This is a genomic window from Streptococcus parasanguinis (assembly GCF_040908565.1).
In the GTDB taxonomy this organism is placed as follows: Bacteria; Bacillota; Bacilli; order Lactobacillales; family Streptococcaceae; genus Streptococcus; species Streptococcus parasanguinis_AC.
Genome location: NZ_JBDGEA010000006.1, coordinates 56,314 through 107,561, shown reverse-complemented (window position 1 = coordinate 107,561; position 51,248 = coordinate 56,314). Strand labels below are relative to the sequence as shown.

Sequence of the window (51,248 nt, the reverse complement as noted above, 5' to 3'; positions counted from 1 at the left end):
TGGATGGTAGCTAGACTCTTGTTTGCCTCGCATCATCGGAATAGTCTTCCAAATAGGCGCATCCAACTCTGTTGATTGATAGAGCAACAATTCAACTTTCTTAGCCGTAGGGGCCCACAGCTTAAAGCAATACTCCCCTTCTTCTTCGCGATAACCAAGCCAGCCTTGATAAGCCCATTTGGTGTCAAATTCCTTGGCATGGGTCGCCATATCGTAGGCATGAGGCTGACGATGACTATAAGCATGACTCGTCAAAGCAGCTTGCAATGAATAATAGACAGTATCGTCCCCATCGAGAATCCAAACTTCTCGAACATGCCCTTCTGGTAAGAGTTCGATTTCAAAATCACGGGTTTTGGTGAGCCAATCTCCCTCTTTAACCAAGACATGACCCCGACTCAAGGCATCCTCACTCTCGTATACCAGATTTCCCTCTACTCCAAAATAATCCAACTTGGAGAAAGAGACTGATTTTCCTTCTACTTGATCCTGCCACTGCCACATATCATAGGCAAAATAATTTCCTTTTTGCTTATGAAAATAAAGCTTTACATGGTATTGTCGCATAACATTTTCCTATTTCCAATTTAATACCGAAGGAACCATTCCTCGTAAAACACGTACATGGCTCTAACTATTTGTTTTTATTCTTCAGATGTGTGAACCAAAGCATCGTTGTTGATTTCATCAATATTCGCAAAGAATTCCAAGTGATTATGAAAGACTTCCAATTCAACTGGAGTATCTCCCCCATATTCGCCATCTAAATTGATGCGGAATGGTTGAGCATTTTTCCCTAACATTTCGATCGACAATTTCTTAGTCTTGAGATATTCTACATTTTCATCGTGCACATGCTTGCCACCATTAATGGCCTGAATCATCAAGGACAACATGTTAAAGAGCTTAGCAGTTTTTACGATAATCAAGGTGAAGTTTCCATCATCTAGCTTAGCATCCGGTGCGACACTTTCAAAGCCAGCAATAGAGTTGGTCAAGGCCACAAAAATCATCGAAGCTGGACCTTCAAAAACGCCATTATCGTGTTCGATCCGCACCTTACGAGCCTTGTTTCTCGGCAACATTTTAGCTGCTTCTGCCACATAGGCAAAGTAACCCAGGCGAGATTTAACACTACTTGGAACACTGAAGGTCAATTCTGTCATGGTTCCTGCTGCAGCAATATTGATGAAATACTTACTACCATAGGCACGACCAATATCCATTTGAATGGTTTGATTCTTTTCGATAATGCGGGCAGCTGCCACTGGATCTCCCATTGGGATCTTCAAGGCACGCGCATAGTCATTGGTTGTGCCTGTTGGAATAAAGGCCATCTGCGGACGATTTTCCAGACCTGCAACCCCATTGACCACTTCGTTAATCGTACCATCTCCACCAGCGGCAATGATTAAATCAAAGCCGGCTTTAGCGGCTCTTTCTGCTTCATTTTGGGCAGAAAATGGTTCTGGAGTCGTTTGATAGGCGCTGGTTTCATAGCCCACGTCTTCAAGTACATCTAAGACTTCCGCAATATTTTTCCTGATAATTTCTTGCCCAGAGGTCGGATTATAAATTAAACGGGCTTTTTTGATTCGTTCTACCATAAAGATCCTCTACAAACTTTCAAGCCAGGCCTCATCTTCTACCTGGATTCCTAATTCTTGTGCTTTGGTTAACTTACTACCAGCGTCACTACCTGCAACGACCAAATCTGTTTTTTTGGAAACTGATCCAGTTACCTTAGCACCCAGACTCTCTAATTTGGCCTTTGCTTCTGAACGCGTGAGTCGCTCTAGTTTCCCAGTCAAAACAACTGTCATTCCTGATAGGGCTGCATCAGCAACGACTTTTTCACCAAGATAAGAAAGATTGACTCCAGCTTCTTTTAGCTCTTGCAATAGGCGCTTGGATCCTTCTTGCGCAAAATAAGACTTGAGACTTTCAGCCACGACCATACCGAGACTATCAATGCTGGAAATCCGTTCTGGATCTGCTGCAGCCAATTGATCGAGGTCATGGAATTCTTGGAGCAAGATTTGACTAACCTTGCTACCAACATGGCGGATCCCCAAACCAAAGAGTAACTTTTCGGCTGAATTCTCTTTTGAAATTTGTATGGCTTCATAGAGTTTTTCAGCAGATTTTTCTTTGAAGCCTTCTAAGGTCAATAGATCCTCGACTGTCAGACGATAGATCCCAGCTACATCCTCTACCAACTGAGCTGCGAAGAGTTTCTCTACAACAGCTGGACCCAAGCCTGTGATATTCATAGCATCCCGACTTGCAAAGTGGTTCAATCCTTCCTTAATCTGAGCTGGACAGAGCGGATTGATACAGCGAAGGGCCACCTCATCCTCAAAATGAAGCAACTCACTCTGGCAGCTCGGACAATGAGTTGGAATGGCTAATGCTTGATCAGATACCCGTTTATCTTTAACAACACGCAAGACCGCAGGAATAATATCACCCGCCTTGTAAACAATGACGGTATCTTCCTGATGAATATCTTTTTCAGCAATGTAATCCACATTGTGCAGGGTTGCGCGACTAACAGTGGTTCCTGCTAGCTGGACTGGCGTTAGATTGGCAGTTGGCGTCACCACACCGGTCCGTCCAACGGTCCAATCCACCGAGAGGATTTTCGCTTCTTTTTCTTCTGCTGGAAACTTATAAGCGACAGCCCATTTAGGAGCTTTAACAGTAAAGCCTAGTTCTTCTTGAACAGCTAAGTCATTGACCTTGATGACGATCCCATCGATATCGTAGGAAAGGTCCTCTCGAAGCTGAGCTACTTTTTGGATAAAGTTCCAGATTTGATCCATATCCTCAGCCAGCACTCGCTCCTGGTTTACAACAAATCCTAAGCGGGCCAATTTTTCAAGCACGCCTTCCTGACTGCTCTGGTCGGTTGGACTCACTTCTTGGTACAAGAAAGTGGAAAGATTCCGCTTAGCCACAATTTTCGTATCCAATTGGCGGAGCGTTCCTGCCGCAGCATTTCGTGGATTGGCAAATTCAGATTCACCATTTTCCTGACGGATCTGATTGACCCGATCAAAGGAAGCCCGTGGCATGTAGCACTCGCCTCGAACTGTAATGTTCACTGGCTCTGGTAACACCAAAGGAATGTCCTTGACCCGCTTGAGATTCTCTGTAATATCCTCACCGACAGAACCATCTCCACGTGTTGCCCCCGTTACGAGGACACCATTTTCATAGGTGAGGGAAATGGACAAGCCATCGATCTTCAACTCACATACATAGCTGATGGAAGGAAATTCCTTACGGACACGCTGATCAAAGACTTCTAATTCTTCACGCGAAAAAGCATCCTGCAAACTATAAAGGGGATACTGGTGCTGGTATTTGGTAAAGCCTTTTAAAACCACACCACCTACACGGTGAGTTGGGCTCTCTGGTAAGATCTCATCTGGATGAGCGGCTTCTAGTTCCACCAACTCCCGATATAATTGATCATACTCACTATCTGAAACAGATGGAGCGTCTTTTGTGTAATACTCATAAGCATAGCGATTGAGTAATTCCACTAATTCTTTTATTCTGGTTTTCATGTTCTTATTTTATCATAAAATCTTAATTTAGCCTTGAATTTACTCCATTCTGAGCATGAAAAAAAGGAGTCAAAGCTCCCTTTTCTTATTTTGTAAAATCAATCCGTTTAGAAAGTTGATTGATCACAATCGCTCCAAAAATCAAGGATGCAAATTCACCCACTCCCATGGTCAACCAGTTATAGAAGAATGGTTGGCCTTGAAGGTAATAAAGTTCCAAGGCAATCGTAAACATGGAAATGGAAAAGAAAATCGCAAACAAGAAATGGTCCAATCGAATAAGACCATCAAACAAGAACTTGTTTTTAAAACGACCAAATAGAATGAGTCCAAGTCCTAAGAAGACAAAGGTTGAACCTCCACCAACAAAGACATCGATCCACCCAAAACTAAATAAGTTAGCAATCATACAACCAAGAGTCACTCCAATCAAGTACTTCTTATTGTAGAAGGCTAAGAAATTCATCATTTCCGAAACACGGAATTGATAGCCATAGTAGGCCATAGCATTGAGAGGTGGGGTAATGGTCAATACGATATAAATCGCAGCAACAATGGCAATTTGTGCCATATCACGAGCAGTTAACTGTTTCATCTATTCTCCTTTAGCGGTTTTCCCGCGTTTAATATGCTTGGCGAAAGGATCTTAAGCACCAAGGGTCGAAGGTTTATTTCTTCAACCTTTCAAGTATAGCATATTTTGAGGTTTTATGGTAGACTGAATTTATGAAAACACTCATTAAAAAATTTTTTGATAATGAAATTTTATCCTATCTCTTCTTTGGTGTGGCAACAACCCTTGTTTCCGTCGGAACCCGCCTCTTCATCTATCATATGTCTCGTGATGAACGATTGGCGACAGCGATTGGAAACATTGCTGGGATCCTCTTTGCCTTTGCGACCAACGATACCATCGTCTTTAAGCAAGAAAGAAAGGGCTGGTTTCAGCGCTTGATCCGATTTGCGATTGCCCGCTCTGGGACCTTTATACTAGACATGGCCTTGACCGAGATTTTTGTCAAGCAATTCCCAGGAATCATCGGGCAATTTGTCCACAACAACAAGAGTCAAATCAATCTAATTGAAACCCTCTTTGCGCAAGTCGCTATAGTGCTCCTCAATTATGTCTTTAGTAAACTCTTTGTCTTTAAAAATAAAAACAAGGCTTGAAACAATTGTTTCAGCCTTATTATTTTAAACTTCTATACTTGCATGCTCTGCACTTAATTGATAGATCGTTCCTTCGACCCCAAAATAATCCTTGGCTAGGTCTTTCAATTCCTGCATAGCTGTTTGTGCACGTTTGGCCTGTACCTCATCAATGGCTTCAATCACCAAAATAGCGTCCTTCGTATCTTCAGTTAGCATGGTTCTTTGAGCCTCACGCCAATTCAAGCAACGACAAACGGCTCCTTCTTGGTCATAGTAGATGATCTCCCCTTCCAAAGCTGGCGCATCTTCTTCAGCCCCTAATGGAAAGAACGGTTCGCCTCCTTTCGCTTGTCCTAGAGAGAGTCCACCCACCAATTTATCCATATCTTCTCCCCCACAAGGAAGAGCATAAGCCATAGACACACTATTGTATAAATCAACCAAGGGATTAATCGGATAAAATTCACGTCCCTGATGAACCCGTTTTAAGAGTGCTTCGATGGAAGATCGTGCTCCTTTTTTTGTTTTGAACTTGCTAAAAGCTTGGCGCCACTCTTGAACGAACCCACTCTGGGTATAGTTTTCTTCATCGATAAATTCCCATGCTCTCTTGGCACCCTTGTCCAACAACTCTTTGAAATAAGGATCCTTGGCTTCATCTACTGTATTATCAATGCCATACAAGGACATCACTGTAATTCTAGCTGTTGGGAACAAATCCCAAAATGCTTGATCAACTGTTACTTTCATTGCTTTACCTCACTATAATTTCTTTTTTTACCTTTTTTAACTAGTTCCCAATCCAAGGTGATATTCTCACGAACTCGGATGAGGTACTCTTCTAACTGTAAGACTTCTTTTTTGGAAAATCCTTTTAAAGCAGTTCTCTCAGAGTAAAGATGCTCCCCTAAAATGAAGGGGTAAATCTGCTTACCTTTTTCAGTTAACTCCCATTCCTTTGTTTTGAGATTTTCCCCTCTCGGACGTTGCTGAATCAAGCCACGTCCTTCTAGTTTTTTTACGGACCTTGCAACGGTGGATCGATCTACTTTCAAGACCTCAGAGAGTTCTTCCTGAATCATTCCAGGTTGCTCTGCAATTCGCACCAGGTAGAGATATTGACCACGTGCTAAATCTAAATCTCTAAATTCGATATTTGAAATAGAATCCAGCGCTCGCGCAATGATACCAATCTCACGCAAAATACTCATCTCACTCCTCCTTTCTTGTTAGAAATAGAGTAACATATTTTTGTTGCAAATGCAATAAAAATCAACAAAAAAAGAAACCAGATACCATCTGATTTCTATTCTTTCCTTTTATCTCTATTTTTTAGACGTAATCGTTGTTTTAATTTTAATGAAGTTTCTCTATGCCGAAAGGCTACTTCTTCCGTTTTTAATTTGGAAACAATTTCTCCATTACGCGTTTGGAATTTGGCTTCTCTGGCAAATTGAACACTGGCGTTTAAAATACAACCAATTATCATGATTTTAGCTACCAAGATAAACCAAAACATAATAACCGCTAGGACGACTGAACCAAAGAAACGAGCATCCAAGAAATGATTCACATAGCGATCTACATATTTCCAAAAGATATTCAAGATCGCATACAGGACAACAACCACAAAGGTCGCCCCTGGAAAAACATATCTAAATTTTGGAATTTTAACATTTGGAAGGGTGTAATAGAGCAAGACCAGACTGACAAAGAGCAAGAAGTAGATGGTCGGCTCTGTCAAATTCAGTAAACGCACATAAATTGTCCGATCAAATGAAAAGGTCTGATAGAGATAGCGAACGATCATTTTTCCAAACATGGAAAGAATGAGCGAGAGCCCAAACAAACCCTGCAAGGCAAAACTGATCAGAAAGCTAAAGAGTCGCCCCCAGATAATACCACGCTCCTTTTCCACCCCGTAACTCTTGTTATAGGCTTTTTGGAGGTAGGCAATACTCTGAGAGAAGATCCACAAAGCGGAAACAATCGAAAAACTCAGTAATCCTGTCGAGGGTTTGGTCAACACGCTCGAAATCATCTGTGCCACTATTCGATATAAGGAAGCTGGCAAGACTTTTTGTAAGCTCAAAAGAATCTGGGTAGGACGAATATGAAAGTAGGGCAAGATATTTGCTGCAATCAGCATCAAAGGAAAAATGGAGATCAGCAAATAATAGGCAACTGCAATACTGGTGATATCAGACTCTGCACTCTGATAAAACCGCACGAAGCCCTTTATAAATGGCTGTCCAAGTACTTTTTGTAGGACCTTTTTCATTCGTCACCTCCCCATTTTACTAAAAAAGAGCAAAGAGCGAAACCAGACACGTGCCTTCAGCTCCATTCTTTCCTCTCAATCTTTTAGTAAGTTCCTTCTTCACCTTGACTAGTTAGGATCACTGGACCATCTTTTGTAATCACAAATTGATGCTCGTATTGACAAGAAAGGCCACCGTCGAGGGTCTTATGGGCCCAACCAGTTTCCATATCCGTATCAATCTCCCAAGTACCGGTATTGATCATTGGCTCAATCGTCAAGACCATCCCTTCACGCAAACGAAGACCGCGTCCAGCACGACCGTAATGCGGTACCATTGGTTCTTCATGCATGGTAGGGCCGACACCGTGGCCGACCAAGTCACGCACCACACCATAGCCTTTGCTTTCCGCATACTCTTGAATCGCTGCGCCAATATCTCCCAAGCGATTGCCTACGACTGCTTTCTCAATTCCTTTGTAAAGACATTCTTTAGTCACGTCCATCAAATCTTTGACTTCTTGCGAAACATTTCCAACCTCATAAGCCCAGCAAGAGTCCGCCAAGCCACCAGTATAGGACTCAGTGTATTTCTTCACTTGGGCTACATTATCAAAATCTAATTTTGAAACATCCAGAACAGACTTGTCGAGTGGCTCAGATAAGACCATATCTACCTTGAGGAGATCACCATCTTTCAGGATAACATGACGGGGAAAAGCATGGGCAACCTCATCATTTAAACCGCAACAAGTCGCGTAAGGATAGTCCATGAGACTGCCTTCTACTCCAATTTGAAGTGGTAAGACATTGGCTTCTTTACAGCGACGGCGGACATATTCTTCTACTTCCCAAAGGTCAAGCCCTGGCTTGATCAAGTCACGCAATCCAATATGGATGCTGGCAAGGAAATCTCCTGCACGATCCATGGCTTCAATTTCACGTTGTGATTTTAATGTAATCATTGTCTCCTCATTTCTCTTGTTTAATTAATCTTAATGGTAATGGTTGCTTTCGCGACCAGCTGCAAATCTAGATACAAACTAAAATCAACCAAGGCTGAACGTCTGGTTCGCCGAACAAGTTGTGGTTCAATGCGGATCACATCGTCCACCTGCACAGCTTGTAAAAAATGAATGATCAGCTGTTCGACAATCAAGCTACGCCCACTGTGTTGCATCATCTTGCGAATAACCTTCATCAGCACTTCGATCATGACCCCATTGGCCAAAACACCACTTTTCTCCAGCATACTTGGCTCTACTGTGAATTGGTAATAGTCGTTCTCTGCTTGAATCTTTTGACCGATTTGCTCACTAAAGGTTGGCAAGCTCGAAAATTGCACCTTGCTAATCCGATCCATGACATCCCGACGCGTAATGACACCCAGCAAGGTCTGGTTAGTGCGAATCACAGGAATCATCTCATAATCTTCAGCAATCATCCGCTGGCTAATGGTCGCAATGCTGGTGGATAGATTGGTGGTAAAGATGGTCCGCGACATCACCTTATCTAGGGTCGTCTGAGGTGCCTTATCACCAGCATCTCGCATGGTCACGACACCCACTACCATCTGGTGTTGATTGACAACCGGAAAGCGGCTAAAGCGATTCTTTCGAACTAGATCTAAATAATCCCTTACCGTATCAGTTTCAGAAAGATAACCATACTCATGAAAAGGCCGATAGACCTGCTCCACCGTCAAGATATCTGTCTTGATCTGCATGTTGGACAAGGCCTTATTGATCATAGTAGCAACGGTATAGGTGTCATGTGAAGTTCGGATGACTGGGATTTGTACCTGATTGGCCAGATCAATCACATCCTCACTGACCTCAAAGCCACCTGTCACCAAGACTGCATTGTCATGCTTTAATGCCAATCGTTGAATGCTGGTGCGGTCTCCTACGATCAAAAGGCCCCCTTCAGACACATAGTCTAGGACGTGCTTCTCCGTCATGGCACCGATGTAGAATTTATTAAATTCTTTTTCGAGCCCCTCTTCACCAGCTAAGATTTCCGAACCGGTAATTTCCTGGATTTCTCGATACGTCAAATGCTCTAGTACAGCCTTTTTTGATTTAACACGGATGGTCCCACTTCTAGGACGCGTTTCTACAATTCCTTGATTTTCAGCTTCTTTAATGGCACGATAAGCCGTTCCATCACTGACATTCAAAAAATTGGAAATACTCCGAACACTGACCCGTTTTCCAATCGGTAATTTTTCGAGATAGTCTAAAATCTCTTGGTGTTTACTCATAGAAGTCCCCTCTACCTAGGCGGAAATCATAATAATCGCGCATTTTACGCGTATAACGGTCACTCCCTTTAAATTGACGAAAGAGACGAAAGCCAACCTTTAAAGCGACCTTTTGACTCCCTGCATTTTCAACATGGGTGACAATCTTAAGCTCCTTCAATTGAAATTTCTCAAATGAGAGATAAACCAACTCTTTGACCGCTTCAGTCATGAAGCCCTTTCCCCAAAAATCTTTGCGTAAAAAGTAGCCTAACTCAGCCTCACCCTTGATTTCATCCAACTTTTCAAATTTGATGGAGCCGATCATCTGATTGGTTTCCTTATCACAGATGGCCCAAACCCCCAAAGGATTTTTCATGAAATAGTTGGCTAGTACATACTGAGTTTCAGTAAGATCTGCTTGTGCAGGAAAGATAAATTGTAAATTTTCAGGATTAGAAGCAATCTTATAAAAATCTTCCGCATCCTCAAAGAGAAAAGGTCGTAAATACAACCTTTGTGTTTCAATTAGTGAATTGGCAGCTAAGTGCGTCCAAATATTCATCTCAAACTCCATAGTTCGTGTAACCAGCTGCCACTATCAGATCTCTAGCTCTGTCACTATTCCTCCACCAACTGGATATTTGCTCCAAGTTGGGTCAATTTATGAATAATATCTGAATACCCGCGAAGGATGTATTCCACATTTGTAATTTCTGTTGTTCCAGAAGCCATGAGACCTGCGATCACTAAAGCCGCACCAGCTCGAAGATCCGTCGCTTTCACACTGGATCCTGTCAATTGATTTGGCCCTTCATAGATAATGTGGTCGTTCAAGGTCGAGATAGTAGCCCCCATTTTAGCCAATTCTGGCACATGGTTGACCCGTTTTTCATAAATCGTATCAACAATTCGCCCACGTCCTGCTGCTGTTAAGAGCAAAGGTGTGATCGGTTGTTGCAAATCAGTCGCAAAACCAGGATAAGGAGAGGTTTTGATCTGGATGGCCTTCAAGCCTGTTTGCTTTTCTACAAAGATGCTATCTTCAGAAATGGTCATGCGCACACCCATTTCCTCTAACTTAGCAATATAGCTCTCCAAATGCTCATACAGGACATTATTGATCTGGATACCTTCTCCGATAGCAGCTGCAAGGGCAATATAGGTTCCTGCTTCGATGCGATCTGGAATCACCTGATGTCTCGTTCCATGCAAATGTGAAACACCATCAATGATAATCATATCTGTCCCTGCTCCACGAATATGGGCTCCCATATTGTTAAGCAAGGTCACCACATCGATAATTTCAGGTTCCCGCGCAGCATTTTCGATCACTGTCCGACCTTCAGCCTTGACGGCCGCCAAAATCGTATTGATCGTTGCACCGACACTCACAGTGTCCATATAGATATTCGCACCTTGAAGAGGCTTGCCATCTGTCGCAAGCTTCATACTGGAACCATCCATAGTCATGGCAGCCCCCATCGCTTCAAAGGCCTTCAAATGCAAATCGATTGGACGTGGTCCAAGGTCACACCCACCAGGTAGTCCAACAGTTGCTTGACCATAGCGTCCTAACAAGCTACCATAGAAATAATAGGAAGCTCTTAAACTGTTGATCTTTCCAAATGGCATGGGCATATTCTTCACCCCACGTGGATCAATGATCAAACTGTCTTCTTTGCGCTCGATCGTAGCCCCCATGATAGTCATGATGTCAATCAGACTTGCAACATCTGAGATATCCGGTACCCCATCAAGGGTCACGATGTCATCCGCCAGAATGGTCGCCGGAATCAGGGCTACTACACTATTTTTTGCACCACTAATGGTCACCTCTCCTTTTAAAGGGCGACCACCATTTATTACAATTTTTTTCATTTTAATAATTCATTAGCTCTTTCAAGTCTTTTTCCTTTTACTATCGTTTTTTGCAACGGAAATAAAAGGGACAACGTATTTAAAATACTGCATCTATTATACCACAGATGGACCTATTTTTCCATCTGTAGGAATTTTCAAAACGAAAAAAAGCTAGGATCAGCTTAACCCTAACTTTTCTATTTCAACGAATTATTTTACAGCTTCTTTCAAGGCTTCTACCTTGTCCAAACGTTCCCATGGAAGATCGATATCTGTACGTCCCATATGTCCATAAGCCGCTGTTTGACGGTAGATTGGACGTTTGAGGTCAAGCATTTGGATGATTCCTGCTGGACGAAGGTCAAAGATTTGACGCGCTGCTGCTTCTAATTTGCTTTCAGCAACTGTTCCTGTACCAAAGGTATCAATCCGAACAGAGACAGGTTGAGCAACCCCAATCGCATAAGCCAATTGCACTTCTGCTTTCTTAGCAAGACCTGCTGCAACAATATTTTTAGCAATGTAGCGAGCTGCATAAGAAGCTGAACGGTCCACCTTAGTGGCATCCTTACCAGAGAAGGCACCACCACCGTGACGTGAATAACCACCATAGGTATCCACAATAATCTTACGACCCGTCAAACCTGAGTCTCCTTGAGGTCCTCCGATAACGAAACGACCTGTTGGATTGATAAAGAATTTAGTCTCATCATCTAGGTAAGAAGCTGGAATCACTTCTTTAATGACCTTGTTAATCACATCTTCGTGGATTTGTTCATTGCTGACATCTGGATCGTGTTGGGTGGAAATAACAACTGTATCCACGCGCACCGGCTGGTCATTTTCATCATACTCAACAGTAACTTGAGATTTGGAATCTGGGCGAAGGTAGCTAATTTCACCAGACTTGCGGAGCTCTGCCAAGCGACGAACCAACTTGTGGCTGAGTGAAATTGGCAATGGCATGAGTTCTTCTGTTTCATCCACCGCAAAACCAAACATGAGACCTTGGTCACCAGCACCAATCAAATCGAGTGGATCTTGATCCGCATTCCCACGTACTTCTAGGGCTTCGTTTACCCCTTGAGCGATATCAGGAGATTGTTCCACCAATGATGGGTGTACTCCAACAGTTTCAGCAGAGAAACCATATTCTGTATTGGTATAGCCAATTTCTGCAATGGTATCACGAACCACACGGTTAATATCGACATAGGCATTTGTTGAAATTTCACCGAAGACATGGACTGAACCTGTATAAACAGCTGTTTCAGCAGCCACGTGTGCTTCTGGGTCTTGCTCTAAAATAGCATCCAAAATAGCATCTGAAATTTGGTCTGCAATCTTATCTGGATGACCCTCAGATACCGATTCAGACGTGAAAAGTTTACGTTCTGACATAAAAATGTCCCCCCTTTAAAAATAGTGTTATAGAGTTACAAAGTACTGATAGGAGATCTCATACAATTAATTCCTATCACCTTATCGGGACCATATAACACTTCATTATAACATAATTTCCCTTAAAGCTTCTTTGTTTCTAAAAAGAAAAAGATATAGTTTTAAACTATATCTTTTAACTCACTCTTTTTTCTTTACTACCCCGAGAACCAATCCATATGAGGATTACTAACAGAATCGATACAGGCCTACGGGTCCAAAAAAAGGAGAGCCCAAAAAATATTATCGCTGCAGTTAAAAATCCTGTTTTACCACTCTTCATTCCTAACCAAAGTAAAATCGTTGCAATAAGATAAAACCCATGATGAATAAAAGCAAAAACTAGATATAGGCTAGCATAGCTTCCTGAATTAATGAGTTCAGTAAAAAGAAAACTGAGGCTTAACACAGTTATAGCCAAAGATGTCAATAGCCAAGGTGAATTTAGTGAAAGCCCTTTTTGATAGTTGCCAGAATCAGCTTGGCTTTCACTCCCCTCAGGATTTTCATTTATCATTTCATCACTTTTGCCATTCAATTTCAACAGTTCCATTTCAGAAATTTCACTTATTTCCTCCAATCCATTCTCAGGTACCGCTTCTACAGCATATTTATCAAAAACACCATTAACACGACACACTTGATAAATAGATAAAACGAAGTAAAAAATTAATGTAGCAGGTGAATAATAAGGTTGCCCGAAATAAGCAATTATTTTAACCGAACATAGTAGCAACAAGATAGTCGAATACAATTTTAAGGATTTTAAATCTTCTTTCGTCATTAAGATTAAAAATAGTAAAACGACAGCAGCATTAAAGGCAAACTTAAGAAAAAAATGGATGGTTGCATCAGAAAAAACCGCAAAAAATGGTGAGCTATAATTAGACAGTTCGAAAGTCGCTAATCCTAGGCCAAGAAAACAAGTCCCAGTTTGCCAACTACGTCTACTCTTCCACGAAAGCAAGAGCTGTTTCAGCTCCACATTCATTAGTAGCATAAATGTAGACAGAGAGCAAAGACCAATTATAATTACTAGTATAAATAACTTGTTTAGATGAAAATTAAAAATTAATAGATCAGTAACAAAGTAACTAACTAATAAAATTAAAAGCCCTACCAATCCTTCAACATTTAGTTTTCTCTCCTGAATTTTCCATAAAAACCAGCAGATGAAACCGTAGATAGGTAATTCTAATAGACTAGTTAGTGACACTAGAGGATCCGAGCTATTTCCACTGGAAAATTCTAGAGCTCCAGTTATCCAAACAGACGAAATATAAAGAATGGCAACTAAATAAATTAGTCCCTGGTACCATTTTTTTCGAGACATATAACTCCCTCCATAATAAAACTAAAGTATAAATTGATTTATTATCTCTCATTATAACACAGATTGTAATCGCTATCTCTAACTTTACTTACTATATAAAAAAGATAGGATTTATCCTCCTATCTTCTATCCTCACTCTCCATTATTAAACATTACAGTTCCAATAAAAACCAGTGTTGTCATTATAAGGGATGAAAAGAAAAATAACGACCAAGCAGGATCATGCGCCACAATCATCGAAACAAAATAAATACCTGCAGCTATGTAAAGAGTTGTTTTGTTGCCCATCCTTTTCCCGTACCAGAGCAGGATGGTCGCAATAATAAAACAAAGGATATGGCGCCATAGGAAAGCTAGAATCAAAATTCCCCACTCTCCTAACGCAACTCCAGCACATACAAGGAAGCCAAGATAGCCGAGAGCTATGCAAAAAGCTAGAGTTAGAGCTACTGAAGTAGGAACAGATTTTTGTTGATCTTGCTCAACAATTGGTGGCTGAACAGGATTTTCTTGGCCTTGTTCCGCCATTGGTGGCTGAACATATTTTTCTGGCATTCCCTCTTTTTCTTGGTTTGTTTCAGAATGTAGATGTTGATCTGTCATTGTTATCTCCTAACTTTCTTATTAATCCTTTTTAATAATAGCACTTCAAAATAGACAGGAAGACCTGATATAAATATGGTATTCATCGACCCAAATCCTTTATTGACTAGGATTGTTTACACCTACCTCATATTTCAATAGCTTTTCTCTTCTTTAACCAGGAGTGTTCCGATTAAATCCAGAACAACTAAACATAAGGGAGCAATTCGAAATATTTCCCAGTCTGGATCAAAAGCCAAGATGATTGACAGCAGATAGAGTCCAATACTCGCATAAAGAAGGCTTTTATTTCCCTTCTTCATCCCTAGTCGAATTAGAAAGGCCCCAATCGCAAGACTTAATAAGTTTGGACCAAGGAAAATCAAAACGACAAATCCCCATCCATAACCCGAAAGTGCAAATAAAGAGACAAACAATACAAGATAGATAATGGATAAGTAAAAGGTCACTGAAAGAAGAATAGAATGTAAGCTATTTTCTTTTGGAGGATTCTGAACAAATACAGAATTGGGATGATCTTCACTGATCTTACTAGGTTCCTTATTTTCTTCAAAATGTTTCTCTTGGTCTGTCATCACGGTTTCCTACCTTTCATATAACAACAACCCCAGGTCCCTGGGCGAATAAGAAAATTAGATAGCAAATTTTACGTATCTTCACACTCTCCTTCCTCTAGACGAATCAGCCAAGCGTGATCTCAAAAACAAGCTTTCTATTAGATCTATATCAAATTTTAGACAGGATTTTTTTAAATGAAGTCTGCCTCTGCAATAGCTTCTTTAACCAATTCCAATGGGAGATGAACCAGTTCTACTTCTTTTTCACGGTAGAGGTATTCGGCATATTCATCGATGCGGTATTGATGGATGTATACCACCCGCTTGCAGCCAACTTGGAGTAACTGCTTAGTACAATTGAGACAAGGAAAATGCGTGACATAAGCTGTGAAGCCTTTGGGAATTCCTCTTTCAGCTCCTTGCAAAATAGCATTAACTTCCGCATGAATCGTCCGAACACAGTGTCCCTCGACCATGAGACAGCCGTCCTCTAAACAATGATCTGTTCCAGAAACAGACCCATTATAGCCGGTTGCAATGACCTTATTATCCTTAACCAGAACAGCCCCTACTTTCGCCCGATTACAGGTCGCCCGATTCGAAATCAGTAAGGCCTGAGCTGCAAAATACTCATCCCATGCTAGTCGATTGTGTGTCACCTTTAGGTCCTCCATCTAATATGATTACTCCTATAATTGATTTCATTATAGCATGAAATCAGCAAGAAAAAAAGACTGAGAAAATCTTCTCAGCCTCATAAACATTATTTACCAAGTTTTGCTTTCGCTGCGTCTGCAAGAGCTGTGAAAGCTGCTGCATCATTAACAGCCAAGTCAGCAAGCATTTTACGGTTTACTTCGATCTCAGCCAATTTCAAACCATGCATCAATTGTGAGTATGAAAGTCCGTTCAAACGAGCTGCCGCATTGATACGTGTGATCCACAATTTACGGAAGTCACGTTTCTTTTGACGACGGTCACGGTATGCATAGTAGTAAGAGTTCATTACTTGTTCTTTTGCAGTACGGAACAAGATATGTTTAGCTCCATAGTAACCTTTAGCTAATTTAAGAATACGTTTACGACGTTTGCGTGATACAACGCCACCTTTAACACGTGCCATTTATATTTCCTCCAATATTTCCTAGAATTCTTTACTTACGAATACGCGATTATTTCAAGCGAGTAAGCATTGCTTTGATACGTTTGAAATCTCCTGAATGCACCATAGATGCTTTACGAAGATGACGACGTTGTTTCTTAGTTTTTCCGTGGAAACGGTGAGAAGTGTAAGCACGGAAACGTTTAAGTCCACCAGAACCTGTACGTTTGAAACGTTTAGCTGATGCGCGGTGTGTTTTTTGTTTTGGCATGATATTTTCTCCTTTTTTTAACTTTCTGACAGATTATTTCTTGTCAGTTGCTGGTGCCAACTGCATGAACATTTGACGACCATCCATTTTAGCACGTTGTTCGATGATAGCAATATCTTGAGTTGCTTCAGCGAAATCGGCTAAAACTTTTGCCCCAATCTCTTTATGGGTGATCATCCGACCCTTAAAGCGAATGGAAACCTTCACTTTGTTCCCTTTTTCAAGGAACTTGCGAGCATTGCGAAGTTTTGTATCGAAATCGCCCTTGTCGATAACTGGGCTCAAACGAACTTCTTTCACGGTCACAACGCTTTGTTTTTTGCGTTGTTCTTTTTGTTTCTTCTGGTACTCAAATTTGAACTTACCGTAGTCCATAATTTTTGCAACAGGAGGTTTAGCTTGAGGTTGAATGAGAACCAAGTCAACATTAGCGTCGTCCGCAAGTGCTTGCGCTTCGCTAAGTGGTTTGATACCCAATTGCTCACCTTCAAGACCGATTAAGCGAACTTCACGTACACGAATTTCATCATTGATGAATAAGTCTTGCTTTGCTATGGTTTTCACCTCTTTTTTATTATTCGAGAAAAACAAAGAACGGACCTGCAATACAGGCCCGAACTACATGATGTATTTCATTACTGAAACTTGATCCGTAGGGGCCAGGCAACTTGCGTCACAAGGCGAGAAGTTCTCACTTCTGCTTTTCTCAACTTTTATATGATATCAAGTTTTTTATTCTTTGTCAAGAAGTTTTTTTGCTTTTTCTTCAATAAAGTCCACAACGTCTGCAATTCCAACACCCGTTGTGTCAAAATGAATGGCATCTGCTGCAGGTTTCAAAGGAGACACAGCACGGTGGCTGTCCTTATAGTCACGTTCGGCGATTTCTTTTTTTAACAATTCAAGATCCGCTGTGATGCCCTTTTCAACATTTTCCTTGTAGCGACGTTCTGCACGTTCTTCTACAGAAGCCACTAGGAAAATCTTCAATTCTGCATTTTGTAAGACAACCGTCCCAATATCACGACCATCCATGACGATGCCCCCCTCTGCTGCAATTTCTTGCTGTAGAGCGACAAGTTTTTCACGGACTGGCGCAAGCGCTGCAACCCATGAAACATTGTTGGTCACTTGGTTATCGCGAATTGGGTGGGTAATATCCACGTCTGCTACAAAGACAAGCTGCTCTCCTTCTTCTGAACGACCGAAACTAATTGGATACTGATCTAAAAGGGCTAAGAGGTCATCAACCTGTTCAGCTGTCAGATTATTTTGCAAAGCTAGGTAAGTCGCTGCACGATACATAGCTCCCGTGTCTAGATACGTATAGTCTAGATCCTTGGCAATGATCTTTGCGACTGTGGATTTTCCACTAGAAGCCGGTCCATCAATGGCAATTTGAATTTGTTTCATGCTGTCCTCAACTCCTACTGAATCTTAACGACATCACCAGGATTGGCATACCAAGATCCTGTAGACATGTGAGATGGATTTAACTGTTCCAATTGGGCAATGGAAATACCTGCACGTGCAGCAATCGCTGCTTCCCCTTCACCTGCTTGAACAGTGATCGTGCCTTCTTCAGAGTTCTCATCTTTTGAACTATCTTCAGTAGCCGCTTGGTCCGTCTGTGCTGCAGGGGCTGATGATTTCTGTTCAACCTTAGTCTCTCCATTGTAGAAACCAGACATTTGTTTTGATTTATTGCTGCCACCTGTTGAAAGGAAAATCAACAAGCAGACCATTGCCACTACTACTACAAAGAAAATAATGGCTAAAATCGTCAACAGACGATCTGCCTTTATTCCACTTAACTTGCTCGTTCTTTTCAATGTTTCTTCTCCATCATCGTAAATATCTTCTTCCCATGGTTCTTTTGCCATGACTTCCTCCTTGTTTTTTCTCGTAAAAATCATTACAATAGAAGTATGAAAGTTACGTTAATTCCAGATCGTTGCATCGCTTGCGGTCTCTGTCAGACCTATTCTGAAATATTTGATTACCATGACAATGGCATCGTTAAATTTGCTGCTGAAGACGACGACCTCCTTGAAAAGGAAGTTCCTGTCACAAACGATGTTCTCGAGGCTATTAAAGAATGCCCCACTCATGCTCTCTTAAAAGATTAAGAGGGCTTTTTTATTTATCTGCATAATACATCTCGTAATAATCCACATGGATGAAGTTGTCCGTCAAGACCACTTCACCTTTGAAAGATGAATTTAAGGCAAGTGCATTGATAAAGTATTTTTTCGGCCATTTGCGCATGCAGAAAGTCCGACTGCGCGAACCATCATTAAAAATGAGTTTGATCGACTTCTTATTTACTTCGACCTTTTCAATCGAGTCAATCTTCACCCTGATTGGAGTAAAAGGATTAGCTGTAATAATCCTCAAGATCCCATCCTCATAAATCGTGAAGTACCGATGGACCCCAATCGCGAGCAAGACCATAAATAAAAAGAATGAAAACAAAACTAGCGTTGGCACACTAGAACTCTCATACATCAAAGCCAGTCCAATAAAGACCGGAATCACTGCAATGGACCAATAAGTCACAAGAATAGATAAGTCCGGTTGCCAATGATAATGGACCTTTCCAAATATCTTAATCATGAGCGTACCCCCATCTAATAGTTTAGCATAAAATACAAAAAAAAGGGAGCCAGACAGCCAAAATCACAAAGATTTTTACCTGCTTGCTCTCCTTTTAATTGGATTTGTTGGTTGGGACTTTAAAGAAGTCTTTAGAAAGGTACCCTTTCCCACTAATCAGGTCGTATTCAACCATTTTCAAATCCTCTGCAATCTCTTGTGCTTCCCCTTCCAAGGCCTTTTTATCGACACTTGCTTTTTTCAATACTTCCGTCAACAAAGCATAGTAAGGCGAAACTTTTGAATTGGTCTGTTCAAAGACCATAGCAGAGAAATCACTTGAATTGACCAAAGGATAATTCAATTTCGGTGCATCAAAATTACTCCAAATAAAGTAGTCTGTCTGATACTGACCTTCCGGGTTGTTCTTAAAGGCCGACTCCGGATAGAGACCAGGCAAGTGATCTCCATAAAACACCACTGTAATCTTCTTATCTATTTTAGAAAGACTTTCAAGGAAGGATTGGGTAGCGGTGTCGGTTTGTGAAAGTAAACGACTGTAGAAAGTCAGTTTTGAATTTTCTTCATCACTAAAACCTTTACCTTTGGCATCCAAGGTTTCTGGGTTTGCTTCTAACCATGGTGTGTGGTTCTGCATCGTCATAACTGAGAAGAACTGTCCGGATTTGTCACTTAAGTTATCTAAAACAATATTATAAGTTGATTCATCACTCGGACTAATTCCTTCTTTCCTAATGTTGATACCTTTTGTATTGATTGTAATAAAGTCTTTAAAATTTAATCTTGAATAAACAATATCTCTCGAATAATTTGAGCCCCCAGCTAAATGAACTGCAATTTTATTTTTATGAGCATACACATTACTTATAGAAGGAACATCATGTATTTTCGGGAATACTTCTGTATACAGAACCGAGACAGTTGGTGAGATATTATAGAACGGTAAGCTGGTAAGTGTCTGAAACTCCATGTTTGCTGTTCCACCCCCATAACCATCCGAATGCATTTGCCCGCTCGTATGATTACTCATAATAGCTTCAATATTGGGGATAGGATTCTGGGTGACCTCAACACCTTCAACTTTTCTAGGATCAGAAAAACTCTCACTCAGAATATAGATAACCGTTTGATCGTTTAAGTAGTTACTTCTCTCCTTATTGATCGCATTCGACAAGTTGGTATATTTTTGAGCTATTTTCTCGAGACGTTCTTTGGAATAACCATCTGGTTTTGGAATAACTTCTGTTGTCAATTGATTCATCCAAACATAGGACAATCCTTTATAACGAGCATTGGTCGTATTTCCTAACCAATTAATATCCTGATAATTATTTAATGTACTAATAATTGGTACATTAGCCTTGATCTTCCCATTTTCTTTATCACTGAATATCCCATTGACACTCTTAAAACATAAGAGCATTAATACAATAGCTCCAATTTGCATTTTCCATGAAGAAATAATTCTTCCCTTGAACAGGTACTTTTTCCCAACAACTAGTAGACAAACCAGAAAGACCACCAATAAAAGGATGTAGAATATTTGCGCTTTGTCCACAAAGCTCAGAAGGGTCATTGGTTTGGTCAACCAAGTTAGATCACTCGGTAAAACCGGCTCATTCCTCATTCCAAACTTGATGGAGTTTGCAATTACAAAAGCAATTGAAACAATGGAAATGAGACAGGTAGCAATCCAATATTGATTAATACAAATATAAACAAAGATGAGGACCGCTGTCAAAATGAGAATTTGAAATAAGATGGCATCTGGAATCGTGTAATAAACACCTAAGAAGGGTTCCGTTCGACCTAAACTGAATTGAATAAAATAATTCAATACAATTGCAATAGTAGTACTAGAGAAGAACACTAAAGAGAAACTCGGTTTGTTCTTGACGAAATCTCGTTGCCCTTTGGTATACAAGAATCCAAGCAAGGAAATCAACGGAAATAGAAAGTATAAGAATTCGTTGGTTAACCAAAATTGCTGAGCTGAGTATTTGCCAATTTCAAAGGCCTTATACAAAAAATTATCTGTCCTGTAAATCAGGGTCGAAAAATTTTTGTCTGTTACGATAAAGGTGATCAAGAGTTGCGACAAGACCAGATACTGATAGTTCTCGCCAATCTCTTCTCCTCCTTTTTTCCGACTTGGTAGCTTATCATAATGCTGTCGCAATAGAACCAAACCACCTGTAGAAGCAAACAGAAGGAAAATGACAAGGAAGGAATCCGTTCTAAAGAATGGATTCTGATCAAAATTCCAAACCTTGTATTTTGGATTATTCAAATAAATCGTGATTTCTGTCAAATAAGAAAGGGTATTGTAGACCAAATAACTGACAATCAGCTTTAAAGGAAACCATTTTTTAAAATTGAACTGGGATAATATTGGAATTAATAGCAAGAAACTAATTCCAAATAGAATTCCTAAAAAATTGACATATTGTAGGACAGTCCCCGTTGCTTTATTATGTACTGCAAGATTATTCTGAGCTAGGTAAAAATTAAAAAAAGAAAATAGAACGAAAGTAACCCCATAATACCACTGTGTTCTTGAGACTTTCGATAATGCTGAGAGGATAAATTCTTTAAAATTAAACTCTTTTTTCCGTTTCATTATTTCACTTTCTTTATCATTCTTTTTAGTATATATTTCACAGCTCTTGCAGGACCGATCACGATATACTTCAAGGCTCCTTTGATCCCCCCAATTTGATTAAAGTCTACAAAGGTATGGGGTTGGAGATCTTCACGATTGTTCAATTGCTTATTATCAATAAATGGTGTCAGAACATGTGGGTTTTGAGAGATCCTAAAGTCATATTTTTGGTCCCAAGCAATGTAGATCAACAAACGTTCGATCGCATGCAATATCGAATTTTGAGGTAAAGGTTCGGCTGGAACATCTGCTGCTGTCAAATTTAAAACAAAGAGTGGTTTCAAAGCATCGTATTTAAACCAAACAAAGGTTCCATAACTCATAACAAAGGTATTGAGATTTTTGAAGTCAATCGTCTTGGTCGCTCCCATCCGTTCCCAGAGCTTGTTCATCTCTGGTGAAATAAGAGCCTCATTCCAGGCAACCACTATTCGATTGTAACGGAAGAAAGTTGGAATATCTGCGATAGTGATTCCGACTTTTGTATTGGCTTCCATATTGGCCAGGATTTGATCAGCCGGTTTGACCAACATCTCGATCAATTCTTTACGCCAAGATTCACCTGCCCAGAAATCTGCTTCTTTGGATTTCTTGGTATGGAAATGTCCAACATAATCATATTGGGAGAGTTGCTCTTTTAGGAGCAACATTGGTAACACATCCCGACCAATGTTTCCAGTCACCACAACCGTCGCATCTTGTGCCCGATCAGAAAGAATTTGCTCAATAGCCTGCTTCTTCTCTTCTACATCTGTCGTAATCCATAAGTCATAAGCAAAATGAAAAGCTTGGAAAGCATCTAGAAACTCTTCTAAAAGATCCACATAAAAGACATGGAGATGAACCGCTACTTTTTTATCAAATGTGTCTCCTAAGTCTTGATCCTTCAAATACTTACGGGATAAGAGATAAGGATAGTCCGGACGGTCAATCATAGACATGTGGTTAAGAATCAAATCCAATGGATAGTCCGATACACGCTCCAATTCATCAAAAATATAAGGCATAATCCCTTCATTGTTTGCAATGGTTTTGACTTTGATGAAAGGAACCTTATGATTGAGAATCGCTGTAGGATTATAGTAAGAAAAGTCTGGATAAAGCATCCCTGTGGTGTCTTCATGAATGGTATCAAAGACCGTCTTATAGTGAAAACCTGCATCCAAGAAGTTCGTTGTGACCTTGGTTTCGTAGTTATCGATCACATCCTGAACATTGGTAAAGTCTTGAACTCCCTGCCAAAATTCATGGAAAGTACTTGATTCAATAACCTGTTTTTTAAAGCTAAGATAATAACTCTGAATATGCTCGTTAAAATCCTTGTCTTTCCGGTAATTGGTCATTCCCCAGAAATCCACTTCATTATCCTGTTCGAACTGCTGATAAATTGGTTCTAGATCCCAAAGAGGTCCAAAGCAGGTATCATTCATGAGGGTAACCGAATCAAAATGAGCCAGTTGATCAAAGCCGACTGTCTTCATTCCATCCCGCCAAGCCGCAAAGTCAAAGCCACTATTTTGGCGCTCTAGAATATCGTCTACCAGATGCTGTGCTACTAAATTAGACTGCACATCTTCTGGTAGTTGACTATTGGAGATAAAGACCACCCGTGAATACAAGGGGCGAATCTTTTCTAATTGATAGAGTACATGTCCACTAATAAAATTGAACTTATTGTAGTGAACATATAAAAGTAAACGTTGCATATTATTTCCTTATTCTTAAGAATTTCAAAATCTTTGTTGGAATGGTCCAACGGCGAGAATGGATGACGGAATTGTATTCATGAGATAATTTTTCATTTTTTTGAGTCAATTCTTGTACGTTTTGAGACAATTCATCCAGTTTATTTATTGAAATCTCTAAATCTTTTTGAAGATGATTGATTAAGTTTCCCATTTCAAAAATCCGCCATTCTTGTTTTGCATCATGCTCGGCTTGTATTTTTGCAATGTCTAGAATGCTCTGTTCAGGGTACTTATTTAGATACTCTAATTGTGTTTTTAACAAACCATCAATCCTATATTTCATTTTGACAGGATCTACCGGTCTTGAATCTGAATTACTTGACATTCTATACGCAACAGTTGCATCTTCAATAAAAGTAAGTTCTGTCAAATGAAAGAATTCCAACTGCATCGGAAAACCATCATCAACAGAATCCGGTGCTATCATGTGATTTACTTTTTGCATCAATTCAGTTTCAATCATCCATGACGAAGGTAACGTCATACCTTTCGTGGCTAACATCTTACTATAAGTATTTGCATATGCAATAGGACCATTTTTAAAAACATTTTCGTAGATAGTCTTATTTTCTTCATCTACAATATTAAATTCTGTATTACACCACTTAGAGTTTTCACTTGATTCTAATAAATCAAATTGTTTTTGTAATTTTTTTGAATCAATCCAAAAATCGTCTGCGTCACATCTTGCAATATACTTCGCTGTTACCTGATCACAAATATCAATCCAAGTTCTAGTTAATCCTTTGTTCCGATCATTAAATACAAGAGAAATTTTATCTGGGTATCGATCCCTGTAATCTAATAATATCTCCCTTGAATTATCTGTTGAGCAATCATCAACAACTAGAATATCATATGGAAAATCTGTTTCTTGGCACAAAAAACTATCTAGAGCCATTGAAATATATTGACTATAATTGTAACTTGTACAAACTATTGTTACCACTGAATCCTTCATAATAATCACCTATTCAATAATATCCCACTTCCCATTTCTCTGAATTAATCCAGAAGAAGAGTCCATAGCTGAAAAATCATCATTTGTTATATCCGTTCGATTCATTACAATTAGAGGTGCGTTAGCTTCTGTTGCAAAAGCTAACATTTCACGTGATTCTCCTAAAATAGTGACCTGTAATTTTAATTTTAAATTATTTATTGCATTTAAACTACATTTATATCGAAAAATCTTGTGTCCCTTTGATGTTGTTGGAAAATCATAAGTATTGTCATTATAAATCCAAATATTTCTATCAATATCTGTCATAGAGAAAACTAAGTAAGTAACTATATCTTCTTCTAAATCATAAGAAACTTCAAATTCTACCATATCGTTCTGATGGATAACTTGATCCGAAATCATTTTGACTTTTAGATTTTTTACTACACTAATATGATCCTTAATATCGTCAGTTTTCTCAGGATGTTTACTTGTAGTCGCATTATCAACACTATACTGATTTGCTACGTCTTCCGGGGCTCCTAAAGCTTTCACCAAACCATTTTCAATCAAAACAGCCTTGTTACAATATTTCTTGACGGCCCCCATATCATGGGTAACCAGAATCGTGGTTTTCCCTGATTTCTTGCGTTCTTGGAAGTAATCGTTACACTTGCGCTGGAAGGCTTCGTCTCCTACTGCAAGGACCTCGTCCAAAATCAAGATATCCCCTTGGGCCTTAATGGCAACCGAAAAGGCCAGACGAACCTGCATCCCTGAAGAGTAGTTTTTGAGTTTTTGGTTCATGAATTCATGCAACTCGGCAAAGTCTACGATATCATCGTACATGGCATCAATTTCAGCTGTTGAGAAGCCAAGCATGGCCCCGTTCATATAGACATTTTCTCGACCTGTCAGTTCTGGGTTAAAGCCCACTCCAAGCTCGATAAAGGACACCAGTTTCCCATCAATAGTGACGGTACCTTTTTCTGGCACATAGATTTCAGAAATGATTTTCAAGAGGGTTGATTTCCCAGAACCATTTCGACCTAAGATCCCAAAAAAGTCTCCCTTTTCAACTTCAAAAGAAATATCCTTGAGAACGTGTTGTTCTTTGTAGCCTTTGATCCCTTTGAAGCGATTAACCATAGCTGTCCGAAGACTATTGGTTGCTTCTGTTGGCAACTTAAAGTACTTGCTGACATGGTCTACTTTTACTGCAATTTGTTTATCTGTCATTAGAGAATCTCCGCAAATTTCTTAGCATGTTTATTAAAGTAAGCAAAGCCAGCGACAAAAATAAGAATTGGCAAGACATAAGGAATCAATACCAAGAACTTATTCTCCACTAAAAGCCAGACAGGTGTATTGGCCTTATCGATCAAGAAGTAACGCATGTCTTGAATAATTTGAGCCAAAGGATTCATCATGACCAACTTCGCAGCCCATGGATTGCGGTCTGCAATAAAGGTAATCGGGTAGATAATTGGCGTCGCATACAAGCCTGCTTGCAAGAGTACTTCCCAGACTTGTCCAAGATCGCGGAAACGGACAAAAAATGTCGCTAAGATCAATGCACATCCTGTCGCCATCAAGAATAACTCAAAGAATAGCGGAATGACCATCAAGGCTGTCCAAGAAAATGTCACCCCATTAAAGAATGAAAAAATCAAGACCACAACAAGGTTAATGACAAAGTTGATGGCTGCTCCTGAAATCGCAGACAAGACAATGATATGTTTGGAGAAGTTCAATTTTCGCAACAGGTCGCCTCGACTAACAATCGACACCATCCCCATGGAGGTTGCTTCTGAGAAGAAGCCCCAGATTACATTGGCCAACAAGAGGGCAACTGGGAAATGGGGTACATCTCCACCCAAGCGTAAGAATCGGATGAAGACAATATACATGATCGTAAAGGTCATCAGGGGCTTTAAAATCGACCAAAGATAACCAATCGCTGATCCTTGGTAGCGTAATTTAAAGTCCGTTTTGATTAATTCTCGTAATAAAATTCGATTTTTCTGACTAAAAACGTCAAACATTATTTCTTACCTCGATATGCAAACTTTGTCAGAATTAGGCTGGTAAACACAAAGGTGTGAAAAGCCCGGTTCTTCCGATAACCGTACTGACGAATCCGTCTCAAACGTTCTTTTAGCGGAACATCCATAATGGTAACAAAGTTTTCAATGATTTCTTTAGTTTGGGAACTGACAGGCAGATCCAATAGATTTTTTGCTTGTTCTTGACTGGACTCAATGAGATTCCAATATTTAGCAAAAAGAATATGAGGGCGAACCCAGTTTTTGACCCGTTTTCTAAGGGTACGAGCCCCCAGAACATTGCTACTGTGCTGACGGTACAATTCTGTCGGCTGATCGATATAGATGAGCTTTCCAAAGGCAGTTGCTAATAAGGCCAAATACCAATCATGCATAAGGAGTGCATGATTTTCTTGACCTGTCCATAATTCCGCCAGGGCATGGTTAATCATGGCTACCCCACCAGTTACCGTATTTTCCGTCAGCTCTTGAATCAGTTCTGTATTGGCATGATCAGACTGGGTGCGAATCATACTTTCGTGCTGCACATTCAAGTTTTCATCAACCACTTTTAAATCTGTGTAGACCAGCAAAGGCTCTTCTTGCAGATGTTTCTCTGCTTCTTCCACTTGTAGGGCAATCTTTTCAGGAAGCCAGACATCGTCTTGGTCACTGAAGCAATAAATATCAGCCTTTTCATATTTCAGAAGCGCATGGAAGCTCTTGATGACACCAAGATTTTCGATAGCACCTTGATTGATAAAGCGAATGCGCTCATCCTGAGCTACTAGCTCTTGAATAATCTCTACCGTACCATCTCTTGACCCATCATCCCGGATCAAGAGTTGCCAATCCTGATAGGTCTGGTCTTGGATACTTTTGACCTGCTCTTTTAGATACTGTTCACCATTATAGGTGGACAACAAGATATTTACTTTCATGATAAGAATAATTCCTCGTACTCACCTACAATTTTTTCCCAGGTAAAGTTATGCTTCATATTTGTTTTAGCTAATTGACCCCATTCAGATACATCTTCTAAAGAATCGACCTGGTTGATCAAATGCGCCAAGTTCCCAGTTTCTTTGGTCCAATATTGGGCTGTGTCCTTTGCGACCGTTTGGTTAAAGGAAACACCTAGAACCAAATTCAGATCCGTCTGAGCGAGAGCCTCTAGGAGACCTGGATTGGTTCCTCCCACTTCATGACCATGAATATAGGCGAAGGCTTCTTTACGGATATACTTCAACAGGTCTTGATCATAGACCGTTCCTACAAATTTTACACGTGGGTCCTGATCAAAGCCCGTTCGAGCTCGAAGCTCTTCAAAATAGGGATTGCCTTCGTGGTTACAAATGATAACCAAATCCCGCTTGGTTGAAGAGGTCATAAATTCACGAATGGCAGTCTCATAATTATTTTCTGGGACAAAGCGACCCAAAATCAAGTAATAGTTTTTCTCTTGTGTCTGCCACTTCTGATAGAGTTCTCTGACCTTCCTATCCTGACTGGTCAGGCTGGTCGGAGACAAGTCTGTCCCATAAGCAATATAGGTCGTCTTGGACCAAGGATAGGCTTCTTTGATATAGGACTCGATTCCTGGGTTGTCAGAAATCACCAAATCCGCATGACGTGTCATGATCTTTTCAGAATACTTGAGATAGGCTTGGATCGGTTTGGCCCACTTGGCCCGTTTCCACTCCAGTCCATCTGGATTGATATAGAATTTTCCACCCATCTTATGAATCTTACGCGCAAAGGGTGCTACGAAGGCCCCAATCGTATTTCCCAAAACATAAAAAATAGGTTTTTCAATTCCCTGCTTCTTGATAACCTTCAAGGCATAGTTGATGGCCATCATATCATAGGCAATGACCCGTGCAGGCCCAAGCTTCGGTGCTTTAATCGTAAAACAATCGACACCCTTATAGTCAAAATGATGATAGGCTTGATCATTAGAAAGGCAGGCAACATGGTACTGGATATCTGAAGACACTTGATGGGAGACCAATTGGTCCACAAAAGTCTCAAAACCGCCATATTGAGCCGGAAGCCCACGACTTCCGATAATAAAAACATGTTGCATAATATTCCCTTTCTAACAATTTACAGTCTATTCAATTATACCATTTTCTAAGCTTTTTGCCTAATGCAAACAGAAAAGCGACCACAAGGGTCGCTTCAATTTTCACTTATTTCACTTCTTGTTTGTAAAACTCTTTTAAAGCATCCTTCCAGCTTGGAATCACGAATCCTGTAGCCTTAGCCTTAGCTAAACTCATTGTTGAGTTCAGTGGACGTTTCGCTTTAGCTGGGAATTGGCTAGAATCCACTGGTTTCACTTCTACATCTGTATCTTTGAGGATTTCAACGGCAAAGTCATACCAAGTTGTATCTTCTTCTGCATCATTTGACAAATGGTAATAACCATATTCCTTACGGTTTTCAGCCAAATAAGTCATGAACTCGGCCAAAGTACGTGTCCAGGTTGGACGACCATGTTGGTCATTGACGATGGTCAAAGTCTTATGAGTCTTGGCTAAGTTCTGCATCGTGAAAACAAAGTTCTTACCGTAGTTCCCGAAGACCCAGGCAGTACGGATGATATAGAAGTTAGATACATGCTTCTCAACCAATTCTTCTCCCATCCGTTTCGTACGACCGTACTCTGTTTGGGGATCCGGTTGATCGTCTACTTCCCATTCTTGTCCAACTGGTTTTTTCCCATCAAAAACGTAGTCGGTTGAGATATAAACCAAAGTTGCACCGTGTTTTTCAGATGCCTTAGCTACATTTTCCGTACCAGTCACATTTATGGCATAGTCCAACTCTTTTCCTTCATCTTCTGCCGCATCAACAGCTGTGTAGGCAGCACAGTGGTAGACTAAGGTTGGTTTCACTTCTGCGAAAACCTCATCTACTTTCTCTGCATTTGTGATGTCCATTTCAGCTACATCGACAGCTACATATTCTTCATTTCGTTCGTCTAACAAATGGCGAAGCTCCGTTCCAAGTTGACCATTTGCACCTGTAATTAATATCATGTTACGTTCCTTTCAAATGCTTTATCCCTATCATTATAGCAAAAAAAGCAGAAGTTTTCTGCTTTTTACTCACTTTTCTCTTTGATGACATAGATTGGACGTTTCTTGGTTTCCATGAAGATTTTTCCGATATATTTTCCTAAAATCCCAATGGTCAATAATTGGAATCCTCCAAGGAATAGAATCACTGTCATAAGGGATGGCCAACCTGAAGTAGGATCCCCAAAGACTAAGGTGCGGATTACAATCAAAATCATCATGATAAAAGCCAAAATCCAAGATAACAGTCCACCAATAAAGGCAATGTTTAATGGGGCATCCGAGAAATTGACAATCCCTTCAATCGAGTACTTAAAAAGGGACCAAAAATTCCAAGACGTCTCTCCTGCTACGCGTTCTACATTTTTATATTCGAGGTATTCTGTCTCGAATCCTACCCAAGCAAAAATCCCTTTTGAAAAACGATTGTACTCCGATAACTCCATAATGGCATCGACCATGGGACGGCGCATCAAACGGAAATCACGCGCCCCGTCAACCATTTCCACTTGGCTAATATGATTGATCAATTTATAAAACATCCGTGCAAAGAAAGAGCGAATCGGAGGTTCCCCATCACGGGTTACGCGTCTCGTTCCGACACAGTCTAAATCCGGCTGTTCCTCCAACTTCTGCTTCATTTCGATCAATAACTCCGGTGGATCCTGCAGATCTACATCCATGACCGTCACATATTCACCACTAGCACGCTCAAGTCCAGCGTACAGCGCCGCCTCTTTCCCGAAATTTCGAGAAAAAGAAAGGTAGTGCACATTTGAATCTGTAACATGTAGCTTTCGAAGAACGGATAGTGTACCATCTGAAGAGCCATCATTTATAAAAATATATTCAAACTTTTCTCCCATCTTCATCCGAACACGTTCCATTTCTCGATAAAATAATGGAATCGATTCTTCTTCGTTAAAACATGGGACTACAACTGATATTGTCATTTAACTCTCTCCTTGATTTCTTCAGCTTCTATTGTAACAAAAAACTAGGGTTTCCCCTAGTATATCACTAAATTTTATGGTAAAACAACAAATTAATAGTATTGACTAATTGTTGTTATGATAGAAACAAGAATAAACAATGTGGCAATGTAAGTAAAGGTATATTCTACCTTATTCTGATCATATTCGATAGGTTCTGTTCTATTCTGATTCAAAAACAGTCTTCTTGAAAAATTAGTAACACAAGCAAGTAGAACAAAAATCCCCGCAAAATATCTCCCCTGAATTCCTTTAATTGAAATATCAGCAACCTCACCCCACATTAGATAGGCTGTCATTAGAATTCCAAAAACAATCCCCATCGAGACGAGAACTACCCCAAACTTCGCAAAAGTTTTAAGCGGTTTCCCATTTGGAAGTATAAATAGTGTAACTGAAATGAAAATTAAATAAAACCACATAAAAGCTTTCGCATCATAAGTCAACCAACCAAAAGTAAATAATGATTGTAATTTAAATGGAATAAAATTCACAACCTCTTTAATCATCATTCTCGTGAAGTCAGAAAAATGATGCAAGGTAAATATAATCTTTTTCATTGGATTAACTGCTGGATTTGGATGCGCAACTGTTGCATTTATGCCACTTGTTACTTTCAACCAAATCACACTCGTTAGAGCGACCATAAGAATGGATCCGGCAATTAGCAGATATTGTTTTTTATTAAGCTTTTCTTTTGGCAAAAAGACCAACAAACAAATAAGTAACACATATGGCAATTTTGAAAAAGCTATTAAAATACAAAGGATACTGTAGAAAAATATATCCCTATTACTGACTTTATCTTTTTCAAAATAGGAAAGGAATAAACCGATAACTAAAAAGATAAGACCATTAGCAAATGCATCCTGATTGAATGATGCAGCAATATAAATATTAATAGGAATAATCGCTAGTAGGGAAAAAATCAACTGCTTATCACCAGCTTTTTTTATAGCAAGACGAACAAGCAAGGCGAAAACTAGTAAATTGAAAAACCTACCTAAAAAAATTGAACCCAATACACTTAAATGTAAAAGACGAGCAATAATAATTCCTAATGTTTGAGGTATGTAACTGATAAACGAATAGCCATTTGTATTACCTAAATTAGAATACACTACCTGTTTATCAGATAATTGTTTCTTCTCCAAATCAGTTTGTATTAAAGGCTTTTTAAATTCTTCTTCAACATTTGATATATCTGAAGAAACTTTCATTTCTTCTACTGAAGAAGGTAAATATAAATGTCCATCACTAATATATAGAGCTCTAGAATAATGAAAATTTTCATCTGGTGTATCCATATTTGGAGTATATATACAAAATATTAGTCCAGTAAATAAAATTACTGAGAATATTTTATTGTATATCTTTAAATTTATTAGTGATAAAAATGTGAAGATACCTCCAATGATAACAAACGTTTTGATTGGTGCATTATTGAAAGGGCCATCGAAATAAAAATACGTTCCAAATATCACAAACCAAATAAGTAAAATATAAAATTTCTTTTGCCAAATATTATGAAAGAAATCTGAAGCATTTTGTGAAATATAATTTATCATTTAATACCTTTCTTCTCCTCTAACTTCTTAAACAAATCATACCACTTTTGAGTTACAATATCCTCTGCATAATTTTCTATAACATAGTCGCGTCCTCTTCTTCCGATATCCGTTAGTTTATTCGTATTAGATAGAAAATAACGCATTTTTTTCACCAACTCCTCAATACTTGGATCAAGGAGCATTTCAGGTGTTTCAGTTTGAAGTTCAGCAACTCCTTGCGAACAATTATAAGTTAATACTGGCGTTCCGGTTATCATAGATTCTACAACTGACATTGGAAAAGCCTCTGATTTGGAAGTTAATAAGGTAAACAATGACTCTTGATAAACTTCTTTAACTTGGTTCGTTTTCCCTTTTAAGATTATACGTTTTGTCATTCCTAATTGGTCGATTAGAGATTGGAGAAATTCCCTCAAATTACCAGATCCGTATATATTAAAAATCAAATCTGGAAAATCATCTGCTACCTGTGCGAAAGCTCGAATTTGATGATCAATTTGCTTAACCGCATCAAGTCTACCTACAAAAGAAATAACTGTAGATTTTTCTTGACGTAACTCTTCTGATTCTTCTGATACTTCTATATATCTAGGTAAGGGATTTGGAATCGCAACAAATTTTTTTAATGGAATATTGTAATGATTGCTAATCACTTCTGAATAAGAATTCGATAAAAACATCATGCAATCCAATTTCGGATATTTATTTTTAATAATATACGGATAAACTTTGTAGATACCCTTACATTCCAATACAAAATCAGCGGAAGAATGCATCTGACCAATGAAAAAGGCAGTATTAGAAAATTCCTTCAAGCTTTTTTCCATCAATAGATAGACAATTGGATTTGCTAAGATAACTATTGTTTCTTTTGATTGTGACAAAATATCCGTTAATTTTTTTTCTAATTTTTTTGAAAAAAACTTTTCTTTTAAGAACAACCAAGGCTTTTCAAAAAAAATATCCTCCTGGTATAGAAGAATTTCATGATAATTCTTTTGTACCCTCTCATACTTTTCTTTTGATTGAACAGCACACCCAACAACTGTCACCCTATTTCCATCTTCAGCAAAACGTGTAGCCAACTGATCAACTACACGCTGAACGCCACCGATTCCTCCTAAATGGTGAGTGACGAAAACTATATCTCTTTTCATTTTTCTTTCTTTCTGTATTTTATAATACTAAAAATTGTAAAACATCCAATTGCATAAACCATCATTGCTATACAAAAACTAATAGAAGCTCCCATAATCTGATACTTATTAACCAGCTCAGTTGTTATCATTTTAGTAACGATAAACATTAGGATATAAACTGATAATAAATAATAGTGTTTTCTCATGATAATTAAGATATTTTCAAGAATGATCGAAAATGAATATAAAACACCAGAAAGAACTAAAATAGTCAATTCAACCTTATATTTCAATAGATCTAAACCAAATATCAAACTCAACACATTGACACCTATTAAATAAGCTAAAATATCAAGAAATACTCCTATTATGAATGTAAAAAGTATGATTTTAATAAATAGTTTGTAAAATATCTGAAACTGTTTTTTCTGCCACAGTTCAGCCATTTGCGTTATGAGCGGTCTAACTACCAAAATCAATAGACTCATAAAAAACACTGGCATAAACAGTATATTGTAGTCCCTTTGAGCACCAGTCCCGACTATTCCTTTAGCATATGCACCAGAAATCGCTAACTTTGCCTCATTAAAAACAAGTGTCAATAAAAAACCATAAATAAATAAAGAAAAACAAACTTTAATAATTTTTATAGATTCATCAAAAATATTTTTTGAAAAAATATGACTCAAACTCAACCTATCAAACAATTTGAAATGGGCATAATCATAAACAAATACAAAAAACAGATTGATGAAAGCTAGGACCATCAGAGTCAAAACTATAGAATGAGACAATAAGAGCCCAAATAAAAGAATGAGGACGCTTAAAATATATCTATAGACCATAGCTTTTCCAGCAATATCTAAACGACCATGTTGTTGAAAATAACCTTGAAATAGATCCGAAAAAGCATCCGCTACACGGTACACAATAATCCAAGAAATGATCATCACAGAGCTTTTAGTGAAATCATAGTTTATTGACCACAGATAGGGGAATAAGCTAATCAACATTAAGATAACCGTTAGTAATCTTGTGAAAAAATAAGCTGAAAAGGGATGAGCTGAGTTAACATCTGTTGCTTGGTAGTTACGAACTTGAAATTGCCCAATAATGATCCATAAATTACCAATTGAGGTAGCTAGACTAAATTGGTCTGCCACCTCACTGGTTTGCATTCTAGATACAATTAACAAATATAATACCGAGACTGCTGCTGCCGCAAAATTTCCTAGCAGGTTCCATATGTAAATACTTTTTTGAGAAGGAGTATTATTCATCTTTCTCCTCATTTTTGTTTAAAGCGATAACTTGGACAAGATTTTTAAACTTGGTATCTAACTTTGACAACCGTACAGTTAATTGGAACTGATTCATTAATAACAAGAAAATAATAAAAAGAAAAATAAAATTAACAGCAGATGCAATTCCTAAGGATGCTGCGATAAACTCTGCTAACTTTGGAAAAATACTAAAAACTAATAAAATTAATGAAAAGAAGATCCAAAACAAGGCATCATTAATCTGTACACGAGATTTTCTGATGTTCTGGAGAATAAACCCACATGTTCCCAATGAAACAACAACTAATACAACTTGAAACCAGATTGACATTCTATTTTCCTCTCTCTCTAAAATTCTGAATGAATAGAATAGATACGAACATATGAATCATGTACTTAATAGAGCGTGAAAAAGTTAAATAACTTTCTCCCGCTTGTCTCTCTTCCATTCGAACTTGAACTTCTGAAATTGGAACACCATTTCTTAATAGATAAGAAACAGTATCTGGTTCAGGACCATAGTTGATATTTTTTGCAAAAACTTGTATTAAATCTTTTGAAAACATTCTCATTCCAGATGTCGGATCATTAATCGTTTTTCCAGTGGTCAATTTAATAGCAAAACTTATAAGGGTATTCCCTAACATACGAAACGAATTTGGTCTTTTCTCTGTTACAAAGCGAGAACCTATGACCATTTTATTTCCTTTATCAATTCCATCTTCTAAAGCAGCAATATACTCTGGAAGATGCTGACCATCTGCATCAAATTGCACCGCTTTTTCATAACCGTATTGGTAAGCATACAATAATCCAGTTTGAAATGCTCCAGCTAGTCCAAGATTGACTGGTAAATCAATAATATTATAGCCATTGTTATGACAAATTTCTGAGGTTTGATCTCTTGAACCGTCATTGATAATTACATAATCATACTGGGAATAATTTTGAATAATATTATTTACAACTGACTGAATCGAACCTTCCTCATTATATGCAGGTATAATAATTAATAAATCTGAGGATTTCAATATCCTTCTTCCTCCATTAAAATTCTTTTTTATCCATTATACAATAACCAAAATATTTTATCCACTAATCTCAGAACTTTATACCAACAATAACAATTGTTGTAAGCATAAAAAAGCTCGATATTAGTTATAAATATCAAGCAATTCTTTAAACTTAGTTATTATTCAAATCCATTTGGATGTTTGCTTTGCCATCTCCATGCATCTTGACACATGCGATGAATATCATATTGAGCTTCCCAACCTAACTCCTCACTTGCTTTTGATGGATCTGCATAACAGGTTGCAATATCTCCAGCACGTCTCTCAACAATCTTATAAGGAATTGTTTTTCCTACCACATCTTCCATATTTTGAATGATTTCAAGAACAGAGTATCCTCTACCAGTACCCAAGTTATATATATTTAACCCTGAATCTTTTTCAAGTTTCCTTAATGCCGCCACATGCCCTTTTGCTAAATCAACCACATGGATATAATCGCGGACTCCAGTTCCATCTGGAGTTGGATAATCATTACCAAACACATTAACATATTCTAGCTTTCCAACTGCTACCTGTGTTACATATGGTAAAAGATTATTTGGGATTCCATTTGGATTTTCACCAATATTCCCACTTTCATGAGCACCAATTGGGTTGAAATAGCGTAACAGCACGATATTCCAGGAAGAATCTGACTTGTATATATCTTGAAGCATCTCTTCAATCATCAACTTTGTTCTCCCATATGGATTGGTTACTGATAGCGGAAAATCCTCTAAGATAGGGACAGTATGTGGATCACCATAGACAGTCGCTGACGAGCTAAAAATAATGTTCTTACATTGGACTTCCTCCATAACTCGAAGCAAAGTCAATGTTCCAGTTATATTGTTTTCGTAATATGTAAGCGGAATTTGAACTGATTCCCCAACGGCTTTTAATGCGGCAAAATGAATCACCCCTGTAGGTTGTTCTTTTACGAATACTTCCAATAACTTCTCTTTGTCTCGAACATCTATGTCGTATAATGCAATAGATTTACCAATAATCTTTTCAACTTCTTGGATACTTTTTTTACTACTATTTACAAAGTTATCTACCACAACTATTTCATGACCGGCTTTAGTCAATTCAATTAGTGTATGGGAACCAATAAATCCAGCTCCACCTGTTACTAAAATCTTTTGTTTCATTATTTTTTCCTCATTTAAATAAATTACCTTAATTATCCCATATTTTAGTAATAATTTCAAAACTTGCCCTACATTTTTCACCCCGCCCCTCCCCCTTTTCATGGTATAATAGAGTGAATCGATGACGGAAGGACACCTTATGTTAAAGCTGGGAATTATTGGTACGAGTTGGATTTCACATGAATTTATTACAGCTGCTCATCAGACAGGCCACTATCACTTGCAGGCTGTGTATTCGAGAAAGATGAAGACAGCTCAAGAGTTTTGTGAGCCTTATGGAGCGATCTCTTGCTACACGGATGTCATCGACTTCTTAGACAGTGAGCTGGATGTGATTTACATTGCTAGCCCCAATTCTCTTCATTTCGCTCAGGCCAAGCTTGCTATTCTGGCCAAGAAGCATGTCATCATTGAAAAACCGGCTGTGACCACCCCTTCTGAATGGAAGGAACTGGTCAAGCTCGCTAATGAGCACCAGGTCTATCTCTTTGAAGCTGCCAGAAATTACCAAGAAGCGGCCTTTCAAGTAGTTAAAGACTTCCTCTCTAATCAGGAAATACTGGGCGCCAACTTCACCTTTGCCAAATATTCTTCTAAATTGCCGGCCCTTCTTGCGGGTGAGATGCCCAATATTTTCTCAGATGTCTATGCAGGGGGAGCCTTGATGGATCTGGGAGTCTACTGCCTCTACTTGGCCATTGGCTTCTTTGGAAAACCGATCTCCAGTCACTATTGCGCTCAGCAATTACCCAATTCGGTTGATCTCTATGGTCAAGGTGTCTTGATTTATCCAGAGTTTCAGGTTGCCATTCAGGCAGGGAAAAATATCACCAGCCATCTACCTGCTGAAATCTACACCAAGACTGGAACGCTGACTCTCAATGCTGTAGCAGCCATCAACCAGGCTCGCTTCGTCAGCCATTCTGGGGAAGTCATCGACCTTCCGGTCCAGCCCTGCCCACACCAAATGCAAGAAGAGGCGGAAGCCTTTGCCCTTGCCATCGCTCATCAAAAGCCAGCTGCTTATCTTGAATGGTTACAAACAGGTGAGCAGGTCCATGAAACCCTCTACCAGATGCGTCAAAGCGCTGGAATACAATTTAAGGATGAAAAAGAATGAAAGAACAATTTCCACAAAGCTGGAAAGACCAGTTAGAAACACTCGGATTTGATGCATTCACTGAAATTCAGGAACAGATCTTCTCCCCTATCTATGAAGGAGAAAATGTCCTCGGCATCAGTCCTACCGGTACTGGTAAGACACTCGCCTACCTCTTTCCGAGCTTGCTCAAACTCAAACCGAAGAAGGCCCAACAACTCTTAATTTTGGCTCCTAACACAGAGTTAGCAGGACAAATTTTTGATGTCACCAAACAATGGGCAGAGCCTCTCGGTCTCCAGACACAACTCTTCCTTTCAGGATCTAGTCAAAAACGGCAAATCGAACGCCTCAAAAAAGGACCCGAAATCCTGGTTGGGACGCCTGGTCGGATCTTTGAACTGATCAAGCTGAAAAAGATCAAAATGATGAATGTAGAAACCATCATTTTAGATGAATTCGACCAATTACTGAGCGATTCTCAGTACCACTTCGTCGACAAGATCAGCCACTATGCTCCCCGTGACCACCAATATATCTATATGAGCGCCACAGCCAAGGTCGATCCAGACCAGCTAGAAGAAAATACTCTTCGCATTTCGGTTGATGGAGTTTCTTTGGACAATATCCAACATTTTTATATGCAAGTGGATAAGCGGGACAAGGTCGAATTGCTCCGCAAACTCGCCTACGTCGAAGATTTTCGTGGTCTGGCTTTTTTCAATAGCCTGTCTGATCTGGGTAGTGCTGAAGAAAAACTACAATACCGTGGTGTTGAGGCCGTATCGCTCGCAAGCGATGTCAATGTCAAATACCGCAAGGTCATTCTGGAACGCTTCAAAGACCATCAGCTGACCCTCTTGCTTGCCACCGATTTAGTCGCTCGTGGCATCGATATTGAACATCTTGAGTGTGTGATTAACTACGATATTCCTCGTGATGTGGAGACCTATACCCACCGTGCCGGTCGAACAGGACGAATGGGGCGTGAGGGCTATGTAATCACCTTTATCACCCACCCAGAAGAACTCAAATCCTTAAAAAAATACACTTCTGTACGTGAACTGGTTTTAAAAAATTCAGAACTCTTTTTAAACGAATAAGAAAATCCTCTGCTAGTGAATGAACTGCAGAGGATTTTTACGTTAATTTCCATTGTAATAAATGCGATGACTTTCAAGTTGATAATCCAACAATTCATCCACCGTTACAAAGGTATAGCCTTGTGATTTGAGGTAGTCAAGGACGGTCGGTAGAGCGTCAATCGTGGTTTGATGGATATCATGCATGAGGATAATCGAACCCGGTTTGACTTCTTTTTTCACTTCATTGAGAATAGCCGTCGTATTATGTGTCTTCCAATCTAGGCTATCTACATCCCACATGATGAAGGATTGGTCGACACCGTATTGGATAGCGTTATTGATGGCCCCATACGGAGGACGGGTAATCTTGGTCTGCACACCTGTCGCTTTTTGAATAGCTTCTTGGGTATCCAAGATCTCTTTTTTGGCATTATCCAAGCTCAATTTTGGCAATTGAGGGTGATCCCAGGTATGGTTCCCGATTTGATGACCTTCTTTGCGGACTTGCTTAGCAATATCCGGATTCGCACTGACATTTTTTCCGACCATAAAGAAGGTAGCTTTGGCATTGTATTTCTTTAAGATGGCCAGCGCCTGAGGAGTCGTGGTTGGATCTGGTCCATCATCAAAGGTCAGGGCAATCATCTTACGGTGGCGTTCTTCAATATAGGATTCATAAGAAGCTAGATCATCAGGAAGCAAGCGCTCTGTATCAATCACGTCGTAGAATTTAGACAAGGGAACAGTGAAGGTATCGTCTCCTTTAACCTTGGTTGGAAATGGAATGGTGAAATTTCCTTTTTCATATTGGAATTCCCATTGGCTCAAATCCAACTCTGAGAAGTGGGCAACCATTTGATCAATGCTTTCCTCGTCCAGCTGACGAAAGGCTAGATTTCCCCGTAATTCCTCCAAAAAGATCTGCTTGGCTCCATCTGGATCCGCAAAAACCTGGCTGAGGGTCAAAGGGTTACTATCATCATCCAAGTAAAAGAGGGGCAGCTTCACCGTCTCATCTTTGATGAATTTCCCTTTTTTGTACTGGTATTCAGCCCGTTTGATTTGGATAGGGTGATAACCAACAAAAGGCGCTTCTGCTTCTTCACTATGGTAGAAGGTCAAATGCTTTGGCTCCTTGGTTTTCTCATCCGATCCTAGACGCTGAAGGTCTTCTTGGATCTTCTCTTTCACAATCTCAACAGGCTGTCCATCTTTAGTAGGATAATAAGCCGTCACATAAGAAGTTCCTAAAATCCCTTCCTGAACTTGAACATCTTTCCCTTTTTCAGAGCTTTTCTCGAGTTGGGTGACCTTGGCAAACTGATCCTGATAGGCTTTTTGTTCACGAACCCTTTGAATCTTTTGATAGCCGATATACAAAAGACTCAATAAAAGGAGATTTGTAATGATTAATAAAATAGTTTTCGTGTGTTTGAATCTCATAACTTTATTATAGCAAATTTCTCTCGAAAAAACATTCCTTTTTTGTAAATGGTTTCATAAAAAGAGGGCGACTGTCGTCGCCGACAGCGGCCCCTGTTTTTAGTCCCTCTTATTTTTCGCGAATGACTTCTACTTTATATCCATCCGGATCTACAACAAAATAGTAATTCGGTTGCGTTCCTGGAAGACCTTTTGGTTCCGTCACTTCATAGCCTTTAGCCTTGTGTTCCGCATTCAAACCTTCTAGATCAGGAGTACTCAAGGCGACATGAGCATAGCCATCTCCGATGACATATGGACCATGATCATAATTGTAAGTCAATTCCAACTCATAGTCATCTCCAGGCAAGGCCAAATAAACAATCGTAAACTTGTAGTCTGGGAAATCTTTCCGACGTTTTTCTTCAAAACCAAAAGCATCTTGGTAAAAAGCGATTGATTTTTCTAAGTTTTCCACACGAAGGCAAGTGTGCAACATTTTTGAACTCATAGGTTTTCCTCTTTTCTTTTTTTAAAAATTATGAACGATTTTTTTTACGACTTTCCGTCTTAATGGATAATTTCACTTCAAAGATGGTCCCTTTTGGTTTATTATCTTTAACTTGAATGGTCCCTTTAAAGGCTTCTACGATCTGCTTAGCGAGGGATAACCCCAAGCCAAATCCACCTTTTTGACGGGTTCTGGCCTTGTCGACCCGGTAAAAACGATCAAAGATCCGTTTCTTGTCCTCATCTCGAATCCCTGGACCATTATCCAGCACCCTCAAAAGAAGATTTTTGTCCTTCAACTGGACTTCAAACTGGATCTCACCATCTTCATCGGTATATTTCAAGGCATTGTCATAGAGAATCGTCATCAATTGCTTGAGGAGTGTCTTGTCAGAACAAATGACTTTGTCCACCTGATTGTCTCCTCGGAAGAGTTTACCATTTTCTTCCGCAATGATCTCAAAATTCGAGAAGGTCTGATCGAAAAAGCTTGGTTCGATATCTTCCATCTCTGGTTTCAAGCCGTCATCTCTTCGGGCAATGTTAAGAAGGTTGGTGGTCAAGAGCTTCATATTTCGAACTTCATCCAAGCTGGATGCAATATTCTCACTCGATTCCATAATGGTCGCTTCAGGCTTTCTAAAAAGCGTTTCAAGGCGATTTTGTAGAACTGCTAAAGGCGTCCGCAACTCATGGGAAGCATTTTCCACGAAAGCCTTTTGCTTTTGCATACTCTCAAGAAGGGGCTTGACGCTGAGACGTGCTAAGAAGAGACTAGCGAATAAGGAGATTCCCCAGAAGCAGATCATGATGAGGGCGATTTGACTTTCGTGCTCTTCACTGGTCTGCTCTAGCTGACTGATATTGGTCATGACAACCGCATACTTGATGTCACTATCACTTTCATCATCAGATAAACTCAACTCTGCCATATAGGCCCGGTAACTTTCTTTTTTCCCATAGCTATTTGTAATTTGAAGCTGGGAAACCTTGTTGAGGAGCTTTCGACCAAACGTCACCGTTTTGAAGTTTAAAAACCCATTACCGGTTGTCAAGTTTTCATATTTTTTATTGAGCAAAACAACAGTGGTATTGGATGTGACATCCCCTTTAGGTTCTGATTTATCATGATCTGGGATCATCATCTCATGATCATTATCATCTCCTTTGGTATTTGACTGTCGCTGGTCTCGATAAGCAATCGCTACAAGTGAGTAGGGATCCTGACTGAGAGTCTTGAGGTTCTCATCGACCGTTGTATAGAGACTCGAGCGCATGACCTGGATAATAATCAGGGTCATGGCTGAGAATATCAAAGTAAAGAGCCCAAAATATCGGATGAAGTAGGAAAAATCATCTTCCCCGACGGTTTTCTTAATTCTGGTTAGCATCTTTTAAGATATACCCCACACTGCGCAATGTTTGCAAGTTCTCAACGAAATCAGTACCTTTTAATTTCTTACGGATTTTTGAAACATAGACTTCAACCACTGAGATGGTTGTGTCACTATCAAAGCCCCAGAGACGATCGAAGATCTGGGTCTTTGGAAGGATGACATTTTGGTTTTGAAGGAAATAGACCAAAAGATCAAATTCCTTCCCAAGAAGTTCCACTTCCTTATCGTCCACGTAAGTCGAATTAGTGGATAAATTAACCTTCAAATTGCCATAATTGAGGGTATTTTCATTGACCTTTCCTGAACGCTTCAAGAGGGCTTGAATCCGCATCTTAAGCTCTTCTAGGTAGAAAGGCTTGGTGAGGTAATCGTCTGCTCCCAGCTCAAAGCCGTGTCCCTTGTCATCCAGACTTTCTTTGGCTGTCATGATCAAAACAGGGGTTGTCACGCCTTTTTCACGCAATTCTTTCAAGACATGGAATCCGTCTTTTTCAGGAAGCATGAGGTCCAGCAAAATCAAATCATAGATCCCGCTTTCTGCTTCGTAAAGACCTTCTTCTCCGTCAAAGACCTGCATGACATCCGCAAAATCATCTAAAAAATCAAATACTGAATTTGATAAACCAAGGTCATCTTCGACCAATAGAATTTTAATCATCGTCGTATCCTCTTCTCTTTCGTGAGTGAGTCTTTCTAATCTATTCTTAACCATTATAACACGACTTGCCTTCATTTCCTATAGTTTAGAACCTGGTTTTATGATCAAATTCAGCCTGCCTGAGGAAGGCTAATTCTATGAGTTTGTCGTGTTTTCTTTGTTACTTTGACTATCACTCGTCTTGTTTTTATTTTTTGAATTCTTCTTATTGGACTTCTTAGAAGAACCCTGGTTTTCATCTTGTCCGCCAGATTGGTTCATGCCATTTTCTGGACCATTTCCTTGAGGGCTACCATTGCCTTCCTGTGGCATCTGACCAGGTCCGCCACCTTGCGGGCCACCTTGAGGACCGCCGACCTGTGGGCCACCATTTTGCTGGTTTCCTTGTGAAGCATGGCCATTTTGACTATTTTGTTGCTGATTGGTTCCTTGGTTTTGACCTGTTTGGACCGGTTGAGAAAATTGTTGGTTATTAGAAGATTGTGAGGCGATAACACCGACCCCAAAGCCACTTCCAGCACCGACCAACAAGCCACCAACTGCTGCCATACCGATCCACCACTTAGGGCTTCGTTTGAGGACAACCATTTTTTCTTTTGATTCTTGCGTTTCGACTACTTGTTTTGTATCTTTTTGATTCATCTTTTTACCTTTTATCTTTTTGCACAAGTACTTGTCTTTTAAAATTTAAAGGGAGCTCGATCCTTTAGTAAGGCGATTATACTGTAGGAGTCTTAAACCTGCCTAAATTTTTACTTAAAAAATTCTAAACCAGCCTGTTCTTTCTCGAATGGGCTAAATCTTTCTCTTCTAGACATAAAAATACCTCTTAAGTAGATTTTGGTTATTTACCATGTCTACTTAAGAGGTATCATATCAAAATTTTGTATCGATTATTTTCTTATTTCATGGATAAAAGCGCTGCTTCAACAGCTGCTTTCTCCCGCTCGATAAGATCGATTCGAGCCGCGATTTCTTTAATTCCCATCTTGATATTACGGCTAATCGCCATATCATCCAATTGAGGCTCAAAGAAGGCCTTGTATTCATTCAAGCGTTCACGGGTCTTGAAACAGTTAGCTGGGTAGATGACAAACTTATCAAAGCTCATATCACCACCGAGGGCTTTCTTGATCCAATCCCAGTTTTCACGCGCCCAAGTCCAAGTTCTTCCTTGGGTAAAGTCATCATGCAAGAAGTTGTAGTACCAGCTCATAGCCAAGTCCTGAGGTTTCACCACATCCTTGTTCTTCCACTCCTTCAATAGAGCTTCCAAAGTTTCCTCATCCTTGGTATAAGAAAGTGCAGCCGCCAACTGGCGTTTAAAGTTCCCATCTACCGTCTTAACATAAGTATCCAGGTATTGTTGGCTAAGCTCCTTGGTTTCCTGGTGCTTGATTTGGTTGACCAAGATTTGCAGGCGGATGGCAGCTGGAAGTTTTTCCAAATCATCTGCATGTGCTTCAAAGATAGCGCTCGCTTGAGCTTTTGCAGCTTCATCATTGGCCTTGATCATATTAGCAATCATTAGCTGACGAACTTTTTCGTCTTCTTCTGTTTCACCATGCTTAGCTTCTAGACCCAAGCGTTCAAAGTTGTAACGGTTCAAGCGTTTCAACAACTCATGGAAGGCAGCTTCTGTTTCAGTTCCTTCATCCACAAAGAGACTGATCCCAGCTAAGACGCTCGAAACAGCTGAAACAACCAAGTAGGAACTTTCTTCTGTCAAGTGTTCAATCACTGGCAAGAGGCTTGCATAAGAAATTTGACCACTTTCCGCTAAGAGACGGCGTTCTTGAACCACTTGTAATTTTGAAGTGCTATCCAAGCTAGAAAGGTCAGCAAGAATGTCTTCCAACAATTCCCCACGGTAGTCACTGATATAGTGAGCTGTATTTTCTGTATTGAAGCGAAGAGCTCCGCTGTTAGCTGCTTTCAAGGCACTATAGTTTGGAATTTCTAAAACTTCTGTTTCCAAGGTATCTGGAATACCCTTCCAGTTGCTGTTCAAAGGAACAACCCACTTGCGACCTTTTTCTTCTCTTTCTCCGATAAAGAACTGCTCTTGACGGATGATCAAGGTATCGTTTTCCACAGAAGCTGAAACAACAGGGTATCCTGGTTGCTCCAACCAAGAATCCATAAAGGCTGCGACATCACGACCTGAAGCTTGCCCAAGAGCATCCCAAAGGTCACGACCGATAGTATTGCCGTATTGGTGTTTTTCAAAGTAGATCTTCAATCCTTTACGGAAGGCGTCATCGCCTAACCATCGACGAAGCATGTGCATAAGACGGCTACCCTTAGCGTAAACGATTGCTGGGTCAAAGAGAGTGTTGATCTCGTCTGGGTGTTTGACTTCCACATGGACGGATTGAACGCCATCTGTAGCATCGCGTTTCAAGGCAGCAGGCACTCCAGTTGTTTGGAAGTCTTCAAAGATATTCCAGCTTGGTTCAATGGCATCCAAGCTGACATATTCCATCATATTGGCAAAGCTTTCATTCAACCAGAGATCATCCCACCATTTCATGGTCACGAGGTTACCAAACCATTGGTGAGCCAATTCGTGAGCCACCACCAAGGCTACTGTTTGACGGCTTTGGGCCGTAGAGTTTTCATCTACTAGAAGGTAGACTTCACGGTAGGTTACCAAGCCCCAGTTTTCCATCGCTCCGGAAGAGAAGTCTGGAAGGGCGATATGAAGGGATTGAGGGATTGGATACTTGACGCCATAGTAGTCTTCATAAAATTCAATAGCACGAACGGCAATATCCAATGAGAAGTCCAAGTTTTCTAATGGGTGAGCTTTGGTAGAGTAAACACCAACTAGGGTTCCATTCTTAGTCTTAGCTGTCACTCCTTGAAGGTCTCCAGCCGCAAAGGCCAAGAGATAAGATGACATACGAGGAGTCGTATCAAACTTCCAAATACCTGTTTCTTTGCGGTTTTCCACATCGATTTCAGGCATATTTGAAAGGGCGATTTCACCTTCTTCTTGGTCAAATTTCAAAGAAAGATCAAATGTTGCTTTGGCTTCTGGCTCATCCACACTTGGGAAGGCTTCACGCGCAAAATGGCTCTCAAACTGAGTAGAGATTACTTCCTTCTTCACACCATCTACTGTGTAGTAAGAAGGATAAATTCCTGTCATATTGTCTGTGATCTTACCAGAATAGGTCAAGGTAATCGTTACTTGACCTGTGCCTTCCAATTCAACATAAACCGCTTCATTAGCATCATCAACCGTAAATGGGCGGGCTTGACCTGCTACTTCTACTGTTTCGATGGTCAAATCCTTTTGGTGAAGCGAGAAGCGAGTCTCTTTTGCCTCTCCGCTAATGGTCACTTTCCCTGAGAAAGTTTTACTAGAGCGGTTCAAATCTAAGAATAGATCGTAGTGCTCAGGTACAAATGTATCAATAAAATGTGCAACTGCTTGCATAATTTCCTCCTTTAAATGTTTTACGCTTTTCCAATCAAAAGCCCTAATAAAACTATTTTATCACAAAGTTGGGATAAAAGAAAAGACAATCATGACAATGCCTGTCTGAGATCTAAAAGACTTCATGGTCTTACATTTCGATAATTTTACCTGTTTCAAAGTAAACCACCCATTCACAGATATTTTTTGCATAATCTCCGATGCGTTCCAAGAAGTTGATCACTTGGAAATAATCCCGTCCGGTCACGATGGACTCAGGATTTTTCCGAATTTCTTCTGTTGCTAATTCTTGGATGCTATCGAAGTAATGGTTGATGACTTCGTCTCGTGTCGCAACTTCATAGGCCAAATCCACATCGCCTTTGAGGTAAACATCTAGTGTCGCTTCGACAAAATCTTTGACTTCACGGCCCATCTTGCTGATCTCTTCCTCAACAGATTGGATGCGAACTTCCCCTTTCATGCGAATCGTCGCCTTGGCAATTGATACTGCGTGGTCACCCATCCGCTCTAAGTCAGAGACCGCTTTTAAGACAGTCATCACGACACGAAGGTCTTGTGAAACGGGCTGTTGAAGGGCAATAATCTCAAAAGATTTACGCTCTAATTTCACTTCGTAGTCGTTGATCTCCGCATCATCTTCGATAACTTGGCGGGCCAATTCACGGTCATGGGTCACGAAAGCGCGGACCGTACGGTTGATCTGACTCAACACTTCATTTCCCATTGCATAAAACTGGTTATGCAACTTCTCTAAATCTTCTTCAAATTGAACTCGTAACATTTTATTTTCTTCCTATCCAAATTTACCAGAGACATAGTCTTCTGTTTCTTTCTTAGCTGGGTTTAAGAACATTTCATTGGTGTCATTGTACTCAATCAAATCGCCATCCAAGAAAAAGGCTGTTTTATCAGAAATCCGACTTGCTTGTTGCATGGAGCGTGTCACCAAGAGCATGGTGTAGCGGTCTTTTAGTCCATACAAGGTTTCTTCAATTTTCCCAGCTGAAATTGGGTCCAGCGCTGAAGTTGGTTCATCCAAAAGAATAATCTTTGGACTGGTCGCAAGGACCCGCGCCACACAGACCCGCTGCTGCTGACCACCAGAAAGTCCGATAGCTGAATCATGCAGACGATCCTTGACTTCATCCCAGATGGAAGCGCGTTTCAAAGAGGTTTCAACTGCTTCATCCAAGACAGCCTTGTCCTTGACCCCATTAATCATCAAGCCATAAGTCACATTATCATAAATGGACATTGGAAAAGGATTGGGCTGTTGGAAGACCATTCCGATTTCCTTACGCAATTCGACCGTATCGGTCCGTGGTCCGTAGATATTGTGACCGTTGTAGAGGATGGTCCCTGTGGTGGTGACCTCATGGTTAAGGTCTCCCATGCGGTTAATGGCTTTTAAAAGGGTAGATTTCCCTGATCCTGAAGGACCAATCAAGGCTGTAATCTCCTTTGGAGCAAAATCCAAAGAGACACTATTCAAAGCCTTCTTTTTATTGTAATAAACCGACAAGTCCTTGACTTGTAAAATTGGTTCTGTCATTCTATTTTCCTTTTTGTTGTCATTTTACTTTATCCAAAGTGACCCGATACATAATCGTTGGTCGATTGCAATTTCGCATTTTGGAAAATATTCGAAGTCTTATCGTACTCGATGAGGTTTCCAAGATAAAAGAAACCGGTATAATCACTAGCACGGGCTGCTTGTTGCATACTGTGGGTCACGATGACAATGGTGTAATCTTTCTTCAGCTCCAGCATGGTTTCTTCTAATTGCGCTGTTGCGATCGGATCAAGCGCTGAAGCTGGCTCATCCATGAGCAAAATGTCTGGCTTCACCGAGATAGCCCGCGCGATACAAAGTCGTTGTTGTTGACCACCTGAAAGTGTCAGAGCTGATTTGTGAAGATCATCTTTTACCTGATCCCATAGGGCTGCCTGTTTCAAAGAAGTTTCGACCAATTCGTCCAAGATCTTCTTGTCTTTCACCCCAGCACGTTCATGCGGGAAGGTGATATTTTTGTATATTGATTTGGCAAAAGGATTGGGCCGTTGGAAAACCATCCCAATATGCTTGCGCATTTCATAAACATTGATATCTGGACGGTTAACATCGATTCCTTCATACCAAATTTCACCCGTAACACGCGCAATATCGATGGTATCATTCATCCGGTTCAAACTACGAAGATAGGTTGATTTCCCAGATCCTGAAGGACCGATCAAGGCTGTAATCTTATTCTTTTCAAACTGCATGTCGACGCCTTTAATGGACTCGTTCGTTCCATAATAGACATGCAAATCTTTGGTCGATAGGACCACCTTTTCTTCAGGAAAAGTAATGATGTGTCTCTCATCCCAATTGTATTTTGACATTTCTTCTCCTTTAAGCAGATGTTAGTTTTTTATGGAGGTAACTTCCGAGTTTGCGCGCTCCAAAGTTAAAAATCAAGATAAAGATCAAAAGAACGGCGGCAGAACCGGCTGAGACTTCGATTGAGTCTGGAATGGTTCCTTCACTATTGACCTTCCAGATATGGACAGCCAAGGTTTCAGCCTGACGGAAGATCGAAATTGGACTGGTCACACTAAAGATATTCCAGTTTGACCAATCAAGGGCTGGAGCCGATTGACCTGCAGTATAGATCAAGGCAGCAGCTTCCCCAAAGATCCGTCCTGAGGCTAAGACGACCCCAGTGATAATACTTGGAAGAGCTTCTGGTACCACAACATGGATCACAGTTTCCCAGCGAGACAAGCCCAGTGCTAGACCTGCTTCGCGCTGCGTATGATGGACGTGCTGCAAGCTATCTTCGATATTACGGGTCATCTGTGGCAGGTTAAAGACGGTCAAGGCCAAGGCCCCTGAAATGATCGAAAATCCATATTTGAACTGCACAACAAAGACCAAGTAACCAAAGAGACCTACAACGACAGATGGCAAGGAAGACAAGATCTCAATACAGGTACGAACCAAATTGGTCAAGCGCCCTTTTTTAGCGTACTCAGAAAGGTAAATCCCAGCCCCAAGAGAAAGTGGGAAGGAAATCACCAAGGTAATGACTAAGAGGAAGAAGGAATTATACAATTGAATTCCGATCCCTCCTCCTGCTTGGTAAGAAGAAGATTTCCCAGTCAAGAAGTGCCAAGATACATGGGGCAAGCCGCGGACCAAGATATAAAGGATCAATGAGGCAAGAATCGCAACGATGATCCCTGAAATAGCATACAGTACTCCTGTTGCAATTTTATCCATTCGTTTAGCGTGCATAGTTCTTCTTACCTCTTTCTTTCGTAATCAGTTTAATCACACTGTTAAAGGCAAGACTCATGAGGAGCAATACCAAGGCGAGTGACCAAAGAACATTGTTATTGACCGTACCCATGACGGTATTTCCGATTCCCATGGTCAAAATAGAGGTGAGGGTGGAAGCTGGTGTGGTGAGCGAGGTTGGCACCACTGCCGAGTTTCCGACCACCATCTGGATAGCCAAGGCTTCCCCAAAGGCACGCGCCATTCCAAAGACGACCGCTGTAAAGATTCCAGAGCGAGCTGCCTTGAGCGTGACATGCCAAATGGTTTGCCAGCGGGTCGCTCCCATGGCCATACTAGCTTCCCGGTAATGACGGGGTACAGCTCGGAGGCTATCGGTCGTCATAAAGGTAACAGTTGGTAGGATCATAACAAAGAGGACAAAGACCCCTGAGAGGATCCCAAAACCAGTCCCTCCAAAGAGACTACGCGTAAATGGGACGACCACTTGAAGACCAATGAATCCATAAACAACGGAAGGAATCCCCACTAAGAGCTCAATTGCTGGTTGCAAGAAACGAGCTCCTTTGGGGGAGACTTCTGTCATGAAAACAGCTGCACCAATGGCAAACGGCGTTGCCAAGATGGCAGAAAGCAAGGTTACAATAAAGGAACCTAAAATCATGGGTAGGGCTCCAAATTCCTTTGCAGCAGGATTCCAAGAGCTCCCAAATAGAAAACTAAAGATATTGACTTTATTAACAAAGAAAGTCGATAAACCTTTTTGGGCCACGAAAATCAAAATCATGGCAACGACGACAACAATCAAACTCATACATAGAAAGGTAATGGTTTTCCCAAATTTTTCTAGGCGGGAGTTTTTTGATTTCGTCAGCATTTTTTTTGCTACTTCGTTCATTTTTTACCTAATTCTTTTATTTTTTTGTCACATTCCCTTTTAAATCACGGGTGACTTTCATATCATTGATTGGAATATAACCCATCTTGCCAACAACTTTTTGCTGAACCTCATCCGTCATCATGTAGTCAATGAATTTTTTAGACAAGTCATTGGGTTTTCCCTTGGTATACATATGTTCGTAAGACCAGATGGGCCAGTTATTGTTGACGACATTGGCTTTGGTTGGTTGATAACCATTGAGCTTCATGGTTTTGACACTGCTATCCAAGTAGGTAAAGGCTAGATAAGAGATGGCTCCTGGCGTTTGAGAAACGATATTTTTCACCATTCCATTAGAGTCTTGCTCTTGGGCCTGTTTGGGTTGTTTGCCATCCATGATAATGGCATCAAAGACAGCACGACTACCAGAACCTACGGCACGGTTCACAATCGTGATCTCAAGATCTGGACCACCCAACTGCTTCCAGTTGGTATATTCACCTGTAAAGATCTTTCGCAATTGCTCCGTTGTCAAATTGTCGATCGAGATATTTTTATTGGCAATGATGGCTGTCCCTGCTACGGCTACCTGATGATCGACCAGACTAGAGGCATCGATCCCAGACTTTTCCTCTGCAAACAGGTCACTATTACCGATGTCCACAGCACCTGATTGAACTTGTGAAAGTCCTGTACCAGAACCTCCTCCTTGTACATTCACAATCTTACCAGGATGTTCTTCAATGTAGCGATCTACCACTCCTTCAACCAAGGGTT

Annotated in this window: 53 protein-coding genes, 1 riboswitch and 1 other annotated feature (1 of these 55 running past the window's edge); of the genes, 4 read left to right on the top strand and 49 right to left on the bottom strand. The window is 40.1% G+C overall.

The features are described 5' to 3' along the window. The 4 genes from AB5Y61_RS04630 to AB5Y61_RS04615 form a co-directional block, all read right to left on the bottom strand. On the bottom strand, positions 1 to 567 hold a 567-nt coding region (locus AB5Y61_RS04630), incomplete at its 3' end, for a pullulanase-associated domain-containing protein (RefSeq protein ID WP_368403323.1). Positions 568 to 644: 77 nt separating this feature from the next. Then, positions 645 to 1,607: a diacylglycerol kinase family lipid kinase gene (locus tag AB5Y61_RS04625; RefSeq protein ID WP_368403322.1), complete on the bottom strand. Its 963-nt coding sequence runs from the start codon at positions 1,605 to 1,607 to the stop codon at positions 645 to 647. 9 nt (positions 1,608 to 1,616) lie between these two features. Next, the gene (gene ligA / locus AB5Y61_RS04620; protein WP_368403321.1) at positions 1,617 to 3,575 is read right to left on the bottom strand and encodes an NAD-dependent DNA ligase LigA; all 1,959 of its coding nucleotides are present in this window, start codon (positions 3,573 to 3,575) and stop codon (positions 1,617 to 1,619) included. An 85-nt stretch (positions 3,576 to 3,660) separates the two neighbouring features. Then, on the bottom strand, positions 3,661 to 4,170 hold the full coding sequence (locus AB5Y61_RS04615; protein ID WP_023917840.1) for a QueT transporter family protein: 510 nt from the start codon (positions 4,168 to 4,170) through the stop codon (positions 3,661 to 3,663). Further along, a riboswitch (PreQ1 riboswitch) is annotated at positions 4,168 to 4,273 on the bottom strand. (Overlaps the previous gene by 3 nt.) Before the next feature lie 28 nt (positions 4,274 to 4,301). On the opposite strand from AB5Y61_RS04615, the gene AB5Y61_RS04610 reads away from it, so the two are divergent. Continuing rightward, positions 4,302 to 4,745 carry a GtrA family protein gene (locus AB5Y61_RS04610; RefSeq protein ID WP_368403320.1) on the top strand — a complete coding sequence of 148 codons (444 nt, stop codon included), beginning with the start codon at positions 4,302 to 4,304 and terminating at the stop codon, positions 4,743 to 4,745. A gap of 24 nt (positions 4,746 to 4,769) precedes the next feature. Here the strand turns inward: AB5Y61_RS04610 and AB5Y61_RS04605 are convergent, their stop codons facing one another. The 17 genes from AB5Y61_RS04605 to AB5Y61_RS04525 all read right to left on the bottom strand — a co-directional run bounded on the left by AB5Y61_RS04605 (position 4,770) and on the right by AB5Y61_RS04525 (position 18,281). Beyond that, positions 4,770 to 5,477: a B3/4 domain-containing protein gene (locus AB5Y61_RS04605; protein WP_368403319.1), complete on the bottom strand. Its 708-nt coding sequence runs from the start codon at positions 5,475 to 5,477 to the stop codon at positions 4,770 to 4,772. After that, positions 5,474 to 5,938, bottom strand: a complete 465-nt coding sequence (locus AB5Y61_RS04600; RefSeq protein WP_368403318.1) for a MarR family winged helix-turn-helix transcriptional regulator — start codon at positions 5,936 to 5,938, stop codon at positions 5,474 to 5,476. The genes AB5Y61_RS04605 and AB5Y61_RS04600 overlap by 4 nt, the downstream gene beginning before the upstream one ends. Positions 5,939 to 6,033: 95 nt before the next feature. Continuing rightward, on the bottom strand, positions 6,034 to 7,008 hold the full coding sequence (locus tag AB5Y61_RS04595; RefSeq protein WP_368403317.1) for a YihY/virulence factor BrkB family protein: 975 nt from the start codon (positions 7,006 to 7,008) through the stop codon (positions 6,034 to 6,036). 83 nt (positions 7,009 to 7,091) lie between these two features. Further along, the gene (locus tag AB5Y61_RS04590; RefSeq protein WP_368403316.1) at positions 7,092 to 7,952 is read right to left on the bottom strand and encodes a methionyl aminopeptidase; all 861 of its coding nucleotides are present in this window, start codon (positions 7,950 to 7,952) and stop codon (positions 7,092 to 7,094) included. Positions 7,953 to 7,972: 20 nt separating this feature from the next. Further along, the gene (spxR, locus tag AB5Y61_RS04585) at positions 7,973 to 9,250 is read right to left on the bottom strand and encodes a CBS-HotDog domain-containing transcription factor SpxR (RefSeq protein ID WP_368403315.1); all 1,278 of its coding nucleotides are present in this window, start codon (positions 9,248 to 9,250) and stop codon (positions 7,973 to 7,975) included. Continuing rightward, complete coding sequence (locus tag AB5Y61_RS04580; protein ID WP_368403314.1) at positions 9,243 to 9,794, bottom strand: GNAT family N-acetyltransferase; 552 nt, start codon at positions 9,792 to 9,794, stop codon at positions 9,243 to 9,245. The genes spxR and AB5Y61_RS04580 overlap by 8 nt, the downstream gene beginning before the upstream one ends. Before the next feature lie 56 nt (positions 9,795 to 9,850). Further along, on the bottom strand, positions 9,851 to 11,110 hold the full coding sequence (locus AB5Y61_RS04575; protein ID WP_045759317.1) for a UDP-N-acetylglucosamine 1-carboxyvinyltransferase: 1,260 nt from the start codon (positions 11,108 to 11,110) through the stop codon (positions 9,851 to 9,853). Positions 11,111 to 11,302: 192 nt separating this feature from the next. After that, positions 11,303 to 12,493, bottom strand: coding sequence for a methionine adenosyltransferase (gene metK / locus AB5Y61_RS04570; protein ID WP_368403313.1), 1,191 nt, complete (start codon positions 12,491 to 12,493; stop codon positions 11,303 to 11,305). A gap of 175 nt (positions 12,494 to 12,668) precedes the next feature. Further along, positions 12,669 to 13,865 carry a hypothetical protein gene (locus AB5Y61_RS04565; RefSeq protein ID WP_368403312.1) on the bottom strand — a complete coding sequence of 399 codons (1,197 nt, stop codon included), beginning with the start codon at positions 13,863 to 13,865 and terminating at the stop codon, positions 12,669 to 12,671. 132 nt (positions 13,866 to 13,997) lie between these two features. Continuing rightward, positions 13,998 to 14,468: a hypothetical protein gene (locus AB5Y61_RS04560; RefSeq protein WP_045759308.1), complete on the bottom strand. Its 471-nt coding sequence runs from the start codon at positions 14,466 to 14,468 to the stop codon at positions 13,998 to 14,000. Positions 14,469 to 14,602: 134 nt separating this feature from the next. Further along, positions 14,603 to 15,043, bottom strand: a complete 441-nt coding sequence (locus tag AB5Y61_RS04555) for a hypothetical protein (protein WP_368403311.1) — start codon at positions 15,041 to 15,043, stop codon at positions 14,603 to 14,605. Positions 15,044 to 15,216: 173 nt separating this feature from the next. After that, complete coding sequence (locus AB5Y61_RS04550) at positions 15,217 to 15,684, bottom strand: cytidine/deoxycytidylate deaminase family protein (RefSeq protein ID WP_368403310.1); 468 nt, start codon at positions 15,682 to 15,684, stop codon at positions 15,217 to 15,219. A gap of 104 nt (positions 15,685 to 15,788) precedes the next feature. Beyond that, positions 15,789 to 16,148, bottom strand: a complete 360-nt coding sequence (gene rplT / locus AB5Y61_RS04545; protein ID WP_000124830.1) for a 50S ribosomal protein L20 — start codon at positions 16,146 to 16,148, stop codon at positions 15,789 to 15,791. 49 nt (positions 16,149 to 16,197) lie between these two features. Then, positions 16,198 to 16,398 (bottom strand): 50S ribosomal protein L35, encoded by a 201-nt coding sequence (gene rpmI / locus AB5Y61_RS04540; RefSeq protein ID WP_001125942.1) that lies wholly within the window; start codon positions 16,396 to 16,398, stop codon positions 16,198 to 16,200. Positions 16,399 to 16,431: 33 nt separating this feature from the next. Beyond that, positions 16,432 to 16,962: a translation initiation factor IF-3 gene (infC, locus tag AB5Y61_RS04535; RefSeq protein WP_031574167.1), complete on the bottom strand. Its 531-nt coding sequence runs from the start codon at positions 16,960 to 16,962 to the stop codon at positions 16,432 to 16,434. A 16-nt stretch (positions 16,963 to 16,978) separates the two neighbouring features. Then, positions 16,979 to 17,107: a sequence feature (ribosomal protein L20 leader region), on the bottom strand. A gap of 23 nt (positions 17,108 to 17,130) precedes the next feature. Beyond that, on the bottom strand, positions 17,131 to 17,811 hold the full coding sequence (gene cmk / locus AB5Y61_RS04530) for a (d)CMP kinase (RefSeq protein WP_368403309.1): 681 nt from the start codon (positions 17,809 to 17,811) through the stop codon (positions 17,131 to 17,133). Positions 17,812 to 17,825: 14 nt separating this feature from the next. Continuing rightward, positions 17,826 to 18,281 (bottom strand): SAG1386/EF1546 family surface-associated protein, encoded by a 456-nt coding sequence (locus AB5Y61_RS04525; RefSeq protein ID WP_368403308.1) that lies wholly within the window; start codon positions 18,279 to 18,281, stop codon positions 17,826 to 17,828. A gap of 45 nt (positions 18,282 to 18,326) precedes the next feature. Between AB5Y61_RS04525 and AB5Y61_RS04520 the strand changes: the two genes are divergently transcribed. Then, entirely contained in the window at positions 18,327 to 18,527 is a 201-nt protein-coding gene (locus tag AB5Y61_RS04520) for a ferredoxin (RefSeq protein WP_045759303.1), read from the top strand. 10 nt (positions 18,528 to 18,537) lie between these two features. On the opposite strand, the gene AB5Y61_RS04515 is transcribed toward AB5Y61_RS04520, so the two are convergent. The 16 genes from AB5Y61_RS04515 to galE form a co-directional block, all read right to left on the bottom strand. Then, positions 18,538 to 19,014, bottom strand: a complete 477-nt coding sequence (locus AB5Y61_RS04515; RefSeq protein WP_045759302.1) for an EbsA family protein — start codon at positions 19,012 to 19,014, stop codon at positions 18,538 to 18,540. 94 nt (positions 19,015 to 19,108) lie between these two features. Beyond that, the gene (locus tag AB5Y61_RS04510) at positions 19,109 to 21,634 is read right to left on the bottom strand and encodes an LTA synthase family protein (protein ID WP_368403307.1); all 2,526 of its coding nucleotides are present in this window, start codon (positions 21,632 to 21,634) and stop codon (positions 19,109 to 19,111) included. Further along, a complete protein-coding gene (locus AB5Y61_RS04505) occupies positions 21,634 to 23,382 on the bottom strand; it encodes a rhamnan synthesis F family protein (protein ID WP_368403306.1) in 1,749 nt (582 codons plus the stop codon). The genes AB5Y61_RS04510 and AB5Y61_RS04505 overlap by 1 nt, the downstream gene beginning before the upstream one ends. A 1-nt stretch (position 23,383) precedes the next feature. Then, positions 23,384 to 24,385 (bottom strand): glycosyltransferase, encoded by a 1,002-nt coding sequence (locus AB5Y61_RS04500; protein WP_070465697.1) that lies wholly within the window; start codon positions 24,383 to 24,385, stop codon positions 23,384 to 23,386. Between the two features lie 9 nt (positions 24,386 to 24,394). Then, on the bottom strand, positions 24,395 to 25,606 hold the full coding sequence (locus AB5Y61_RS04495; protein WP_368403305.1) for an ABC transporter ATP-binding protein: 1,212 nt from the start codon (positions 25,604 to 25,606) through the stop codon (positions 24,395 to 24,397). After that, positions 25,606 to 26,412 carry an ABC transporter permease gene (locus AB5Y61_RS04490; protein ID WP_003003247.1) on the bottom strand — a complete coding sequence of 269 codons (807 nt, stop codon included), beginning with the start codon at positions 26,410 to 26,412 and terminating at the stop codon, positions 25,606 to 25,608. The genes AB5Y61_RS04495 and AB5Y61_RS04490 overlap by 1 nt, the downstream gene beginning before the upstream one ends. After that, complete coding sequence (locus tag AB5Y61_RS04485; protein WP_368403304.1) at positions 26,412 to 27,353, bottom strand: glycosyltransferase family 2 protein; 942 nt, start codon at positions 27,351 to 27,353, stop codon at positions 26,412 to 26,414. The genes AB5Y61_RS04490 and AB5Y61_RS04485 overlap by 1 nt, the downstream gene beginning before the upstream one ends. Further along, a complete protein-coding gene (gene cps2T, locus AB5Y61_RS04480) occupies positions 27,350 to 28,498 on the bottom strand; it encodes a beta 1-4 rhamnosyltransferase Cps2T (RefSeq protein ID WP_368403303.1) in 1,149 nt (382 codons plus the stop codon). The genes AB5Y61_RS04485 and cps2T overlap by 4 nt, the downstream gene beginning before the upstream one ends. Positions 28,499 to 28,604: 106 nt before the next feature. Further along, positions 28,605 to 29,456, bottom strand: a complete 852-nt coding sequence (gene rfbD / locus AB5Y61_RS04475) for a dTDP-4-dehydrorhamnose reductase (protein ID WP_368403302.1) — start codon at positions 29,454 to 29,456, stop codon at positions 28,605 to 28,607. Between the two features lie 65 nt (positions 29,457 to 29,521). Next, a complete protein-coding gene (locus AB5Y61_RS04470) occupies positions 29,522 to 30,448 on the bottom strand; it encodes a glycosyltransferase family 2 protein (protein ID WP_368403301.1) in 927 nt (308 codons plus the stop codon). Positions 30,449 to 30,540: 92 nt separating this feature from the next. After that, positions 30,541 to 32,055, bottom strand: coding sequence for a DUF2142 domain-containing protein (locus tag AB5Y61_RS04465; protein WP_302692462.1), 1,515 nt, complete (start codon positions 32,053 to 32,055; stop codon positions 30,541 to 30,543). Next, positions 32,052 to 33,215 carry a glycosyltransferase gene (locus AB5Y61_RS04460; protein ID WP_349977148.1) on the bottom strand — a complete coding sequence of 388 codons (1,164 nt, stop codon included), beginning with the start codon at positions 33,213 to 33,215 and terminating at the stop codon, positions 32,052 to 32,054. Before AB5Y61_RS04460 ends, AB5Y61_RS04465 begins: the two co-directional genes overlap by 4 nt. Beyond that, complete coding sequence (locus AB5Y61_RS04455; RefSeq protein ID WP_070589281.1) at positions 33,212 to 34,477, bottom strand: lipopolysaccharide biosynthesis protein; 1,266 nt, start codon at positions 34,475 to 34,477, stop codon at positions 33,212 to 33,214. Before AB5Y61_RS04455 ends, AB5Y61_RS04460 begins: the two co-directional genes overlap by 4 nt. After that, complete coding sequence (locus AB5Y61_RS04450; protein WP_070589284.1) at positions 34,470 to 34,811, bottom strand: DUF2304 domain-containing protein; 342 nt, start codon at positions 34,809 to 34,811, stop codon at positions 34,470 to 34,472. Before AB5Y61_RS04450 ends, AB5Y61_RS04455 begins: the two co-directional genes overlap by 8 nt. A gap of 1 nt (position 34,812) precedes the next feature. Then, a complete protein-coding gene (locus AB5Y61_RS04445) occupies positions 34,813 to 35,511 on the bottom strand; it encodes a glycosyltransferase family 2 protein (protein ID WP_070589286.1) in 699 nt (232 codons plus the stop codon). Between the two features lie 161 nt (positions 35,512 to 35,672). Further along, entirely contained in the window at positions 35,673 to 36,689 is a 1,017-nt protein-coding gene (galE, locus tag AB5Y61_RS04440; RefSeq protein ID WP_070589288.1) for a UDP-glucose 4-epimerase GalE, read from the bottom strand. 139 nt (positions 36,690 to 36,828) lie between these two features. Here galE and AB5Y61_RS04435 point away from each other — a divergent pair, with 139 nt between their 5' ends. Then, the gene (locus AB5Y61_RS04435; protein ID WP_368403300.1) at positions 36,829 to 37,809 is read left to right on the top strand and encodes a Gfo/Idh/MocA family protein; all 981 of its coding nucleotides are present in this window, start codon (positions 36,829 to 36,831) and stop codon (positions 37,807 to 37,809) included. Then, positions 37,806 to 38,891, top strand: a complete 1,086-nt coding sequence (locus tag AB5Y61_RS04430; RefSeq protein ID WP_368403299.1) for a DEAD/DEAH box helicase — start codon at positions 37,806 to 37,808, stop codon at positions 38,889 to 38,891. The genes AB5Y61_RS04435 and AB5Y61_RS04430 overlap by 4 nt, the downstream gene beginning before the upstream one ends. A 42-nt stretch (positions 38,892 to 38,933) precedes the next feature. Here the strand turns inward: AB5Y61_RS04430 and AB5Y61_RS04425 are convergent, their stop codons facing one another. From AB5Y61_RS04425 to AB5Y61_RS04370, 12 genes are all read right to left on the bottom strand, one after another. Beyond that, positions 38,934 to 40,316: a polysaccharide deacetylase family protein gene (locus tag AB5Y61_RS04425; protein WP_223325746.1), complete on the bottom strand. Its 1,383-nt coding sequence runs from the start codon at positions 40,314 to 40,316 to the stop codon at positions 38,934 to 38,936. A gap of 109 nt (positions 40,317 to 40,425) precedes the next feature. Beyond that, a complete protein-coding gene (gloA, locus tag AB5Y61_RS04420; protein WP_003006623.1) occupies positions 40,426 to 40,806 on the bottom strand; it encodes a lactoylglutathione lyase in 381 nt (126 codons plus the stop codon). A 28-nt stretch (positions 40,807 to 40,834) separates the two neighbouring features. Beyond that, the gene (locus tag AB5Y61_RS04415) at positions 40,835 to 42,196 is read right to left on the bottom strand and encodes a sensor histidine kinase (RefSeq protein WP_125826265.1); all 1,362 of its coding nucleotides are present in this window, start codon (positions 42,194 to 42,196) and stop codon (positions 40,835 to 40,837) included. Next, a complete protein-coding gene (locus AB5Y61_RS04410) occupies positions 42,180 to 42,860 on the bottom strand; it encodes a response regulator transcription factor (protein ID WP_003011876.1) in 681 nt (226 codons plus the stop codon). Before AB5Y61_RS04410 ends, AB5Y61_RS04415 begins: the two co-directional genes overlap by 17 nt. Before the next feature lie 135 nt (positions 42,861 to 42,995). Continuing rightward, complete coding sequence (locus AB5Y61_RS04405; protein ID WP_368403298.1) at positions 42,996 to 43,502, bottom strand: hypothetical protein; 507 nt, start codon at positions 43,500 to 43,502, stop codon at positions 42,996 to 42,998. A gap of 259 nt (positions 43,503 to 43,761) precedes the next feature. Next, entirely contained in the window at positions 43,762 to 46,305 is a 2,544-nt protein-coding gene (locus tag AB5Y61_RS04400; protein ID WP_368403297.1) for a M1 family metallopeptidase, read from the bottom strand. A gap of 130 nt (positions 46,306 to 46,435) precedes the next feature. Further along, positions 46,436 to 47,089 carry a phosphate signaling complex protein PhoU gene (gene phoU / locus AB5Y61_RS04395; RefSeq protein ID WP_003003266.1) on the bottom strand — a complete coding sequence of 218 codons (654 nt, stop codon included), beginning with the start codon at positions 47,087 to 47,089 and terminating at the stop codon, positions 46,436 to 46,438. Positions 47,090 to 47,101: 12 nt separating this feature from the next. Beyond that, on the bottom strand, positions 47,102 to 47,860 hold the full coding sequence (gene pstB, locus AB5Y61_RS04390) for a phosphate ABC transporter ATP-binding protein PstB (protein ID WP_003003393.1): 759 nt from the start codon (positions 47,858 to 47,860) through the stop codon (positions 47,102 to 47,104). A 29-nt stretch (positions 47,861 to 47,889) separates the two neighbouring features. Next, positions 47,890 to 48,693 (bottom strand): phosphate ABC transporter ATP-binding protein PstB, encoded by an 804-nt coding sequence (gene pstB / locus AB5Y61_RS04385; RefSeq protein ID WP_003006600.1) that lies wholly within the window; start codon positions 48,691 to 48,693, stop codon positions 47,890 to 47,892. Between the two features lie 10 nt (positions 48,694 to 48,703). Next, a complete protein-coding gene (gene pstA / locus AB5Y61_RS04380; RefSeq protein ID WP_003006597.1) occupies positions 48,704 to 49,588 on the bottom strand; it encodes a phosphate ABC transporter permease PstA in 885 nt (294 codons plus the stop codon). After that, on the bottom strand, positions 49,578 to 50,489 hold the full coding sequence (pstC, locus tag AB5Y61_RS04375; RefSeq protein WP_368403296.1) for a phosphate ABC transporter permease subunit PstC: 912 nt from the start codon (positions 50,487 to 50,489) through the stop codon (positions 49,578 to 49,580). The genes pstA and pstC overlap by 11 nt, the downstream gene beginning before the upstream one ends. 16 nt (positions 50,490 to 50,505) lie before the next feature. Further along, positions 50,506 to 51,248: the 3' portion of a phosphate ABC transporter substrate-binding protein PstS family protein gene (locus AB5Y61_RS04370; protein WP_368403295.1), read on the bottom strand. Its footprint extends 124 nt past the window's final position; only the last 743 of its 867 coding nucleotides appear in the window; its start codon lies beyond the right edge, outside the window; the stop codon is at positions 50,506 to 50,508.

Excerpts from the sequence above, each read along its gene's own strand:
- galE (WP_070589288.1), bottom strand. The coding sequence starts at position 36,689 with ATGAAACAAAAGATTTTAGTAACAGGTGGAGCTGGATTTATTGGTTCC.
- AB5Y61_RS04465 (WP_302692462.1), bottom strand. The coding sequence starts at position 32,055 with ATGATAAATTATATTTCACAAAATGCTTCAGATTTCTTTCATAATATT.
- AB5Y61_RS04525 (WP_368403308.1), bottom strand. The coding sequence starts at position 18,281 with ATGGCAAAAGAACCATGGGAAGAAGATATTTACGATGATGGAGAAGAA.
- AB5Y61_RS04590 (WP_368403316.1), bottom strand. The coding sequence starts at position 7,952 with ATGATTACATTAAAATCACAACGTGAAATTGAAGCCATGGATCGTGCA.
- AB5Y61_RS04560 (WP_045759308.1), bottom strand. The coding sequence starts at position 14,468 with ATGACAGATCAACATCTACATTCTGAAACAAACCAAGAAAAAGAGGGA.
- AB5Y61_RS04405 (WP_368403298.1), bottom strand. The coding sequence starts at position 43,502 with ATGAATCAAAAAGATACAAAACAAGTAGTCGAAACGCAAGAATCAAAA.
- AB5Y61_RS04555 (WP_368403311.1), bottom strand. The coding sequence starts at position 15,043 with ATGACAGACCAAGAGAAACATTTTGAAGAAAATAAGGAACCTAGTAAG.
- pstC (WP_368403296.1), bottom strand. The coding sequence starts at position 50,489 with ATGAACGAAGTAGCAAAAAAAATGCTGACGAAATCAAAAAACTCCCGC.
- phoU (WP_003003266.1), bottom strand. The coding sequence starts at position 47,089 with ATGTTACGAGTTCAATTTGAAGAAGATTTAGAGAAGTTGCATAACCAG.
- pstB (WP_003006600.1), bottom strand. The coding sequence starts at position 48,693 with ATGTCAAAATACAATTGGGATGAGAGACACATCATTACTTTTCCTGAA.
- AB5Y61_RS04495 (WP_368403305.1), bottom strand. The coding sequence starts at position 25,606 with ATGACAGATAAACAAATTGCAGTAAAAGTAGACCATGTCAGCAAGTAC.
- AB5Y61_RS04605 (WP_368403319.1), bottom strand. The coding sequence starts at position 5,477 with ATGAAAGTAACAGTTGATCAAGCATTTTGGGATTTGTTCCCAACAGCT.
- AB5Y61_RS04450 (WP_070589284.1), bottom strand. The coding sequence starts at position 34,811 with ATGTCAATCTGGTTTCAAGTTGTATTAGTTGTTGTTTCATTGGGAACA.
- AB5Y61_RS04500 (WP_070465697.1), bottom strand. The coding sequence starts at position 24,385 with ATGAAGGATTCAGTGGTAACAATAGTTTGTACAAGTTACAATTATAGT.
- AB5Y61_RS04415 (WP_125826265.1), bottom strand. The coding sequence starts at position 42,196 with ATGCTAACCAGAATTAAGAAAACCGTCGGGGAAGATGATTTTTCCTAC.
- gloA (WP_003006623.1), bottom strand. The coding sequence starts at position 40,806 with ATGAGTTCAAAAATGTTGCACACTTGCCTTCGTGTGGAAAACTTAGAA.
- pstA (WP_003006597.1), bottom strand. The coding sequence starts at position 49,588 with ATGCACGCTAAACGAATGGATAAAATTGCAACAGGAGTACTGTATGCT.
- AB5Y61_RS04515 (WP_045759302.1), bottom strand. The coding sequence starts at position 19,014 with ATGATTAAGATATTTGGAAAGGTCCATTATCATTGGCAACCGGACTTA.
- AB5Y61_RS04610 (WP_368403320.1), top strand. The coding sequence starts at position 4,302 with ATGAAAACACTCATTAAAAAATTTTTTGATAATGAAATTTTATCCTAT.
- AB5Y61_RS04470 (WP_368403301.1), bottom strand. The coding sequence starts at position 30,448 with ATGACAATATCAGTTGTAGTCCCATGTTTTAACGAAGAAGAATCGATT.
- AB5Y61_RS04490 (WP_003003247.1), bottom strand. The coding sequence starts at position 26,412 with ATGTTTGACGTTTTTAGTCAGAAAAATCGAATTTTATTACGAGAATTA.
- AB5Y61_RS04565 (WP_368403312.1), bottom strand. The coding sequence starts at position 13,865 with ATGTCTCGAAAAAAATGGTACCAGGGACTAATTTATTTAGTTGCCATT.
- AB5Y61_RS04435 (WP_368403300.1), top strand. The coding sequence starts at position 36,829 with ATGTTAAAGCTGGGAATTATTGGTACGAGTTGGATTTCACATGAATTT.
- AB5Y61_RS04460 (WP_349977148.1), bottom strand. The coding sequence starts at position 33,215 with ATGAAAAGAGATATAGTTTTCGTCACTCACCATTTAGGAGGAATCGGT.
- rpmI (WP_001125942.1), bottom strand. The coding sequence starts at position 16,398 with ATGCCAAAACAAAAAACACACCGCGCATCAGCTAAACGTTTCAAACGT.
- AB5Y61_RS04485 (WP_368403304.1), bottom strand. The coding sequence starts at position 27,353 with ATGAAAGTAAATATCTTGTTGTCCACCTATAATGGTGAACAGTATCTA.
- AB5Y61_RS04410 (WP_003011876.1), bottom strand. The coding sequence starts at position 42,860 with ATGATTAAAATTCTATTGGTCGAAGATGACCTTGGTTTATCAAATTCA.
- AB5Y61_RS04400 (WP_368403297.1), bottom strand. The coding sequence starts at position 46,305 with ATGCAAGCAGTTGCACATTTTATTGATACATTTGTACCTGAGCACTAC.
- AB5Y61_RS04520 (WP_045759303.1), top strand. The coding sequence starts at position 18,327 with ATGAAAGTTACGTTAATTCCAGATCGTTGCATCGCTTGCGGTCTCTGT.
- rfbD (WP_368403302.1), bottom strand. The coding sequence starts at position 29,456 with ATGATATTAATTACAGGTGCAAATGGTCAACTTGGAACGGAGCTTCGC.
- AB5Y61_RS04575 (WP_045759317.1), bottom strand. The coding sequence starts at position 11,110 with ATGAAAAAAATTGTAATAAATGGTGGTCGCCCTTTAAAAGGAGAGGTG.
- metK (WP_368403313.1), bottom strand. The coding sequence starts at position 12,493 with ATGTCAGAACGTAAACTTTTCACGTCTGAATCGGTATCTGAGGGTCAT.
- pstB (WP_003003393.1), bottom strand. The coding sequence starts at position 47,860 with ATGACAGAACCAATTTTACAAGTCAAGGACTTGTCGGTTTATTACAAT.
- AB5Y61_RS04615 (WP_023917840.1), bottom strand. The coding sequence starts at position 4,170 with ATGAAACAGTTAACTGCTCGTGATATGGCACAAATTGCCATTGTTGCT.
- spxR (WP_368403315.1), bottom strand. The coding sequence starts at position 9,250 with ATGAGTAAACACCAAGAGATTTTAGACTATCTCGAAAAATTACCGATT.
- AB5Y61_RS04600 (WP_368403318.1), bottom strand. The coding sequence starts at position 5,938 with ATGAGTATTTTGCGTGAGATTGGTATCATTGCGCGAGCGCTGGATTCT.
- cps2T (WP_368403303.1), bottom strand. The coding sequence starts at position 28,498 with ATGCAACATGTTTTTATTATCGGAAGTCGTGGGCTTCCGGCTCAATAT.
- AB5Y61_RS04505 (WP_368403306.1), bottom strand. The coding sequence starts at position 23,382 with ATGCAACGTTTACTTTTATATGTTCACTACAATAAGTTCAATTTTATT.
- AB5Y61_RS04510 (WP_368403307.1), bottom strand. The coding sequence starts at position 21,634 with ATGAAACGGAAAAAAGAGTTTAATTTTAAAGAATTTATCCTCTCAGCA.
- AB5Y61_RS04580 (WP_368403314.1), bottom strand. The coding sequence starts at position 9,794 with ATGAATATTTGGACGCACTTAGCTGCCAATTCACTAATTGAAACACAA.
- AB5Y61_RS04425 (WP_223325746.1), bottom strand. The coding sequence starts at position 40,316 with ATGAGATTCAAACACACGAAAACTATTTTATTAATCATTACAAATCTC.
- AB5Y61_RS04625 (WP_368403322.1), bottom strand. The coding sequence starts at position 1,607 with ATGGTAGAACGAATCAAAAAAGCCCGTTTAATTTATAATCCGACCTCT.
- AB5Y61_RS04455 (WP_070589281.1), bottom strand. The coding sequence starts at position 34,477 with ATGAATAATACTCCTTCTCAAAAAAGTATTTACATATGGAACCTGCTA.
- ligA (WP_368403321.1), bottom strand. The coding sequence starts at position 3,575 with ATGAAAACCAGAATAAAAGAATTAGTGGAATTACTCAATCGCTATGCT.
- AB5Y61_RS04430 (WP_368403299.1), top strand. The coding sequence starts at position 37,806 with ATGAAAGAACAATTTCCACAAAGCTGGAAAGACCAGTTAGAAACACTC.
- AB5Y61_RS04595 (WP_368403317.1), bottom strand. The coding sequence starts at position 7,008 with ATGAAAAAGGTCCTACAAAAAGTACTTGGACAGCCATTTATAAAGGGC.
- rplT (WP_000124830.1), bottom strand. The coding sequence starts at position 16,148 with ATGGCACGTGTTAAAGGTGGCGTTGTATCACGCAAACGTCGTAAACGT.
- cmk (WP_368403309.1), bottom strand. The coding sequence starts at position 17,811 with ATGAAACAAATTCAAATTGCCATTGATGGACCGGCTTCTAGTGGAAAA.